The organism is Parabacteroides bouchesdurhonensis, from assembly GCF_900186615.1.
Classification (GTDB): Bacteria; Bacteroidota; Bacteroidia; order Bacteroidales; family Tannerellaceae; genus Parabacteroides; species Parabacteroides bouchesdurhonensis.
In genome coordinates, this window is sequence record NZ_LT896588.1 from 578,707 (window position 1) to 636,377 (window position 57,671).

Annotated in this window: 54 protein-coding genes and 7 tRNA genes (2 of these 61 only partly in view); 32 read left to right on the forward strand and 29 right to left on the reverse strand. The window is 38.8% G+C overall.

Annotated elements, in window-relative coordinates; all coding sequences use genetic code 11:
- The 4 genes from C1721_RS02510 to meaB form a co-directional block, all read left to right on the forward strand.
- On the forward strand, nucleotides 1-1,756 hold the end of the coding sequence (locus C1721_RS02510) for an alpha-2-macroglobulin family protein (protein WP_102406889.1). 3,923 nt of this gene lie to the left of the window's left edge; only the last 1,756 of its 5,679 coding nucleotides appear in the window; the start codon falls outside the window, past its left edge; it ends in the stop codon at nucleotides 1,754-1,756.
- 78 nt (nucleotides 1,757-1,834) lie between these two features.
- Nucleotides 1,835-2,212 carry a DUF1573 domain-containing protein gene (locus tag C1721_RS02515; protein ID WP_102406891.1) on the forward strand — a complete coding sequence of 126 codons (378 nt, stop codon included), beginning with the start codon at nucleotides 1,835-1,837 and terminating at the stop codon, nucleotides 2,210-2,212.
- Nucleotides 2,213-2,236: 24 nt separating this feature from the next.
- Nucleotides 2,237-3,346 carry a DUF1573 domain-containing protein gene (locus tag C1721_RS02520; RefSeq protein WP_102406893.1) on the forward strand — a complete coding sequence of 370 codons (1,110 nt, stop codon included), beginning with the start codon at nucleotides 2,237-2,239 and terminating at the stop codon, nucleotides 3,344-3,346.
- Between the two features lie 118 nt (nucleotides 3,347-3,464).
- Complete coding sequence (gene meaB, locus C1721_RS02525; protein ID WP_102406895.1) at nucleotides 3,465-4,565, forward strand: methylmalonyl Co-A mutase-associated GTPase MeaB; 1,101 nt, start codon at nucleotides 3,465-3,467, stop codon at nucleotides 4,563-4,565.
- 78 nt (nucleotides 4,566-4,643) lie between these two features.
- Here the strand turns inward: meaB and pfkA are convergent, their stop codons facing one another.
- The 4 genes from pfkA to porQ form a co-directional block, all read right to left on the reverse strand.
- On the reverse strand, nucleotides 4,644-5,624 hold the full coding sequence (gene pfkA / locus C1721_RS02530; protein ID WP_102406897.1) for a 6-phosphofructokinase: 981 nt from the start codon (nucleotides 5,622-5,624) through the stop codon (nucleotides 4,644-4,646).
- A 100-nt stretch (nucleotides 5,625-5,724) separates the two neighbouring features.
- Nucleotides 5,725-6,594 carry a 4-hydroxy-3-methylbut-2-enyl diphosphate reductase gene (locus C1721_RS02535; protein ID WP_102406899.1) on the reverse strand — a complete coding sequence of 290 codons (870 nt, stop codon included), beginning with the start codon at nucleotides 6,592-6,594 and terminating at the stop codon, nucleotides 5,725-5,727.
- A 12-nt stretch (nucleotides 6,595-6,606) separates the two neighbouring features.
- On the reverse strand, nucleotides 6,607-7,299 hold the full coding sequence (gene cmk, locus C1721_RS02540) for a (d)CMP kinase (RefSeq protein ID WP_102406901.1): 693 nt from the start codon (nucleotides 7,297-7,299) through the stop codon (nucleotides 6,607-6,609).
- Between the two features lie 119 nt (nucleotides 7,300-7,418).
- Nucleotides 7,419-8,420 carry a type IX secretion system protein PorQ gene (porQ, locus tag C1721_RS02545; protein WP_102406903.1) on the reverse strand — a complete coding sequence of 334 codons (1,002 nt, stop codon included), beginning with the start codon at nucleotides 8,418-8,420 and terminating at the stop codon, nucleotides 7,419-7,421.
- 210 nt (nucleotides 8,421-8,630) lie between these two features.
- Between porQ and C1721_RS02550 the strand changes: the two genes are divergently transcribed.
- From C1721_RS02550 to C1721_RS02585, 8 genes are all read left to right on the forward strand, one after another.
- A complete protein-coding gene (locus C1721_RS02550) occupies nucleotides 8,631-9,323 on the forward strand; it encodes an energy transducer TonB (protein ID WP_102406905.1) in 693 nt (230 codons plus the stop codon).
- An 82-nt stretch (nucleotides 9,324-9,405) separates the two neighbouring features.
- On the forward strand, nucleotides 9,406-10,380 hold the full coding sequence (locus C1721_RS02555) for a polyprenyl synthetase family protein (protein ID WP_102406907.1): 975 nt from the start codon (nucleotides 9,406-9,408) through the stop codon (nucleotides 10,378-10,380).
- 1 nt (nucleotide 10,381) lies between these two features.
- A complete protein-coding gene (locus tag C1721_RS02560) occupies nucleotides 10,382-11,167 on the forward strand; it encodes a TatD family hydrolase (protein ID WP_102406909.1) in 786 nt (261 codons plus the stop codon).
- Nucleotides 11,168-11,316: 149 nt separating this feature from the next.
- A tRNA-Ser gene (locus C1721_RS02565) sits at nucleotides 11,317-11,404 on the forward strand.
- Nucleotides 11,405-11,482: 78 nt separating this feature from the next.
- Entirely contained in the window at nucleotides 11,483-12,229 is a 747-nt protein-coding gene (locus C1721_RS02570; protein ID WP_102406911.1) for a MotA/TolQ/ExbB proton channel family protein, read from the forward strand.
- A 9-nt stretch (nucleotides 12,230-12,238) separates the two neighbouring features.
- Nucleotides 12,239-12,712 carry a hypothetical protein gene (locus C1721_RS02575; RefSeq protein ID WP_102406913.1) on the forward strand — a complete coding sequence of 158 codons (474 nt, stop codon included), beginning with the start codon at nucleotides 12,239-12,241 and terminating at the stop codon, nucleotides 12,710-12,712.
- Between the two features lie 33 nt (nucleotides 12,713-12,745).
- Nucleotides 12,746-13,336, forward strand: coding sequence for an ExbD/TolR family protein (locus tag C1721_RS02580; protein ID WP_102406915.1), 591 nt, complete (start codon nucleotides 12,746-12,748; stop codon nucleotides 13,334-13,336).
- Entirely contained in the window at nucleotides 13,336-13,803 is a 468-nt protein-coding gene (locus C1721_RS02585; RefSeq protein WP_102406917.1) for an ExbD/TolR family protein, read from the forward strand. Before C1721_RS02580 ends, C1721_RS02585 begins: the two co-directional genes overlap by 1 nt.
- A 50-nt stretch (nucleotides 13,804-13,853) precedes the next feature.
- On the opposite strand, the gene C1721_RS02590 is transcribed toward C1721_RS02585, so the two are convergent.
- A complete protein-coding gene (locus C1721_RS02590) occupies nucleotides 13,854-14,399 on the reverse strand; it encodes a GNAT family N-acetyltransferase (RefSeq protein WP_102406919.1) in 546 nt (181 codons plus the stop codon).
- Between the two features lie 144 nt (nucleotides 14,400-14,543).
- Between C1721_RS02590 and C1721_RS02595 the strand changes: the two genes are divergently transcribed.
- The gene (locus C1721_RS02595) at nucleotides 14,544-15,035 is read left to right on the forward strand and encodes an Lrp/AsnC family transcriptional regulator (protein WP_102409201.1); all 492 of its coding nucleotides are present in this window, start codon (nucleotides 14,544-14,546) and stop codon (nucleotides 15,033-15,035) included.
- Nucleotides 15,036-15,349: 314 nt separating this feature from the next.
- Here C1721_RS02595 and asnS read toward each other — a convergent pair whose 3' ends face one another.
- The 3 genes from asnS to purB all read right to left on the reverse strand — a co-directional run bounded on the left by asnS (nucleotide 15,350) and on the right by purB (nucleotide 19,641).
- Nucleotides 15,350-16,756 (reverse strand): asparagine--tRNA ligase, encoded by a 1,407-nt coding sequence (gene asnS, locus C1721_RS02600; RefSeq protein WP_102406921.1) that lies wholly within the window; start codon nucleotides 16,754-16,756, stop codon nucleotides 15,350-15,352.
- A gap of 79 nt (nucleotides 16,757-16,835) precedes the next feature.
- Nucleotides 16,836-18,236, reverse strand: a complete 1,401-nt coding sequence (locus tag C1721_RS02605; protein WP_102406923.1) for a pseudouridine synthase — start codon at nucleotides 18,234-18,236, stop codon at nucleotides 16,836-16,838.
- Between the two features lie 61 nt (nucleotides 18,237-18,297).
- The gene (gene purB / locus C1721_RS02610) at nucleotides 18,298-19,641 is read right to left on the reverse strand and encodes an adenylosuccinate lyase (protein WP_102409202.1); all 1,344 of its coding nucleotides are present in this window, start codon (nucleotides 19,639-19,641) and stop codon (nucleotides 18,298-18,300) included.
- A gap of 166 nt (nucleotides 19,642-19,807) precedes the next feature.
- Between purB and C1721_RS02615 the strand changes: the two genes are divergently transcribed.
- Nucleotides 19,808-19,882 (forward strand) — tRNA-Val (locus C1721_RS02615).
- A gap of 27 nt (nucleotides 19,883-19,909) precedes the next feature.
- Nucleotides 19,910-19,984, forward strand: a tRNA-Val gene (locus C1721_RS02620).
- 63 nt (nucleotides 19,985-20,047) lie between these two features.
- Here the strand turns inward: C1721_RS02620 and C1721_RS02625 are convergent.
- Nucleotides 20,048-20,482: a DoxX family protein gene (locus tag C1721_RS02625; RefSeq protein WP_102406925.1), complete on the reverse strand. Its 435-nt coding sequence runs from the start codon at nucleotides 20,480-20,482 to the stop codon at nucleotides 20,048-20,050.
- Nucleotides 20,483-20,597: 115 nt separating this feature from the next.
- Nucleotides 20,598-20,674 (reverse strand) — tRNA-Arg (locus C1721_RS02630).
- 222 nt (nucleotides 20,675-20,896) lie between these two features.
- Here C1721_RS02630 and asnA point away from each other — a divergent pair.
- Nucleotides 20,897-21,934 carry an aspartate--ammonia ligase gene (asnA, locus tag C1721_RS02635; RefSeq protein WP_102406927.1) on the forward strand — a complete coding sequence of 346 codons (1,038 nt, stop codon included), beginning with the start codon at nucleotides 20,897-20,899 and terminating at the stop codon, nucleotides 21,932-21,934.
- Between the two features lie 103 nt (nucleotides 21,935-22,037).
- Nucleotides 22,038-22,700 (forward strand): uracil-DNA glycosylase, encoded by a 663-nt coding sequence (locus C1721_RS02640; RefSeq protein ID WP_102406929.1) that lies wholly within the window; start codon nucleotides 22,038-22,040, stop codon nucleotides 22,698-22,700.
- 3 nt (nucleotides 22,701-22,703) lie between these two features.
- Here the strand turns inward: C1721_RS02640 and C1721_RS02645 are convergent, their stop codons facing one another.
- Nucleotides 22,704-25,439, reverse strand: coding sequence for a putative LPS assembly protein LptD (locus C1721_RS02645; RefSeq protein WP_102406931.1), 2,736 nt, complete (start codon nucleotides 25,437-25,439; stop codon nucleotides 22,704-22,706).
- 104 nt (nucleotides 25,440-25,543) lie between these two features.
- Entirely contained in the window at nucleotides 25,544-26,086 is a 543-nt protein-coding gene (locus C1721_RS02650) for an HDIG domain-containing metalloprotein (RefSeq protein WP_102409203.1), read from the reverse strand.
- Between the two features lie 170 nt (nucleotides 26,087-26,256).
- On the opposite strand from C1721_RS02650, the gene C1721_RS02655 reads away from it, so the two are divergent.
- The gene (locus tag C1721_RS02655; RefSeq protein WP_234347563.1) at nucleotides 26,257-27,417 is read left to right on the forward strand and encodes an exo-beta-N-acetylmuramidase NamZ family protein; all 1,161 of its coding nucleotides are present in this window, start codon (nucleotides 26,257-26,259) and stop codon (nucleotides 27,415-27,417) included.
- Between the two features lie 65 nt (nucleotides 27,418-27,482).
- Here C1721_RS02655 and C1721_RS02660 read toward each other — a convergent pair whose 3' ends face one another.
- The 3 genes from C1721_RS02660 to C1721_RS02670 all read right to left on the reverse strand — a co-directional run bounded on the left by C1721_RS02660 (nucleotide 27,483) and on the right by C1721_RS02670 (nucleotide 29,815).
- Nucleotides 27,483-27,929, reverse strand: a complete 447-nt coding sequence (locus tag C1721_RS02660) for an META domain-containing protein (RefSeq protein ID WP_102406936.1) — start codon at nucleotides 27,927-27,929, stop codon at nucleotides 27,483-27,485.
- Nucleotides 27,930-27,934: 5 nt separating this feature from the next.
- Nucleotides 27,935-28,360, reverse strand: coding sequence for an META domain-containing protein (locus tag C1721_RS02665; RefSeq protein WP_102406938.1), 426 nt, complete (start codon nucleotides 28,358-28,360; stop codon nucleotides 27,935-27,937).
- 78 nt (nucleotides 28,361-28,438) lie between these two features.
- Nucleotides 28,439-29,815: an MATE family efflux transporter gene (locus tag C1721_RS02670; protein WP_199830392.1), complete on the reverse strand. Its 1,377-nt coding sequence runs from the start codon at nucleotides 29,813-29,815 to the stop codon at nucleotides 28,439-28,441.
- 90 nt (nucleotides 29,816-29,905) lie between these two features.
- Between C1721_RS02670 and C1721_RS02675 the strand changes: the two genes are divergently transcribed.
- Entirely contained in the window at nucleotides 29,906-31,159 is a 1,254-nt protein-coding gene (locus tag C1721_RS02675) for a M23 family metallopeptidase (RefSeq protein ID WP_102406940.1), read from the forward strand.
- Nucleotides 31,156-31,524, forward strand: coding sequence for a YccF domain-containing protein (locus tag C1721_RS02680; protein ID WP_102406942.1), 369 nt, complete (start codon nucleotides 31,156-31,158; stop codon nucleotides 31,522-31,524). The genes C1721_RS02675 and C1721_RS02680 overlap by 4 nt, the downstream gene beginning before the upstream one ends.
- A 3-nt stretch (nucleotides 31,525-31,527) precedes the next feature.
- Here C1721_RS02680 and C1721_RS02685 read toward each other — a convergent pair whose 3' ends face one another.
- The 9 genes from C1721_RS02685 to ribD form a co-directional block, all read right to left on the reverse strand.
- Entirely contained in the window at nucleotides 31,528-32,196 is a 669-nt protein-coding gene (locus C1721_RS02685; RefSeq protein ID WP_102406944.1) for a M15 family metallopeptidase, read from the reverse strand.
- Entirely contained in the window at nucleotides 32,193-33,047 is an 855-nt protein-coding gene (gene murI / locus C1721_RS02690) for a glutamate racemase (RefSeq protein ID WP_420872717.1), read from the reverse strand. Before murI ends, C1721_RS02685 begins: the two co-directional genes overlap by 4 nt.
- Nucleotides 33,048-33,106: 59 nt before the next feature.
- Nucleotides 33,107-33,601 (reverse strand): OmpH/Skp family outer membrane protein, encoded by a 495-nt coding sequence (locus tag C1721_RS02695; RefSeq protein WP_102406946.1) that lies wholly within the window; start codon nucleotides 33,599-33,601, stop codon nucleotides 33,107-33,109.
- Nucleotides 33,602-33,673: 72 nt separating this feature from the next.
- Complete coding sequence (locus C1721_RS02700; protein ID WP_102406948.1) at nucleotides 33,674-34,189, reverse strand: OmpH/Skp family outer membrane protein; 516 nt, start codon at nucleotides 34,187-34,189, stop codon at nucleotides 33,674-33,676.
- 77 nt (nucleotides 34,190-34,266) lie between these two features.
- On the reverse strand, nucleotides 34,267-36,939 hold the full coding sequence (gene bamA, locus C1721_RS02705) for an outer membrane protein assembly factor BamA (protein ID WP_102406950.1): 2,673 nt from the start codon (nucleotides 36,937-36,939) through the stop codon (nucleotides 34,267-34,269).
- A 15-nt stretch (nucleotides 36,940-36,954) separates the two neighbouring features.
- Nucleotides 36,955-37,698, reverse strand: a complete 744-nt coding sequence (locus C1721_RS02710) for an isoprenyl transferase (RefSeq protein ID WP_102406953.1) — start codon at nucleotides 37,696-37,698, stop codon at nucleotides 36,955-36,957.
- 17 nt (nucleotides 37,699-37,715) lie between these two features.
- The gene (gene porG / locus C1721_RS02715) at nucleotides 37,716-38,420 is read right to left on the reverse strand and encodes a type IX secretion system protein PorG (RefSeq protein WP_102406955.1); all 705 of its coding nucleotides are present in this window, start codon (nucleotides 38,418-38,420) and stop codon (nucleotides 37,716-37,718) included.
- Between the two features lie 78 nt (nucleotides 38,421-38,498).
- Nucleotides 38,499-39,863 carry a BamI family beta-barrel-assembly machinery protein gene (locus C1721_RS02720; protein ID WP_234347268.1) on the reverse strand — a complete coding sequence of 455 codons (1,365 nt, stop codon included), beginning with the start codon at nucleotides 39,861-39,863 and terminating at the stop codon, nucleotides 38,499-38,501.
- 113 nt (nucleotides 39,864-39,976) lie between these two features.
- Entirely contained in the window at nucleotides 39,977-41,071 is a 1,095-nt protein-coding gene (gene ribD, locus C1721_RS02725; RefSeq protein WP_102406959.1) for a bifunctional diaminohydroxyphosphoribosylaminopyrimidine deaminase/5-amino-6-(5-phosphoribosylamino)uracil reductase RibD, read from the reverse strand.
- A gap of 52 nt (nucleotides 41,072-41,123) precedes the next feature.
- Here ribD and prmC point away from each other — a divergent pair, with 52 nt between their 5' ends.
- The 12 genes from prmC (at nucleotide 41,124) to C1721_RS02785 (ending at nucleotide 52,306) form a co-directional block, all read left to right on the forward strand.
- Entirely contained in the window at nucleotides 41,124-42,023 is a 900-nt protein-coding gene (gene prmC, locus C1721_RS02730; RefSeq protein ID WP_102406961.1) for a peptide chain release factor N(5)-glutamine methyltransferase, read from the forward strand.
- Nucleotides 42,020-42,511 (forward strand): regulatory protein RecX, encoded by a 492-nt coding sequence (locus C1721_RS02735; protein WP_102406963.1) that lies wholly within the window; start codon nucleotides 42,020-42,022, stop codon nucleotides 42,509-42,511. Before prmC ends, C1721_RS02735 begins: the two co-directional genes overlap by 4 nt.
- Nucleotides 42,492-43,181 carry a ComF family protein gene (locus C1721_RS02740; RefSeq protein ID WP_102409206.1) on the forward strand — a complete coding sequence of 230 codons (690 nt, stop codon included), beginning with the start codon at nucleotides 42,492-42,494 and terminating at the stop codon, nucleotides 43,179-43,181. The genes C1721_RS02735 and C1721_RS02740 overlap by 20 nt, the downstream gene beginning before the upstream one ends.
- A 92-nt stretch (nucleotides 43,182-43,273) precedes the next feature.
- Nucleotides 43,274-43,912, forward strand: a complete 639-nt coding sequence (gene pyrE / locus C1721_RS02745) for an orotate phosphoribosyltransferase (RefSeq protein ID WP_102406965.1) — start codon at nucleotides 43,274-43,276, stop codon at nucleotides 43,910-43,912.
- A gap of 12 nt (nucleotides 43,913-43,924) precedes the next feature.
- Entirely contained in the window at nucleotides 43,925-44,335 is a 411-nt protein-coding gene (locus C1721_RS02750) for an SRPBCC family protein (protein WP_102406967.1), read from the forward strand.
- A 12-nt stretch (nucleotides 44,336-44,347) separates the two neighbouring features.
- Nucleotides 44,348-45,688, forward strand: coding sequence for an argininosuccinate lyase (gene argH / locus C1721_RS02755; RefSeq protein WP_102406969.1), 1,341 nt, complete (start codon nucleotides 44,348-44,350; stop codon nucleotides 45,686-45,688).
- Between the two features lies 1 nt (nucleotide 45,689).
- Nucleotides 45,690-46,154: a (2Fe-2S)-binding protein gene (locus tag C1721_RS02760; RefSeq protein WP_102406971.1), complete on the forward strand. Its 465-nt coding sequence runs from the start codon at nucleotides 45,690-45,692 to the stop codon at nucleotides 46,152-46,154.
- Nucleotides 46,155-46,221: 67 nt separating this feature from the next.
- Nucleotides 46,222-46,294: transfer RNA gene (locus C1721_RS02765), tRNA-Gly, on the forward strand.
- A gap of 21 nt (nucleotides 46,295-46,315) precedes the next feature.
- A tRNA-Leu gene (locus C1721_RS02770) sits at nucleotides 46,316-46,400 on the forward strand.
- 11 nt (nucleotides 46,401-46,411) lie between these two features.
- Nucleotides 46,412-46,484, forward strand: a tRNA-Gly gene (locus C1721_RS02775).
- Between the two features lie 281 nt (nucleotides 46,485-46,765).
- The gene (locus C1721_RS02780; protein WP_102406973.1) at nucleotides 46,766-48,667 is read left to right on the forward strand and encodes a S1C family serine protease; all 1,902 of its coding nucleotides are present in this window, start codon (nucleotides 46,766-46,768) and stop codon (nucleotides 48,665-48,667) included.
- Between the two features lie 129 nt (nucleotides 48,668-48,796).
- A complete protein-coding gene (locus C1721_RS02785) occupies nucleotides 48,797-52,306 on the forward strand; it encodes a leucine-rich repeat domain-containing protein (RefSeq protein ID WP_102406975.1) in 3,510 nt (1,169 codons plus the stop codon).
- 91 nt (nucleotides 52,307-52,397) lie between these two features.
- On the opposite strand, the gene C1721_RS02790 is transcribed toward C1721_RS02785, so the two are convergent.
- The 5 genes from C1721_RS02790 to C1721_RS02810 all read right to left on the reverse strand — a co-directional run.
- The gene (locus C1721_RS02790; RefSeq protein WP_102406977.1) at nucleotides 52,398-53,738 is read right to left on the reverse strand and encodes a Gfo/Idh/MocA family protein; all 1,341 of its coding nucleotides are present in this window, start codon (nucleotides 53,736-53,738) and stop codon (nucleotides 52,398-52,400) included.
- 14 nt (nucleotides 53,739-53,752) lie between these two features.
- Nucleotides 53,753-55,066: an amidohydrolase gene (locus C1721_RS02795; RefSeq protein ID WP_102406979.1), complete on the reverse strand. Its 1,314-nt coding sequence runs from the start codon at nucleotides 55,064-55,066 to the stop codon at nucleotides 53,753-53,755.
- A 178-nt stretch (nucleotides 55,067-55,244) separates the two neighbouring features.
- Nucleotides 55,245-56,453, reverse strand: coding sequence for an Nramp family divalent metal transporter (locus tag C1721_RS02800; protein ID WP_102406981.1), 1,209 nt, complete (start codon nucleotides 56,451-56,453; stop codon nucleotides 55,245-55,247).
- A gap of 7 nt (nucleotides 56,454-56,460) precedes the next feature.
- A complete protein-coding gene (locus C1721_RS02805; RefSeq protein WP_102406983.1) occupies nucleotides 56,461-57,528 on the reverse strand; it encodes a dihydrodipicolinate synthase family protein in 1,068 nt (355 codons plus the stop codon).
- Nucleotides 57,529-57,533: 5 nt separating this feature from the next.
- Nucleotides 57,534-57,671, reverse strand: the end of a protein-coding gene (locus C1721_RS02810) for an NAD-dependent epimerase/dehydratase family protein (protein ID WP_102406985.1). The gene runs 888 nt beyond the window's last position; 138 of the gene's 1,026 nt are visible here — the last part of the coding sequence; its start codon lies off the right edge, out of view; its stop codon occupies nucleotides 57,534-57,536.

Below are 57,671 nucleotides of genomic sequence, written 5' to 3' on the forward strand. Positions count from 1 at the left end.
AGAAAAGCAAATTCATCTATCACCAAACAAAGGAATCCAACCTTTCCGCTATACATTGGAACTTAGTGCCAACCCTGTCTGGTATGCCATTCAAGCATTGCCAACGTTGACAGAACCGGATAATGACAATATTCTGTCTTGGTTTGCCTCTTACTATAGCAACACATTAGCAACTCATATTGTACAAACACATCCACGTATCCAGAAAGTTATCAGTTTATGGACAGCACAGGGAGGTGATGCTTCAACATTATTATCTAATCTGGAAAAGAATCAGGAATTAAAGAATATCCTATTGGAAGAGACTCCCTGGGTACTAGCAGCCGATAATGAGACAGAACAAAAACAACGTCTTTCCGTATTGTTTGACCTCAATCGGGCCGCAGGACAACGTGAGGCGGCTTTACAGCGCATATTACAACAACAAAATCCGGATGGAGGATGGAGCTGGTTTAAAGGATTTCCTGGCAGTCGTAACATTACTCTAACTATACTAAAAGGGATGACACAGCTGGTAGAAATGAATGCAGTCCAATATGGTGAACAGGAAAAAAGAATGCAAATCAAAGCACTCAATTTTCTTGACAAAAGTATCCAAAATGACTACGAGCAATTGAAACGATGGAATAAGAATTGGCAAACCAGCCTACCTTCGGCAGAACAAATAGATTATTTATATATCCGTAGCGCCTATCGGGATATTCCGGAATTAGGAAGCGCCCGGGAAGCTATCCGTTTTTATACGGCACAGGCAGCAACTGGTTGGAGTAAAGAATCATTATATAACAAAGGAGAAGTAGCCCTATTAATGTATCGGAACGGAAAAAAAGATGTAGCAAAAGAAATCCTTTCATGGATACGTAAAACAGCAACTATTTCAAACGAAAAGGGTATGTTTTGGGCAAACAACCGTACTGGCAGTAATTATTTCACGTCCGCAATAGATACCCATTGTTTATTAATGGCGGTATTCCACGAAATCTCACCCAACACAAAAGATGCTGATTTAATGAAGCAATGGTTATTAAACCAGAAGCGAACACAAAATTGGCAATCTGTACCTTCTACGATAAATGCAATATATGCCTTATTACTTACCGGAAGTGATTGGTTGAATGAAAATAATACGTGTACCGTTCAATGGGGTGAAAAAACATTCAGTACCACTGACGGAAATACGGCTATAGGATATATAAAAGAGGTAATTCCTCAAAATGAGATTAGCCCGGCAATGAATACTATTACTGTCCATAAAAAGGGAAATACTCCTGCATGGGGAGCTGTTTATAATCAGTATTTCCAGTCCATAAATAAAGTTGACAAGCAAAAGGGAGTGCTAAACGTAGAAAAAAAGTTATTTATAGAAAGTAATAATGGGAAAGGATTGCAGATAACCCCGGTAAGTAAAGAAACACCACTTCACATAGGTGATAAGGTAACAGTCCGTCTGGTTATCCGCAATGACAGGGATATGGATTATGTTGTTTTAAAAGATTTAAGGGCAGGATGTTTTGAACCGGCAGATCAATTATCCGGGGCAGAATATCGGGATGGAGTATGGTTCTACCGATCACCCAAAGACGTTTCTGAGAATTTCTTTTTCAACCGTTTGCCACAGGGTACTTTTGTATTGGAATATTCTGTTTATGTAGTTCGTGAAGGTCAATATGCCGGAGGCATTAGTAGTATTCAATGCCTTTACGCTCCGGAGTTTGTATCACATACCGAAGGAAATATGATAACAGTCTATAATTAATATTAATGGTTAATGGTTCGCCATTAACCATTAATTCTCTATATTTGTCCCATGAACAACATCTAAATAAAAAGAAAGATGAAACAGATTATTTTTATTTTTATGGCAATCCTGCTGACAACAGGGATAGCTTCTGCACAACAGAAAGCTGTAATTTCAGCAGAAGTTACAACTCATGATTTTGGAGATATTAAAGAAGCAAACGGAAAAGTATCTCATACTTTTCAAATTTCAAATACAGGAGATGCACCTCTCGTTATTACCCGTGTAATTGCTTCCTGCGGATGTACTACACCTGAATGGACAAAAGAACCGATTGCTCCCGGCAAAACCGGTGATGTCAAAGTTACATACGACCCAAACGGACGACCTGGTCCATTTGCAAAAACTATTTCTGTTTACAGTAATGGTAAGACAGGCAGTTATATCTTGACCATACGGGGTAATGTAGAATAATAAAAAAGTAAACCAGAGCAAGAGATGCTGAACGTCAAACAGATTGTTTTCATTTTCATTGGCACTGTGCTTTTCGCAACAGCTGAAGCGCAGAACAATGCAAAAATCAATGCTGACGAGTTAACTTATAACTTTGGAAATATTGCCGAAGCTGATGGGTTAGCCAGTCATGTTTTTACAATAAAGAACACAGGTGAAGGTCCGTTGGTCATTACCCGTGTAACAGCGTCCTGCGGATGTACTCAACCGGAATGGACCAAAGAACCGATTGCGGCAGGAAAATCAGGAGAAGTAAAAGTAACCTATAATCCGAAAGGCAGACCTGGTCCATTTTATAAAACAATCTCAATATTCAGTAATGGAAAAAAGGGCAGTTATACACTTGCTATCAAAGGGAATGTAACTCCTAAGCCGGCTACACCGGTATTCACATTCCCCTACTCAATAGGAGATTTAAAGTTGACTTCCAAAACCATTCTATACAATACCGTACGGCCAGACGAAGTATTAGGTGAGAAAATCAGTATTATAAATGACGGAAAGACCTCTCTTACCGTGCATATAGGAAAAGTTCCGCATTACCTGACGGTGGAAACTCATCCGGCCACTTTACAACCGGGAGAGACTGGAGAAATGACGTTTTTATTAGACGCTCAAGCCGCAAAGAAAAAAGGCCGTTTAACAACAGAAGTACCAGTTGAAGTATCCGCTATCAGTCAAAAAGAGGTATCTGGAAAGATTCAAGTAGCAGCAAATCTAATAGATAATTTCACAAAGCTCTCTCCCTCAGAAAAAGTAATGACACCTACTGCCCAACTATCAGGTACCCTATTGGATTTCGGTAAACTTCCGGAAAAAGGAAGTTTCATTCCGTTAATTAAAGCAAAGGTATCCGGAACGTTTGATATTACCAATACAGGAAAAAGCACGTTGATTATCTATAGTGCATCCTGTGATGATGAACGTTTAGACGTGTCCGGAGGTAAAAAAGAAATAAAACCGGGAGAAACGGCGACTTTTAAAGTATCTCTCCGTCCCAGAGAAATAAAAACGAAACTGGAGACTCTTGTGAATATTGTTTGTAATGACCCCAACGGTCCAGTACGATTAATAAAAATAACAGCACAAAAATAAAATGTACCAATATGCCAATGTGGTGCTACTTTGAATATGCCATTAAAGAATTGAACGATTTAGTATTCTTACCGGCATATTAGTTCACTATAAAATTGGCTCATTAAACATTACTGACATGGAACATCCTGAAAATGACAATACATATAAAGGATTAAAAGTAAATCAAGGAGTAAGCGACGTACCCACGGTTAATCCTTATCTAAAAAAACGCCTGCAACGCAAACAATATACTCCTTCCGAATATGTAGAAAATATCTTAAAAGGGAACATTACAATATTAAGCCAAGCTGTCACATTAGTAGAGAGTGCCAAGCATGAACATCAACAACTGGCACAGGAAATTATAGAAAAGTGTTTGCCTTTTGCAGGAAAATCGGTACGTATCGGTATAACCGGTGTTCCCGGAGCAGGTAAAAGTACGTCCATAGACGTATTTGGAATGCACCTGATAAAAGATGGACATAAGTTGGCTGTATTGGCAATAGATCCCAGCAGTGAACGTTCCAAAGGGAGCATTTTAGGAGATAAAACCAGGATGGAAGCCTTATCCAGAGAACAGAACGCATTCATACGTCCTTCTCCATCGGCTGGTTCGTTAGGTGGTGTTGCCAGAAAAACACGTGAGACAATCGTTCTATGTGAAGCTGCAGGATTTGACACTGTATTTGTAGAAACAGTGGGGGTAGGTCAAAGCGAAACAGCTGTTCATTCGATGGTAGACTTCTTCCTTTTAATTCAATTGGCAGGTACAGGTGATGAACTGCAAGGTATCAAACGAGGTATTATGGAAATGGCTGACGGTATCATTATAAATAAGGCTGACGGAGATAATATTGATAAAGCCAATCTGGCCGCAGCTCAATTCCGTAACGCCCTGCACCTTTTTCCTCCTGCTGAATCGGGTTGGTTTCCCAAAGTTTTAACCTATTCCGGATATTACAATGTAGGCATCAAGGAAATATGGGATATGATAGACGAGTACATAAAGTTTACCAAGAAAAACGGATTTTTCTATTGTAAACGGAATGAACAGGCAAAATACTGGATGTACGAAAGTATTAATGATACGTTAAAAGATAAATTCTATCATAATCCTGCTGTAGAAAGCATGCTTGAGGCTACCGAAAAACAAGTACTTAACAATGAACTGAGTTCATTTGTAGCAGCAAAACGGATGATCGATATGTTTTTAGATGAGTTATCTAAAAATAAATAAACAAGTATTCTCCTAAAAATATCCCCTTGCCTATGTGATATAGACAAGGGGATTATTTTTATATGATCTCTTTATAAATCAAATAGAAGCAACACGCAAAGTATTCAGTAAGTCACGATTAATCGGTTTATCATTCTTAATTGCTTTTGAGAACGGAACATAAACTATTTCATCATTCTGGATACCCATCATTACATTTCGCTGATCATCCAGCAGAGCATCAATAGCAGCAACTCCCATACGAGTAGCTAATATACGATCCTGAGCAGATGGAGAGCCACCTCGTTGTAAGTGTCCTAAAATAGATACACGTACATCAAATTGAGGATACTCTTTTTTCACACGTTCAGCAACTCCCATTGCACCTCCCGTTATCTCACTTTCAGCAACCAGCACGATACTACTGTTTTTAGATTTACGAAAACCAGTCTCTATCATTTCTGCCAGTTGGTCTTTTTCCAAAGAAATTTCCGGTATTATAGCAGCTTCCGCTCCTGAGGCTATAGCACCGTTCAATGCTAGAAAACCCGCATCTCGTCCCATAACCTCAACAAAGAATAAACGATCATGAGATGTAGCTGTATCACGAATTTTATCGACACACTCCATAATAGTATTCAATGCAGTGTCATAGCCAATCGTCACATCTGTACCATACAAATCATTATCAATAGTACCCGGCAACCCGATAATCGGAAAATCAAATTCCTGTGCAAAAATACGTGCACCGGTCAAAGTTCCGTCACCACCTATGGCAATCAAAGCATCAATGCCGTGTTCCTTTAATTTATCATAGGCCTGTTTACGACCTTCTGGTGTTTTAAATTCTTCACTACGGGCTGTTTTTAAAATAGTACCGCCACGCTGAATGATATTACTTACATTGGATGTTTTGAACTCTTCAATTTCATCGGTTATCAAACCTTTATACCCACGATATATACCCTTAACTGCTATTCCGTTATAAATAGCGGAACGTGTCACTGCACGAATGGCAGCGTTCATTCCGGGAGCATCACCACCGGACGTTAAAATGCCAATACACTTAACTGCAGACATAGCGTCTTTTTCTTTTTAATATTTGCGGCAAAAGTAGTAAATAAATGGCAACTTGCTTACTTTTTCCACAAAACTTCATATTTTCTTAATCTTTTTATCATCACTTCGCATTCAGTTCCCTAATACGGTCAGCGACCATTTCCATCAACCATTTCGGGGTTGATGTCGCCCCACATACACCAACGCGCTTAACCCCATCCGGTAAAGGTTCTGTAATTTCCTCTACTTCAGAAATAAAAAGGGAATTGGGATTTGCCTTTCTGCATTCTTCAAACAACATTTTCCCATTGGAACTTTTTTTACCGGCAACAAAGTACACCCAATCATGGCTGGATGCGAACGCTTTTATATTTGGCAAGCGATTAGCAACCTGGCGGCAAATCGTATCAAAATATTTAAAAGTTACTTCCTTTGAAATACGTTTTTGTATTTCAGTTACAACTTTTTCAAAACCATCAAGAGATTTTGTTGTCTGAGAAAAAAGACAAATTCCCCTATTAAAATCCAGTTTATCCAAATCTTCTATTTTCTCTACTACAATAGCAGAACCCTCTGTTTGCCCAACTAATCCATTGACTTCGGCATGCCCTTTCTTGCCATAAATTACTAACTGTATATTTTCAGCACGCGTTTCTATATAGCATTTATGTATTTTTCTCTGTAATTGTAAAACAACAGGGCAAGTCGCATCTATGATAGTAATGTTGTTTCTTTCAGCCATCTGATATGTTGAAGGAGGCTCGCCATGAGCACGGAGTAAGACTTTTTTCCCTTTTAACCGGGAAAACTCCTCATGCTCAATAGTATGTAATCCCAATACCCGAAGGCGTTCCACCTCCAAACTATTGTGTACAATATCGCCCAAGCAATATAAGGCATCCGTACTGTGCAATTCCCGCTCAGCACTCTCAATAGCAGTAACCACACCAAAACAAAATCCTGAACTTCTATCTATTTCGACTTCTAACATTTTGTTGATTGATTAAGAACCAACTATATTATGATATTTTTCCAAAAGCCATGCTTTCTGCTCCGGGATAGTCATATACGAATTATCCAGCACCAAAGCATCCTCCGCCTGACGAAGCGGGCCTTCTTCGCGAGTTGAGTCTATCTCATCACGCTCCTTCACATTCGCTAATACGTCTTCAAAAGTCGATTTGAAATCACCTTTCGCCTTCAATTCATCCAAACGTCGTTGCGCTCGTATCACAGGCGATGCCGTTACAAATATTTTCAATTCAGCATCCGGAAACACAACTGTGCCGATATCACGCCCATCCATCACGACGCCTTTCCCTTCACCCATTTTCTGTTGAAGCGGCACCATCGCGTGCCGAACAAAAGGCACAGCGGCAATTCGGCTCACTTTCCCGGCCACCTCCATATCACGTATTTCCTTTTCTACATTCACCCCGTTCAGGTATGTATCAGGACGTCCAGTTTCCGGATTAAAACGTAAAGAAATATGAATATCGTTCATAGAAGATTCCAACTTTTCTTCATCCAGTTTATCATCCGAAAAAAATCCTTGTTGAATACTATATAACGTAACTGCTCTATACATAGCACCGGTATCTATATATGTATATCCTATCTCTTTTGCCAAGTCTTTCGCCATCGTGCTTTTCCCACACGAAGAAAAACCATCTATCGCTATAACAATCTTTTTCATTACTCGGTTATTATTAATCAGATTACAAATGTACAAAATTCCAGGCAGATAAAGATAAACCGGCTAATGGCTTATCTTTTATATTTTAGTTTGAACAAAACGGAGTAGTAAATTTGTTTTTAGTTCTTAAAGTCCTCCAAAGTCATAGAAAGGCTCAACATTAATGACAATGCAGAAGGGTTATATTTGGCAAGAGAAACACCCACGTCAAACATCTTGATCTTTACTCCGGCACCAGCAGAAAAGCCGGATAAGGCTCCCCCTCCATCCCGTAATTTCATATCCATGCAAGTTTTTGGATTAAACCCAATTCCTAGCCAGAAGTTCTCAGAAGGAATATAATCTACCCCTATCACCAAATGCTTAGCAAAAGCTTGAAAAAAATTATCACCTTTATACTCACTATCCGAATCATCAATATAATCAAACTTCCAACGATTCAAATACATTGCAGTCAAAGACAAACGTATCGGCGCATGTGCCATCTTTTTACTAATACCGGCCTGAATATCCCAGGGCATCTTCTGACGTTTATTATCATACGGCTTTAACTGAGCACCGATGTTTTTTAAAGTAATGCCGACTGAAAAGTCTTTCTCGGAATTATAGTAGCTAAGACCGGCATCTACACACAATCCGATAGAAGTATAATCCGCAATTGAAGAATATAAGAATTTAAGAGAAAGCCCGCCTCTCCACCTTTCATTCAAATCGTGAGAGAAAAAGCCCATTACACTAATATCTTTTGCGGAAAAATCACCTATTATCTGATTTTGGTCTGTAGTTTCTTTCATATTTCCGTTGCTAAAGAAGGAAGCCCCTATTCCCCAAGCACTTCTTTCTTTGAAAGCCTTTGTAAAAAGAGCACTTCCTACATTTATATCAGATATATAATTCATATAATTAAGATTAATCATTCCATCCATTTCAGCACCAAGCAATGCCGGATTATGAAAGATCAATGAAGGATCACGTTCTACCAAAGAAACCGTATTTCCACCTAAAGCATTTGCCCTGGCAGAGTTCGGAATCCGAAGAAAATTAAAGACTTCACTTCCATCTTGTGCCACAGCTGAGCCGGATAAAACAGAAATGAGCAGTACAAACAGTATATTTCTCATAAATTTTTCAACAAAAATCGCTCAAAGATACATTAATTCCGAAAAATGTTTTTACTTTACGTCCGCAAATCCGGATTATACCAAATACCAGACGAGAATATATTTCATATTATCAGAAACGGAAAAAATCTCAAAAAGGTATACAACATATAAAATAATTCGTATTTTTGCACGAGTACTGGAAAACACATATTTATAACAAATAAACATATGGAAATTAAGAAATCACCTAAAGCAGACCTGGAAAAAGGTAAATCAATGAATATCCTTATGGGATTCGTTGTTGGTTTAGCTGTTCTGTTTGTTGGCTTTGAATGGGGAAGCCGAGACGTCCAGGTAGCTCAAGCGAGTGATCAGGTATCTGACATCATCGCAGAAGAGGAAATTGAAATCACGAGGCCGGAGAATACGCCTCCTCCACCTCCTCCACCCCCAGCACCGGTAGTAGCAGATGTTCTGCAAGTTGTTGATGACGATGTTGAGTTGGAACAACAAGATATTTTATCAAGTGAAGACAACCAGATGGATGCGCAACAGCAGACTTATGTTCCGCCAGCAGTAGTTGAAGAAGAAGAAGAATCCGCACAACAAATCTTTACTGTTGTAGAAGAAATGCCTAAATTCCCGGGCGGCGACAGTGAATTACTAAAATATATTGGTAAATCGCTTAAATATCCGGTTATTGCCCAAGAAAATGGTATTCAAGGACGTGTAATTTGTTCTTTCGTTGTAAACCGTGACGGATCTATCGTTGATGCAGAAGTTGTTCGTGGTGTAGACCCATCTTTGGATAAAGAAGCACTTCGTGTGATCAATACCATGCCTAAATGGACTCCTGGAAAACAGAGAGGTAAACCTGTACGTGTTAAATATACAGTGCCTATCACATTCAGATTGAATTAGTATACATTTTTAATAATATAAAAAAAGGCTGCTGTTAATATGCAGCCTTTTTTATTGCCAATTCACTTTTAATAATAGATCCATGTTATCATTCAGTAATATCCTACAAAGAATAGAAACGGAAATATCCCTGTTACAATTCAATTATCCCCCTAAAAGTCTCTATGATCCGATTGAATACATTTTATCACTTGGAGGAAAAAGAATTCGCCCGGCATTGACATTAATGGCTTGTAATATCTATAACAACTCAATAGAAAATGCCATAAAACCGGCATTGGGGCTGGAAGTGTTCCACAACTTCACGCTGCTACACGACGACTTAATGGATGAGGCAGACAAAAGAAGAAACAAACCGACAGTTCATAAAGTATGGAATGCAAACACGGCTATTTTATCCGGCGACGCCATGCTTATTGCAGCCTATCGGTTAATAGGAGAAACCGAATCAACACATTTAAAAGAAATACTGGATCTATTTACCGTAACGGCTCTTGAAATATGCGGAGGACAACAGTATGATATGGAGTTTGAATCTCGTATGGACGTAACAGAAAACGAGTATATTGAAATGATCCGGTTGAAAACGGCCGTATTATTGGCATGTTGCCTCAAGACTGGAGCAATATCAGGAGGCGCCCCGGAAAACGATGCTGAACTTTTATATCAATTTGGTATCCACATCGGTCTGGCTTTCCAACTACAAGACGATTTACTTGATGTATATGGAGACACTGCTACATTTGGTAAAAATATCGGAGGAGATATTTTATGCAATAAAAAGACATTTCTGCTTATTAATGCCCTAAACAATGCCTCCGAAAAACAAAAGGAGACTATGAAAAACTGGTTCGCCAAAACGACATTCGAACCGGAAGAAAAAATTGCAACTTTTACATCTATATATAACGACTTAAATTTAAAAGCTCTTACAGAAGCAAAAGTTCAGTACTATTATAATGAAGCAATGAAATGCCTTGAACAATTGAGCATTTCAACAGATAAATTATGTGTATTGAAAGATGTATGTGATCATTTAATGAATCGGCAATCATAACATGAAATTAATAGATACCCATAATCATTTATATTTAGAGGACTTCGATCCGGAACAAGACTCTTTAATCCAAGCTGCTAAAAATTCAGGCATCGATACATTGCTTCTCCCCAATGTAGATTTAACCACCATAGACCGAATGCTTGAATTATGCGATAAATATCCAGATTTTGCTTTTCCGATGATGGGCCTTCATCCTACAAGTGTAGACAACAATTATACCGATTCTTTAAAAAAGATAGAATCCCATTTGGGAAAACGTCCTTATTGTGCCATCGGAGAAATTGGCATTGATTTATATTGGGATAAAACCTATCTGAAAGAACAGAAAATTGTACTGGAAGAACAATTACAATGGAGCATTGATTTAAATCTCCCCGTGGCTATTCATACACGTGAAGCTTATACGGAAGTTCTGGAATGTATATATAAGATTGGAGCAGACAAATTGAAAGGAGTATTTCATAGTTTTACCGGAACGGAGAAAGAATTGGAAGAAATAAAGAAATTACCGGATTTTAAACTTGGAATAAATGGCGTTATTACATTTAAAAATTCGAAACTGGCAGAAACAATAAAAAAAACGACTATTAATCATATCGTTTTAGAGACAGACGCGCCCTATTTGGCCCCTGTACCTTACAGAGGTAAAAGGAATGAGCCTACCTATATATGGAAAACGGCCGAAAAGGTATCGGAAACATACGGTTTAACGCTGGAAGAAACCGTTTTGGAAACCCGGAAAAACGCCTTAAACATATTTAAAAGCGTTAATAAGTTAATATAGCTATATATTTTCACAGAGAATCAAAATTTATTTCTTTGATATTGCGTAAATGTCAAGCAAAAACTATAGATTTGTGCACTGAAACGTTTGCATATGGGAATTTTTTCGTATTTTGCGCTCGTTTTGAGAGGAGATAGAAGCTCTGTTTTGGAGAGATGCTCGAGTGGTTGAAGAGGCACGCCTGGAAAGCGTGTATACGCCTAAAGTGTATCGCGGGTTCGAATCCCGCTCTCTCCGCAATAAAAAACCATGATTATTAACAGTAAACAATAAAAACAAATAAGAGAATTATTAATCTTAAAAATTAAACACACAATGAAAAAGTTATTTGCAAAAGCATTCTTGGGTTTATGTGCCCTCGGAACTTCTACCGTAGCATTCGCGCAGGAAGCTGCAGATGCAGCTCAACCTGCTATTGAAGGAGGTATGTATCAAGCATTGAAGACAAAATTTATCGAAGGTGGTGCAGACTTCATGAGTTTGGTAGCTATCGCTTTAATTTTTGGTTTGGCTTTCTGCTTAGAAAGAATTATCTATCTTAATCTAGCTGAAACAAACTCTAGCAAATTATTGAAAGGTATTGAAGATGCTTTGGATAAAGGTGACGTTGAAGCTGCTAAAGCTATTGCACGTGACACAAGAGGCCCAATCGCTTCTATTGCATATCAAGGTTTGATGAGAATAGATCAGGGTATAGACGTTGTTGAGAAATCAATCGTTTCTTATGGAGGTGTTCAAGGTGGTCTTTTGGAAAAGAACATGTCTTGGATTACATTGTTTATCGCAATGGCTCCGTCATTAGGATTCTTGGGAACAGTTGTTGGTATGGTTATGGCATTCGATAAAATCGAACAGGTTGGTGATATCAGCCCGACGGTTGTTGCCGGTGGTATGAAAGTTGCCTTGATCACAACTGTAGGTGGTTTGGTTGTAGCTTTGATTCTTCAGGTATTCTATAACTATTTGTTGAGCAAATTGGAAGCAATCCTAAACCAAATGGAAGATGCTTCAATTACTTTACTTGACATGGTTATTAAATACAACCTTAAATTCAAAAAATAATTTAGACTTATGGCTGTTACAAAAATAAGAAAAATATCCAGCTGGACTTTACTGATATGCACTCTTATCAGTATCGTTATTTTGGGTATGTTTTATGCCGGAGGAATCGTAGATCCTTCAGCAGAGATGAAAGAGCCTATTTATACAGGCTTATTGATTGACTGGATTTATGTTATATTTATAATAACTGCTATAAGCACAGTAATTTTTGCTCTGTGGCAATTCATTTCTTTGTTAAAAGCAAGTCCTAAATCAGCAATCGCATCATTAATTGTCCTTGTATTTTTTGCTGCATTGTTCTTCATTACCTATTCAATAGGAGATCCTACCCCTTTGAAAGGTTTGAATGCGGATTCTCAAGATTACAACATTCCTTTTTGGCTGAAAGTTACTGACATGTGGATTTATTCAACCATTACTTTGGTTGTTTTAATCATCCTTTCAGTTGTAGCAGGATCTGTTAAAAGAATTCTAAACAAATAAGTAATAACGAATCGATAAAAACAAAAAAGCTATATGGCAAGAAAAAAGAGAAAAGTTCCTGCAATGAATGCGACTTCTTCAGCCGATATTGCTTTCATGTTGCTTATCTTCTTCCTTATTACTACTTCCATGGATACAGATAAAGGTTTAGCAAGACGTTTGCCACCTCCTGTTCCAAAAGATCAGAAAAGTGAAGATGTTGATATCAAAAAAAGGAATCTGCTTGCAATCTTAATTAATAGCAACAACCAGATTCTTTGCGGTGACCAGTTCATTGATATCAAGCAACTGAAAGATAGGGTTAAAGAATTCATTGACAACCCATACAACGACGAGCATAAACCTGAAAAGATAGAAGTTGACGTTCCATTTTTTGGAAAACAAATGGTAACGAAAAACCATATCATCTCGTTGATGAACGACCGTGGTACGGAATATCAAGCATACATTGACGTTCAAAATGAACTGGCAAAAGCTTACAACGAATTGAGAAATGATGTTTCTCAAAAGAAATTCGGCAAAGCTTTCGCTGATTTGGATGATGATCAACAAAAGGCAGTGCAGATGATTTATCCGCAAAAGATATCTGAAGCAGAACCTAAAAATTATGGAGATAAAAAGTAATGGGAAAGTTTAGTAAAGCAGGCGGTCGTGAAATGCCTGAATTGAATACATCATCATTACCTGACTTAGTATTTGCTTTCTTGTTCTTCATCATGATGGTAACAACCATGCGTGAAGTAACGTTGAAAGTAGTATTTAAGGCTCCTCAAGCAACTGAGCTTCAAAAACTGGAAAAGAAATCGTTGGTGACATTCATCTATGTAGGTCAGCCAACTCCGGACTTGAAAGCGAAGATGGGTTCTGAAACGCGTATTCAGTTAAATGACGCATTTGCTGAAACATCAGAGATTCAGGATTACATTGCACAGGAGAAGTCAAGTATGAAAGAAGAAGATCAGCCGTATATGACAGTATCCATCAAAGCTGATAAAAGCACTAAGATGGGTATCATTACTGACATCAAACAGGCCCTTCGTGAAGCATACGCATTGAAGATTAGCTATTCTGCCGCACAACGCGTAGAATAAGCGCTAATTATAATAAACAAAAAAGCGTGGTCTTAAAGCCACGCTTTTTTTTATTTATCATAGACATATTTGTGAATATTGTTTCTCACTGCCTCAAAACTATTAGTAAGATTGATATTACCGTAGCTCATTAAACGCATCTCAATTGAAGGCTCGCCTGAACGATAAGGAGGCTGAAAATAAACATGATTATCCAATGTAAACCCTAAACGTTCATAGAAGCCAATCCTCCGTTTACTCATTTCCTCAACAGGCAATTCAACTTCCAACACTACCGGTAACTGACAACCATTAAGAAATTGGCTCAGAACCTTTGCTCCTATTCCACCATTCCGGGCACTCTCATCTATTGCAAAGTGTTCAATATACATAAAGTCTGCAAAACTCCAGGCTGTAATAAAACCGACATAGACATCATTTCTAAACACTGCATAAACCTTAAAAGCCGGATTATTTTTAATCAATTCACGTACTAATATAAAAGCCCTTCTTTCGCTTTCAGGGAAAGAATCGTTATACGTTTTTTCCACTTGATTCAAAACGGAATCCGAAGAATCTCCAACGGACTTACAGACTATTATTTGATTTGCATTCATAAAATTATATATTCATATTAATGATAATGACAACTTTCAATATCAAATATTAAATGAATAAATATAGGCTATTTATCATATAATATCTATATTTGTATCAAATTGAAGAAAAAAGCAATTTCTATATACAAATATAATCAATTTATGGCACACCATCAACTGGATGAATTAGACGAAAAAATCCTTAAATTAATCATAGGAAATGCACGCATGCCATTTCTCGAAGTAGCCAGAGAATGCAATGTCTCCGGAGCAGCAATTCATCAACGGATTCAAAAATTAACAAACCTGGGAGTTATAAAAGGCTCTGAATTTATTGTGGATAACACAAAGGTTGGATACGAAACATGTGCGTACATGGGATTATTCCTGAAATCTCCCGGTCAATTCCCTACAGTAACAGAAGCATTGAAAAACATTCCGGAAGTCGTAGAATGCCATTATACAACAGGGCAATACGACTTATTTATAAAAATATATGCCAAGAACAACCAGCATTTACTAAGCATCATTCACAACAAATTACAACCATTGGGTCTGGCCCGTACAGAATCATTGATTTCTTTCAAGGAAGCTTTCAAAAGGCAAATTCCAATTGATTTGGAAGAAGAGGAAGAACAAGGTGTTTCGTTTTAAATAAGCAGCCCTTCAGATTTTAACAGATTTACACATAAACCGTTAAGCGTATTATTCTATAATAATCAACCGTTTAGCACTAAAGCACAATGGTTAAAAAATCGGAAATATGTTAATTTGAGATACGGCTTTCTTCATTCGTTTTTAAAAGAGCTGACTTTTGAAACAAAAAGTCCCGTCTTAACACTTCAAAAGAGCAGACCTTTGAAATGTTAAGACGGGACTTTTAAGTTCAAAAGATAGCTCTTTTTTACGTCTTCGTCCGCATATGATTTCCTAAAGCGCCCGGATTTAACCAGACAGGTTTTAATCTATTAAAACTCAGCGTTATTCGGTGTACGAGGGAATGGTATTACGTCACGTATATTAGCCATACCTGTAACAAATAACAACAAGCGTTCAAATCCCAATCCAAAACCAGAGTGGGGAACTGTACCGAAACGGCGTGTATCCAGATACCACCACATGTCTTTCATCGGAATGCCTAATTCCTCAATACGAGCCATCAGCTTTTCATAATCCGCTTCACGTTCGGAACCACCAATAATCTCTCCAATTTTAGGGAACAGCACATCCATTGCCCGTACAGTCTTTCCGTCTTCATTTTGCTTCATGTAAAAAGCTTTGATTTCCTTCGGATAGTCAGTAAGGATAACCGGACGTTTGAAATGATCTTCAACCAGGAAGCGTTCGTGTTCAGAAGCCAGATCGACACCCCAATATACAGGAAACTCAAACTTATGCCCTTTCGCTACCGCTTCTTCAAGTATCTTGATTCCTTCCGTATAAGACAAACGGACAAATGAGTCTTTCAGTACACCTTCCAGACGGGAAATCAATTCCTTATCGAACATATCGTTTAAGAATTTGATATCTTCCATACAATTATCCAAAGCCCATTGTACACAATATTTAATGAACTCTTCGGCTAATTCCATATTGTCTGCAATATCATTAAAAGCAACCTCCGGCTCAATCATCCAGAATTCAGCCAAATGGCGCGGGGTATTCGAATTTTCTGCCCGGAACGTAGGACCAAACGTATAAATCTGGCCCAAAGCTGTAGCAGCCAATTCACCCTCTAATTGTCCGGAGACAGTCAGGCTTGCCTGCTTGCCAAAAAAATCGTCATCATAAATGATAGAACCGTTTTCATCTTTTTTCAAGTCATACAAATTCTTTGTCGTAACCTGAAACATCTGTCCGGCACCTTCACAATCGGAAGCTGTAATAACCGGAGTATGGAAATAAAAAAAGCCTTTATCATGAAAGAACTTATGGATAGCATAAGCCATATTGTGGCGGATACGGAATACGGCACCAAATGTATTTGTGCGCAGACGCAAATGAGCAATCTCACGTAAGAATTCCATCGAATGCCCCTTTTTCTGCAATGGGTATGTAGCAGGATCAGCCGCTCCGTAAATCTCAATCTCGGTAGCCTGAATTTCTACACTCTGTCCTTTTCCTTGAGATTGCGTCAAAATACCGTTTACATTGATACTGGCTCCCGTAGTAATTGGTTTCAGAAACTCGTCGCCCAACTTATCTACATCCACAACGATCTGAACATTATTGATTGTAGATCCGTCATTCAAGGCAATAAAGTTCACCTGTTTACTACCACGGCGGGTACGCACCCATCCTTTTACGTTCACAGTTGTCCCAAAAGCATCACTTTTCAGTACATCTACAATTTTTGTTCTTTTAATTGTTTCCATCTGTATCGTTTTTTCTAAAAAGAATATTTTTATAAAAAGTTAGCCGGTCACATTGTAAACCGGCTAATTCTGAATTTATTTATTCGAAAGCTCCCATTCGAAGAGCGTTCACTTCTCTTTCATTCAGATAACGCCATTTGCCGCGACTCAAATTTTTCTTCGTCAGACCGGCAAAATAAACACGGTCAAGTTTCGTTACGTGATATCCAAGAGATTCAAAAATACGGCGAACAATACGGTTACGGCCCGAATGAATTTCTATACCAACCTGACTTTTATCGTCCTCGCTGGCATAACTGATTGCATCTGCATGAATTTCACCATCTTCCAGTTCCAATCCATTTGCAATCTTCTCCATATCTTCTATAGTTACGTTTTTATCTAACCATACATGATAGATCTTTTTCTTTTTAAATGACGGATGTGTCAATTTAGAAGCAAGATCACCGTCGTTAGTCAGTAACAAAACTCCTGTCGTATTACGATCTAAACGACCTACCGGATAAATACGTTCTTGACAAGCATTCTTTACCAAGTCCATAACCGTAAGGCGTTCTTGAGGATCATCCGAAGTAGTAACACAGTTTTTAGGTTTATTCAAAACGATATATACCTTACTTTCTATCTGTACAGGACGATCATGGAACATTACTTTATCTTGACGAGTGATTTTTGTTCCCAATTCCGTTACGACTTCATCGTTTACTCTTACTACACCTGCCTGAATAAATTCGTCCGCTTCACGGCGTGAGCAAACACCAGCATTCGATAAGAATTTATTTAAACGAATCGGTTCATTCGGATCAGCCAATACTTCCTTATACTTTAATTGTTTCTGGAAGCTATATTTAGCATTCGGATTATAATTATTACCGCCAGGACGACGATAATTATTATTCGGACGTCTGTTGTTGTTATATCCTCTTCCATAAGAAGGTCTGCCGCCACCACGATTATCATAGTTGTCGTATGAATTTACACGACTATCTCCTACGCGTGGTCTTCTTTTCTTCATTCCGTCACCCATACCTTCACCTGAAGGAGATGCAGAGTATGCACGCATCGGTCTGTCTTCATCATAACCAGATCGAGACGGACGGCTCATCCGTTGATCATTTCCATATGATGGACGGTCATTACCATAAGATGAACGATTGTTCCCATAGGAAGGGCGATTATATCCTCCTTCACGGGAATAATTTCCATCACGATATCCCCCTTCACGATTATCATAAGAACGGGGACGACTTGGACGCTCACCATACGACGAGCGGTTATCTCCGTAAGAAGATCTACTATAACCACCTCTGTCATCCCTAACAGGACGATTATACGATCTTCTTTCATAGTTACCATCAGGTCTGTTATACCCCTGATTGTAAGGTCTTCTTTCACCTTCCTGGTTTGTGTTTTCCCGTCTGATACTTGGTATCACTTTTCTTGGACGTGGCTGAGATTCATCTCTTTCTTCTGTACTCATTGTTGTAAATTAAATAATAATTAACTAATTGGTAGCCTCACGGCCACCAATAACACTTTCACTAAATACCTGTATAATTATGCGGCGTTATCGCCTTTAATTCTTGCTTTATTTTATCATTAACCTGCAACGTATCAATAAATTCGGAAATTGATTGTTTTGTAATAGCTTCGTTTGTACGCGTAAGTGCCTTTAAGGCTTCATAGGGCTTCGGATATCCTTCACGACGCAGAATAGTTTGTATACCTTCTGCAACAACAGCCCAACATTTATCCAAATCTTTAGCCAGAGCATCTTCGTTTAATAACAATTTACCTAAACCTTTTGTTAAGCTTTTACATGCAATTTCTATATGCGCCATAGGCACACCCACATTTCGAAGGACTGTAGAATCCGTCAAATCACGTTGCAGACGAGATACAGGTAGTTTGGTAGCCAAATGTTCCAATATAGCATTCGCCATACCTAAATTACCCTCCGCATTTTCAAAATCAATCGGATTTACCTTATGGGGCATAGCAGACGATCCAACCTCACCGGCCTTAATCTTCTGTTTGAAATATTCCATTGAAATATATTGCCAGAAGTCACGATTTAAATCAATCATAACCGTATTGATACGCTTCATCCCATCAAAAATAGCAGCCAGATTATCATAATTTGAAATCTGAGTCGTCCATTGTTCACGCTGTAAACCTAAAACATCATTTACAAATCTATTTCCGAATGCTCTCCAGTCATATTCCGGATAAGCAACATGATGAGCATTAAAATTACCTGTTGCACCTCCGAATTTCGCAGAAACGGGAATCGCTTTCAGCAATGCTAATTGCTGTTCCAGACGGTAAACAAAAACCATAACCTCTTTACCCAAGCGTGTAGGAGAAGCAGGCTGACCATGCGTTTTGGCCAACATTGGTATGTTAATCCATTCCTTTGCATACTTTTTTAAAGTATCAATTATATCTTGGATTGCCGGATAATAAATATCATTCATTGCCTCCTTTAATGAAAGAGGTACGGATGTATTATTTATATCTTGCGAAGTCAGTCCGAAATGTATAAACTCATGATATTTTTCTGCAAGAAAATTATCTGTTTTTTCTTTAATGAAATATTCTACAGCCTTTACATCGTGGTTCGTAACGCTTTCAATTTCTTTTATTCGAAGCGCATCCTCTTCCGAGAAATCAACATATACCTTCCGTAGTTCAGCTTTAATTTCAGGAGTATTCAGTTCTCCTAATTGAGGAAGAAACTCCGACAAAGCAATAAAATACTCTATCTCTACCCGCACTCTATACTTGATGAGTGCATACTCTGAAAAGTAAGCTGCAAGGTTTTCAGCTTTATTTCTATACCGCCCGTCTACAGGCGAAATCGCAGTCAATGTCGAAAGTATCATATACATTATTAATATAGAGCTGCAAAGGTAATGTATTTATACGTAAAAATGGAGGATTAGGAAGTTTTTTTAATTTTTCCCATCAAAAGTTTGGAGGGAATGAAAAAACCTGTATCTTTGCACCGTCTTAAAGAGATAGGACATAGCACAATAATGTACAGTGAAAGGGCGTTTAGCTCAGCTGGTTCAGAGCATCTGCCTTACAAGCAGAGGGTCGGCGGTTCGAATCCGTCAACGCCCACTCTTTCACAATTCCATAACAAAATTTGGGCGTTTAGCTCAGCTGGTTCAGAGCATCTGCCTTACAAGCAGAGGGTCGGCGGTTCGAATCCGTCAACGCCCACAAAAAAATAGAAGTCCGTTAGTCAAAAGATTAACGGACTTTTTTATTTCTATATTATCTTCTCTATTTCTTTGATATAGACACAGAGATTATCCTGTCTACAGAAAATTTACCCGGCCCGGTTATATACATAAAGATAAACACCATTAAATAAATAAAAGCCAATTCTTTCACAGCAAACGCATCATTTCCATGAATAACAAAAAATGCCATACACATGGTAAATAACATTGGTATCATTGCCAAACGATATAAAGCTCCTAATATAAATCCCATAGAACAAACTAATTCGCCAAAAATGGCAAGACCTAATGAAACATTACTTCCTACCCCCAGAGGGTCAGGGAAAACGGCAGACATTTCTGCATAATTAGTCAATTTCTGAAGACCATGAGTCAATAACAAGCCACCAAAAAGGATACGCAATGCCAATAATAACAAAGAAATCGCTGCACCATCCGGTTTCAACGGAAATAAAAATCTATATATCGCCAACATACTATATTAATTTTATAATAATTACTTACTTATTTATATAACAAGAAGGGTAAATAAAAAGTTTGACAAAGCATAAAAAAAAGTCCAATAAATCAATGATTTAAAGGACTTTCTTTGGTGACTCGGGTGGGACTCAAACCCACGACCTTCAGAACCGGAATCTGACGCTCTATTCAACTAAGCTACCAAGCCAAACACTGTGCAAAAGTAAACATAATCTCTCACTAAAGCAAGCCGTCCAACAAAAGAGTTTATCTTATCCTTTTCACGCCTCCCAATATTCAATTCTGATATTTTGCTCATACTAGAAACAAATATACTTCCATTTTGCAAATAAAAACAAGCCCAATTTGTTATTTTGCCATTAATTATTATCTTTGTCGTTCACAACTTAGAAACAAAATACAACAAGATATGAGCTATTTAATTAAACCAACAGGATACAATGCCTTACTCAATCTGTCTCAAACGGAGATGGGAATAAAAAAAATCAAAGACTTTTTCCAACAAAATCTTTCATCCGAGCTTCGTCTACGCCGCGTAACGGCCCCTTTATTCGTACTAAAAGGAATGGGTATCAACGATGATCTAAACGGGACAGAAAGGGCTGTTACATTTCCGATTAAGGATTTAGACGATTCTAAAGCAGAAATCGTACATTCACTTGCCAAATGGAAAAGACTCACTTTAGCAGATTACCATATTGAAGAAAGCTACGGAATATATACAGATATGAATGCAATCCGTTCCGACGAGGAATTAGGAAACCTTCATTCATTATATGTAGACCAATGGGATTGGGAACGTGTAATGAAAGAAGATGAACGGAATCTCGATTTTCTAAAAGAAATTGTGCGACGCATATACGCAGCAATGGTAAGAACCGAATATCTGGTCTATGAAATGTTTCCACAAATCAGGCCTACACTTCCCCAACATATTCATTTCATACATTCTGAGGATTTATTACAAAAATATCCTACCTTTACAGCAAAAGAACGTGAAGATGCTATTGCGAAAGAATATGGGGCCGTGTTCATCATTGGTATTGGCTGTCCTTTAAGTGATGGAAGGAAACACGACGGACGTGCGCCGGATTACGATGATTGGTCTACTATTGCAGAAAACGGACAAGTTGGACTAAACGGAGATCTTTTGGTTTGGGATGATGTCCTTAACCGTTCCATGGAACTTTCATCCATGGGAATACGTGTAAACAAAGAAGCTTTATTACGTCAGCTGGCAATCTGCAATGCAGAAGAAAGGAAAAGCCTCTATTTCCATAAACGCCTATTAAACGGTGAACTTCCGCAAAGTATAGGTGGAGGCATCGGTCAGAGTCGTTTATGTATGTTCTACCTTCGCAAAGCGCATATTGGAGAAATACAAGCAAGCATTTGGCCTGAAGAGATGCGAAAAGAAGCAAAATCCGCAGGAATGCATCTTATATAAAAGACAGTGAACAATTGACAGTTTAGTTGTTGCTAAGAAGTCAAATCATTAGCTGTCAACTAAACTGTCAATTGCCAATTATAAACTGTCAATTAATAAAGTTATGGATGTAAAAATAGAACAAAGTTGGAAAGAACGCTTAGCTCCGGAATTTGAAAAAAACTATTTCAGAGAACTAACCGATTTCGTAAAATCAGAATACAAACAATCCACAGTCTATCCTCCGGGGCCACACATCTTCAGCGCTTTTGAGCATTGCCCTTTTGATCAAGTCAAAGTTGTTATTTTGGGACAAGATCCTTATCACGAACCCAAACAAGCTCATGGTCTATGTTTCTCCGTACAAGACGGGACACCATTTCCTCCGTCTCTCATCAATATATTCAAAGAAATACATGACGATTTAGGAAAGCCTATACCAACAAGTGGAAATTTATTACGTTGGGCCGACCAGGGTGTATTGTTATTAAACGCAACCTTAACAGTACGTGCGCACCAGGCAGGTTCACACCAAAACAAAGGCTGGGAAACTTTTACCGATGCAGTTATTCACAGTCTGGCTACCGAGCGAAATCATATTGTCTATATTTTATGGGGATCATACGCCCAACGTAAAGGAGCATTTATTGACGCTTCACGTAATCTTATACTTAAATCGGCACATCCATCCCCACTCTCCGCATTCCGTGGATTTTTCGGAAACAAACATTTTAGTAAAGCAAATGATTATCTGATAGCTACCGGACAAGAACCTATCGATTGGTAGGTTTTAATACCATTGTTGCCCGTCACGGTAATTACTTCTCTTATCCAATTTGAGGTCTTTCAGCAAAGAGGAACTTACTGCAACAGAGAAAGAATAAGACTTATAAGGACCTACAGGCATGAAGCTGGCAGTCATCTGCCAGCAGTGCAGGTCTCGTGTTATATTACATGTCATATATGAAATCTTCTTCGCATCAAAGTCATAAGTAGCGTTAAAATTAAAACGCCAATTCTTCGTTGGCTGGACATTTCCGTTAAAACTAAGCGAATGCGTCAGCTTATACTTATATTCCATTGTTCGGGGATTGAACGAATTCATATCATAATTCAAATTCATATTATAATTGAAAGAAAAGCTCCATGGTATTTTAGAAATCAGATAGCCGTCAGAATCATACTCTCCAGATTCTTTCTTCTTTCCAAGCAAACGTCCGCCACCTTTTCCACCTTCCTCTGTAGCTCCGGCATCATCCGGGTTCAAGCCGTCTTCCGGAGTTTCACTATTCGATTCATTTCCCTTATCACCGGAACTACTATCTTTTTTATTTCCGAATAGCTTATTGAATGTATCATTATTGAACGTATAAGAAAAACTCGTTCCGGTAGAACGTAAACGGCCTATACCTTTACCAGCCTGCCAACGCATCACATCTCTTTTGTATGCTCTTCCTGTAGTCTCATCATAACCATAAGTATAGGTATCAAATATCATATTCAGGTTTAACGTATAACTCTTGGAAAATTTCAAACGTAACCCAACATTCAAGTCGCTCCATTTAAAAGAGTCCGCCGCCATATTATAGCTCATACCTAAGGACAACTTATCAATCAGACTAATCTTCCGGAAGCCCGTTGAATCCTTATCTGTACGAATCTTCATTTCCACATTATTATTAATGGAGAAATTGACATTTCCTTGTTTTCCGACAGACGGAACTCCAAACATTTGTCCCGCAAACGGAGAATATGTAACCGTTTGGTTTTGCCCATACTCATCCCTGTAAGTATAGTCTTCATAGAAACCATAGCGGGAAGAGCCAAAATCGGGTGCGAAACTCAAACTAACCGAAGGCTCAAAGCGGTGACGAATCATTTCCACCTTATTTCCCAGAAATGGAAGTGGTTTATAGAAGCCATATAATGTTGTAGATGCAGAAATAGACGCATCGTAATTAAACACGCGATAAAAACCGTATGTCGTATCGCGCGCTATCATCGCTTTACGTTGCAAATCGTATTCCTGTTCTGTTTTGCTGGTATACCAACGTTCCGTATAATTAAAAGAAGGAGATATATTCAAATATTTAAAGATAGAAAAGGTTGCACTCACCGGTATTTGATGTTGCATCGCATTTTTCCAGTCTTTAATAATATTCGATTTGAACAATAAATTTTCTTTCGTATCAATGCTATTACGTAAATAACCGGTATAGCTCATTGATATTTTTTCATACCAACGCTCTTTACCTATTGCCCGTTTCCGTTTGAAAGGATAAATACGGCTCATTGTAACAGAGATATCCGGTAAAGTAACAGAGATAGAGGAGTCTTTAGAACGCTGGTTAATACTCATAGTTCCCGACAGAGTAAACGGATTATTCGGAAAACGCTGCGTAAAGTTCACACTTGATCCTTTCGTATTCTGAGTAGCATCCATATTAAAGAGGCTATTCGTATTATTTCGATCATAACTACTCGTTGAAAAGTTCACACTAGCCGAAAAGTTCTGATACGGATTAGCCTTAGGGTCTTGCGTATGCGTCCATCTTAATTTAAAGTCCTTCGCCAAACTATAGTCGGGAAGTCCTTTATCACCCAAGCGTGTCACCAGGTAAGAAGCTTCAAAGTTTCCGGAGAAACGGTATCTCTTTTTATAAGCGGAACGTGCTGCCAGTCCCCAAGATCCTTTTGTATAGATTTCACCCGTTAAAGCCAAATCCATATAATCACTCAAAGCAAAATAGTACCCTCCGTCACGAAGGAAAAAGCCACGTGCATTTTCATCACCAAAAGTAGGCATGATAATACCGGAAGAATAAGTACTTGAGAACGGGAAGAAGCAAAACGGTAATCCGATCGGATATAACGGAACATCTTCAAAAACCAGATAAACAGGTCCTGTTACAATATTTTTTTTAGGACGGACTTTCGCTTTTGTCATTTGAATATAGAAGTGAGGATGTTCATGTTCATCACAAGTAGTATATTTTCCTCCTACCATATTTAAGATATCATTATCCATCTTTTTGGTACGCCCGGCTGTAACATATCCCTCACCTTGCTGCGTAATCACATCGGTAATATATCCTTTTTTACTATTGAAGTTATAGCGCATCGTCTTAGATTCATACTCTTCACCTCCGTCTTTAAACAAAGGATAACCAAACTCTTGTCCGATAGAATCTAATCCGAATTTAGCGAAAACAAGACTACTGTCCATATTCATCTCTATGTTTTCAGCTTGTAACTCGATTTGCTGATATTGCACATTCCCATCACCAAACAAATAAGCCCAGTTACCTGCAGTCATCACAATAGAATCGGCCGCCGTATATGTAACCGGCGCTTCTAAAGCATCTTTCTTTCGTGCAGTGGAATCAGTTGGAGCAATACTATCCACAGGTGCTACAACAGGCGCTGTACCGGGAATACTGTCAACCGGTTCTATCGCGTTTTGCGCACACAAGAAAGGACCTCCAATCAGTGAAAGTATAAAGATTATTAGTAGTCTGTATTTCATTCAATCATCAATTGACGGTAGAGCCTGGTTGGTTTAACCTACAGATATTCTACTCCTCAGTTACAGGCTGCAAATGTATAATAAATAAATGAGCCCGAATAGCTTTATTCCCCTAAAAAGAGTTTACACCAGGAATCAAAGCGTTCTACCGTTTCCGTACCGTATTTGGAAAGTCCTTGTTTTACCTTATCTACCGACTTCTCTTTATCCAACTTGGTTTTACTATAAAATTTATCGGCAAAACAGATTAGTTGTTCTTCCATAGAAACCGGTCTCATATCACGATGCGGAAGGGGAAGATTACGTTCTTCTATCATTTTTAACGAAAGCCCTGTTCCTGTATGTCTCTCACACACCAATGCATGACGGGGATATCCTTCCACACGCATCAGGTCAGCTCCCAAATATCCATGACAAATATAATCAGCTTCCCCATGGCAATCAATCTCCGGTGCGTTGCATTTAAAGATACCTATATCATGCAACATGGCAGCTTCTTCAATAAATGCCAGATCAAGATTCAGTTCCGGATGTAGGCGTGCTATAGACAATGCTTTATCCGTTACACTGCGACTATGGGTTACCAATATCCGATAGGCATCCGAATCTATTGGGTAATACTTTGAGATTATATCTAAAGGATTCATTTCATACATTTTTTTTGATCGAGGCAAAGATACTAATTCTTGTCCATTCATGTGATTATGCCTGAAACAATACGAGGAAAAACAGAAAAGATTAACTACTTTTGCACAGTATAAAAAAGAGAGAATGATTTATGAAAACAGCTGTTTGTCTTGCCTTTTGGACACTTTGTATGCTTCTAGCGCCTGAAATACAAGCTTCCACATCACAGAATGCCCCCTTAAAATTAGGAGCTGAACGAATGGATGTTATCACCCGCCTGTTGAAAGACAAACGAGTTGGGCTTGTTGTTAATCAGACTTCTATCCTTGAAAAAGAACAGAAACATTTATTAGACGCTCTGTTAGAAAACGGAGTCAATGTAAAAAAGGTATTCGCACCCGAACATGGTTTCAGAGGAACAGCCGATGCTGGTTCTGAAATAAACGATAGTCGGGATATAAAAACAGGTATTCCCATTATCTCCATTTATGGGAAGAATAAAAAACCGACCGCTGAACAACTTGAAGACTTGGATGTTGTGGTATTTGACATTCAGGATGTAGGAGCCCGTTTCTACACGTATATAAGCACAATGCATTATGTAATGGAAGCATGTGTCGAAAATCAAAAAGAATTTATCGTATTAGACCGTCCCAACCCAAACGACTTTATAGACGGGCCGATACGTGAAGAAGGTCTTGAATCTTTCGTTGGTGTAGACCCACTCCCTCTTTTGCATGGTTTAACTGTTGGAGAGTTGGCCTGGATGATTAATGATGAAGGTTGGCTAAAGAGTTCACCGGATACCTGCAATCTAAAAATAGTCAAAATGGAGAATTGGAAGCATGGAGACCCGTATTGGTTGCCGGTAAAACCATCCCCTAATCTACCTAACGACCAAGCGATCCGGCTATATCCTTCGCTATGTTTCTTTGAAGCTACTAATATCAGCGTCGGGCGGGGAACTTACTTTCCATTTCAGGTAATCGGTTATCCGGATAAAAAGTATGGAGATTTTAGTTTTACACCTGTTTCGTTAAAAGGATTTGATACAAATCCAATACAAAAGGACAAAGAATGCTTCGGCATAGATCTTCGCGAATATCCTTACCAAGGAGGACTAACTCTTCGCTTTTTCCTTGATTTTTATAATAAAGCAGGCAACGAACAAGCCTTTTTCTTTGCACGTCCGCACTGGTTCGATCTATTGGCCGGGACAAAGAAACTGCGATACCAAATTGTGCGCGGATTAACGGAGGATGAGATTCGAGAAAGTTGGCAACCTGCATTGGATAAGTACAAGGTTATGCGTAAAAAGTATCTGCTTTATCCGGATTATCCAACTAAATAATCGTATTTGTTCGATAGCGTTAACGAAAAAAGCCTCCGATCCCTGTACAGTCGGAGGCCTTCAAATTATTTCTGTTTCTTAATCACCAAAAACTTGCTGTTATCAGTTCCGTAAAGAGCGATTTCATCAACAGGTTTAGTTTCTCCTACGGCTTCAAAACGAACCACTTTATCCAACGCTGTCAACAGTTCCTTCTCTCCACTCATATCAGGACATCCCATACGAGTAGTTGCCACCTGTGGAAACTTGATAATATTTTTATACATCTCACTGTATTCTATTTGTCCCATAATACGATTACAACCCGCATTTCCGGAAAGACGATTGCCGGCTACATCAAAAATTAATACCTGATGCGTTTCTACCGGATTCAGTACTTTTCCATTCATCTCGACAACACCCCATTCTCCATTCAAATCAGAAAATGAAGCAACAGCCGCTTTCTTCGCTTTACAACCGGCAAACAGTCCAATGCTTACCGCTATCATACATAAATAGAAAAATTGTCTCATACAAATTATTCTTTAGACAATACTAACAATACGTTTCCGTCAGAGTCAACCAGCAACATCTCATTTTCATTCTGCCCGGCTTTTACTCCTTTTACATCACCCATAGCCTTAAATACGGCATCTTCAGTTTCCATATTCGGACAAGCCATCATGGTTGCCGCCGCCGGGCGGATAGTAATCGCCGAAATATCATTCGGATCTAATTCAACAGTCGTATTAAAGATATTGCAACCGCCATTTCCATGTAACTTGTTTTCTGCCATATTAAAATCCATCTGAGGCAAGCCTTCTTCCAAAATCTTTTTGCCCTTCACTTCCACAACTTTCCATTTGCCTTCCAGCTTTTTCGCATCAGTTTTAGCTTCGGAACAAGAAACAACCATCCCAACAAAAGCAGGAATAAACAATAAATAAAAAATAATCTTTTTCATAACTTATATCATTTATAAAATATACCCTTTTAAATAGGACGCAATAAAGAAGCTAAATGTTCCGGGTAGTGAAGCTATTTAGCCAATATTAACATCTTTACGCATCAAATCACGTCGTTTCCATTTCTGCGTATGCCATCTGAATGCCAATACCAAGCCTCGCGAACTTTCATCCATGGCAAAAGCAACCCACATTCCTGCTAATCCCAAACCGAGTACAATTCCAAACATATAGCCGCAAAAAACAGCGAAGAACCACATGCAAACCAACTCTATCAGCACTGGCACTATCACATCTCCCACCGAACGAAGGCTAAAGAGGAACAATAGTACGGTTGCACGTCCTTGTTCCAAAAAAAGATCGACAAGCAGTACACTCATTGCAACGCTAATAATTGTTTCGTTCTCTGTAAACAACCCTAATAACGGACGCCCGAGCAAATAAACACTCAAACTCGCAATAAAGGTAATAAGTAAAGATCGCTTCCATGCATACCAGCTCAATGTATAAGCAGCCTGTTTCTTTCCGGCACCAACCAAATTACCGGTACAGACAGCCGTAGCCTGTGCTATGGAAAGAGAAAACAAATAACCTACAATAACAATATTCATTACATATACGCGGGTTGCCAATATTTCGTTACCCAACATATTAATAAAATAGACGATTGCTACTTGAGAAGCATCGTACGAAATTTGTTCCACAGCTGAGGGAAGTCCTATTTTCAAGACATCCTTTAGCATCTTTACAGGGAATGGTCGAAAATAGGCCAATGGTATACGATGAATCAACCGTTTAAATAAAACTATAAAAAGAAAGACCATCGCAATTCCACGACAAACAGAAGTAGAAATAGCAGCTCCTTCAACACCCAAGGCAGGAAAACCGAAATGACCGAATATAAGCGTATAGTTACCTATAATGTTCAAAATGTTAATAATAAAAGCCACTTGCATGGAATAGTTTGGTTTATTTGCCGCACGCAATACAGTAGATACAGTAAAAGTAATAGCTTGAAAAAAGCCGAATCCTCCTACAATTTTCATATAGACAGAAGCATCAGGCATCAGATCCGGACGGATATCCATCATTACCAACATTCGTTCACCAAAGCAAGTAAGCACAAAGCTGATAACCAGACCTACCGCCGCATTAAACAACAAAGAGGTACCTACCACCTGTATAAAGCTTTTATTATTTTTTGCCCCGAAATAAAGGGCGCACATAACCGCCGTTCCCGTAGTTGTAATATTAAACAACAAAAAGACCATATTAAGCAATTGGTTTACTACTCCAACAGCGGCTACGGAATTATCCGAATGATGGCTAAGCATCAATGTATCAACCACACCTAATGTTAATATAAGCAGGGTTTCCAGAAAAATAGGGCCAGTCAACTTAAACAGTTTTCCTTTCAGTCCATCCGGACGCCGGAATAGTCTGTGTATATCCATAAAAACAATCTTTTTACCGGGACGCAAAGATACAAACAAGTTTTGTCTTTAGATTATTTTCTATAAATTTGCCCATATTAAAATTAATGTATGAAGAAACAAAGTATTGTATACGTTCTAATAACCCTGCTGGCTACATCTATTTCATGTACACATACCAAACAACAAACCGAAGAAGATGTCGACAGTGAATGGATAGATAGCTTACAACATATATATCATTATGGCATCTGTATTGATTCATTGAATGTAAATGAATATCTGATAAAGAGTGGTGATAATCCTTCCTCCATTTTTGCTAGTCTGGGCTTTTCCGCATCACAGACAGACAGTATCAGCCGCGTCTCATCAGATGTATTAGACCCGACAAAACTACGAGCAGGAATGAATTACTGTACATTCACAACCAACGATAGTATTGCCCGAATCAAATATATAGCCTTTGCCAAATCTTTGACTGATTATGCTATTATAGATTTCACCCAAGATACAGTCTGTGCCTATGAGTTTTGTAAACAAATTACCTTGAAGCGTAAATACGCGGAAGGTATTCTTAACACCTCTTTATGGAATGTAATAAAGGCTTCCGGAGCAGATCCGCTTCTCGCATTGGAATTATCGAATGTATATGCATGGCAAATTGATTTCTTCGACATAAAGGATGGAGACTCTTTTAAAGTTTTATACGATGTTGCATACATAGACGACACAACCGCATTAAAAATAGCATCTATAGAAGGAGCTATTTTCACTCACCAGGGAAAAGATTTTTATGCAATACCATTCACCCAGGACAGTATTTCCGAATATTTTGACGAAGAAGGAAACAGTTTAAGAAAGGCCTTTTTAAAAGCTCCATTAGATTTCTTCCGAATAACTTCCCGGTTTACCAATGCCCGTTTCCACCCTATTTTAAAACGCTATCGCGCACATCATGGAGTAGACTATGCAGCTCCCATTGGAACACCGGTTAAAAGTATTGGCGATGGAACAGTCATTGCCAAAGGATATCAAAATGGCGGAGGAAATTATCTGAAAATAAAACACAATTCCGTGTACACAACAACTTACATGCACCTCAGTAAATTTGCACCCGGCATACGGGTTGGCAGCCATGTCCGGCAAGGGCAAGAAGTCGCTTATGTCGGTTCCACCGGATTATCTACCGGTCCTCATTTGGATTTCCGCGTTTACAAAAACGGACAACCTATTAATCCCCTGCAAATGGATGCTCCCCCTTCAGAACCGGTAAAACCGGAATTAAAAGATAGTTTTATGCTCGTCAAACAACGAATATTGGCAGAATTAGATAGCTTTGCCATATCAAAACAAAAAGGCTTATGAAATTCTTAGGAAATCTCATTTGGTTACTTTTCGGAGGTATTGTGACCAGTATTGAATATCTGATCTCCAGTCTGTTGCTAATGGTAACTATCATAGGTATTCCTTTTGGTTTGCAAACACTAAAATTAGCTCTACTCGCTTTATGGCCATTCGGAAGTAAAGTTACCGACAATGGAAACTCCGGAGGTTGCCTCCGCCTTATTATGAATATTATCTGGATATTTCTAGGCGGTATATGGATTTGCCTGACTCATCTTGGATTCGGTCTATTGCTATGCATCACGATTATCGGAATCCCCTTTGGCAGGCAACATTTCAAAATGGCGGCTTTAGCACTGGCTCCTTTCGGTAAAAACATCCAATAACTATTATTCTATAACGGGGTAGCGTTGCCGAGCTTCGGCCCGGGTACAAGCATTAAAATGCCACCATTCGTATGGAATGGTACGAAAACCAGCTTGTTTCATCACCCGCCGCAATAAACGACGGTTATTATATTCATCTCTGGTTATTTTACCTTGTTCCAGCAAAGCTTCTTCATTAGTGGTATGGGCTTCTTCTCCAAAAAAATCAAAAGGACTTCCCATCGGAAGCGGTACACCTGTTTCATCAAGAATAGTTACGTCAACTGCCATACCATAATTATGGAGCCCTCCTCCATTCGCCGGATTACTTACATAATTCGTTTTATCTGTTCCGCGGACCAAGTTCCACATTTTACGTTGAACAGACATAGGCCGAGCGGCATCATACACAACCAACGTCCATTCCGGATATTCTCTTTTCAACAGTTTTTGTGCTTCTACAAGGCATTTTGCAGCTTCAGGACGTAACCACGCATAAGTAAGTCCGTCATAGACAGCTTTACCCATAAAGTTATCCGGTTGAGCATATTGTAGCTGTACCTGAATACTGGAATCTAATGTTTGAACATTGACCAATCCTTTTGACTGCAATACATTATCCCAATCTCCCTGTGGTATCGAATAACCAGAAAACGATTGTATTACAAGTATTATGCAAAAAAGAAGCCTCATCGGTCTATAGAAACTTGTTCAACCTCTATTTCGTCACTCAGGAACAAAAATGCAGCCTCCGAAAATTTTTCAGTTGATTCTGTTGTAAGAAAACGTCTTTTACCTGACTTAGTCAATTTCGCATCCATTTCCGGATGACGCGTCAAATAGTTTTGCAAACTTTCCGCAACGCATTGTCCTTGTGAAAAGAGAGTCACTTCTTTTGGAAGGTTTGCTTTAATCTTATCTTTTAATAACGGATAATGCGTACATCCAAGAACTAATGTATCTATCTTAGGATCGAGAGAAAGAATATGATACAAATGTTTTTTAACAAAATAGTCTGCTCCCGGAGAGTTAAACTCATTGTTTTCTACCAAAGGAACCCACATAGGGCAAGCTTCTCCCGTAACTCTTATATGCGGAAACATTTTCTCTATTTCCATAGAGTAAGAATGAGAAGAGATAGTCCCCGTAGTACCCAAAATACCTACATGTTTGGTTCTGCTAACCGTATCCATTAATTCCACTGTAGGACGTATTACTCCCAATACCCGACGGCCAGCATCCCAGTTCGGCAAATCTCTTTGTTGAATAGTGCGTAAAGCCTTTGCGGAAGCTGTATTACAAGCCAATATAACAAGCTGGCATCCCTCTTCAAAAAGTTTCATTACAGCTTGTTTTGTGAACTGATAAACAACCTCAAAAGAACGCGTTCCATAAGGAGTACGGGCATTATCTCCTAAATAAACATAATCATATTCCGGCATAGTTTTCCGAATCTTGTCAAAGATTGTCAACCCGCCATACCCAGAATCGAAAATACCAATCGGTCCCGGTTGTAATGAATATATTCCGTTCTTTTTCCCCATATATAAACAAAGGATGCCCTTCTGTAGAAAGACATCCTTTTCTATTATTTAGATAATAATTATATACCTAATTTAGCCTTTACAAAAGGAGTTGCATCAATAGCATTAGGACCAGTATAAAGCAATACCTGCGGATCAATAATATAAGTATATCCTTTTTCTTCTCCTACAGCATTGATAGCCTTATGAATCTTTTCCTGAATAGGTTGAATCAATTCTTGTTGTTTCTTCTCCATATCTTGTCTAGCTACCTGCATGAAGTTATCCATACGGCCACGGATATCTTCGATTTCCTGCATTCTTCTTAACTTGATATTCTCTGTCAATGAATCCTGTTGAGCAACGAAATCAGAATACTTTTTATTGAATTCGTCCTGCATTTGCTGTAACTCAAGTTTATATTTTTCATTCAGATCTGCTATTTTCTTTTCCATATCACTGGCATCCGGCAAACCTAAAAAAATCTCTTGTGTATTTACATAAGCAATTTTTACTTCTTGAGCAATAGCGCCCAATGGGAGAATCATTAACAATAAGACAATAAGTTTCTTCATTTTTATTTATAATTACTTTGTTATTAATCCAGCTAATTATTAGCGATACTTAAAGCGCACAAATGTAAGCATTTATTTTGAATATCCTAATTTTATCAGCACTTCATTACTAATATCAATCTTAGGTGAAGCAAAAATAATACCCATAGTCGATGCTCTATCCAATATAAGTTGATACCCTTTATCTTCTGAAATTTCCTTTACAGCATTGTAAATTTCATCCTGAATAGGCTTCATTAAACTTTCACGTTTTTTATACAGTTCGCCTTCTGGACCAAAATATTTACGCTTCAAATCTTGCGCTTCCTGTTCCTTCTTCACAATTTCTTCTTCACGCTTTGTCTTCATCTCCGCCGAAAGAAACACCAAGTCACTTTGATAGCTTTTATACATATTCTGGGCTTCCTGCTGGAGAGCTTCCACTTCATTCTGCCACTTCGTTGAGACCTGGCTAAGCTGTTCATTTGTCATTTCATAAGCCGGAATATTTTTCAATATATATTCCATATCTATTAATGCAAACTTTTGTGCCATTCCTGCAAAAGAGCAAAGGAATATAAAGCAACTTAAAGCAATAATCTTTTTCATACTTCTACATTTTACGTTTCCCTTATGACTGCAAATATAACAGAGGGTTTATTATATAGAGCCTAAATTACATTAATTTAGAATTCTTGACCAATAATAAAGTGGATGTTACTACCGCCACGCTTGCTTGAATAATCCGGAACATCAAAGCCATAAGCCCAGTCAATACCCATCAGACCAATCATCGGCAGGAAGATACGGACACCAACACCGGCTGAACGTTTCAATGCAAAAGGATTGAAATCTCTCAGAGTTCTCCAGGCATTACCGGCTTCAGCAAATACCAGACCGTAAATAGTGGATGAAGGTTCTAATAAGAACGGATAGCGCAATTCCATTGACAAACGGGAATAAGCATAGCCATATGAGTTATAACCGCCGTTACCTGCAATACTACCGTTTTCATAACCTCTCAATCCGATTGTTTCCGTTGCATACGTACTTGAATAACCACTCATACCGTCACCACCCATGTAGAATGTTTCAAACGGGGATCTCTTATTTTTATCATAAGAACCTAAGAACCCATATTCAACACGTGTCATCAAAACCGGAGTACGTTTTACAGTCAACGGAGCTAACGGTGAGAAAATCTTAGCCTTAAATTTCCATTTATGATATTCTATAAAACGGAACTTTGTCGGGTCCTGATCACTCATTGATCCATAATCTTTATTATCAAATAAAGAGAACGGAGGCGTTGCACTTACAGATAATGAGAATTGCGAACCTCTACGTGTATATAACGGATTATCAATAGAGTTACGTTGCAACAACAATTCAAGGTTGATATTATGACAAGTACCTTCGTTTACCAAGAAATAATCCCAATCATGCATTTTATACATCTGATAATTTAAGGTCGCCATAAACTGGAAGAAGTCATCCGGCCAGTTCAAACGTTTACCATAACCGGCAGAAAGGCCAAACATCATAATATACTTTTCAGGATTCAAAGCAGCTTCATAATTATAGTTATTGTAACCACCATAATTTCCATAACCATAGCCACCATATCCATAACCGCCATAACCACCATAAGCATACGGATTGGAATAATAATTATTGTTATAGTAACTACTACTTATATCTGTCTGCTTAGAGAAATATGCACTTACAGATAATGTGTTCGGACGTTTCCCTCCAAACCATGGGTCCATAAATGAAATACTATAAGCCTGATAGTAACGTCCGTTTGTTTGTCCACTCAATGTTAATGTCTGTCCTTCTCCTTGAGGAATAATTCCTTTATAAGTCGAAGGATTAAACAGATTCTTCATAGAAAAATTAGTAAACTTCAAACTCAATTTTCCGATTACGCCAGTCTGTCCCCAACCGGCAGAAAATTCTATCTGGTCATTGGCCTTAGACACCAGGTTATACTGAATATCCACTGTACCATTCTCGGCATCAGGAATAGGTTGAGGCACTAAATTTTCAGGGTCAAAATGCCCCATCTGCGCAATTTCACGCACAGAACGCATCAAATCTTCACGGCTGAACAACATGCCCGGTTTGGTACGGAGTTCACGACGTACAATATCTTCATACAAACGGTCATTACCATTAATTATAATCTTATTAATTGTAGCCTGAGGTCCTTCTATAATACGAATTTCCAAAGAAATAGAATCATTATCAACATCTACTTCCACTGGGTCGGCATTGAAGAACAAATAACCATTATTATAATACAGATTTGATACGGCATCATCATCCGAAGACAAACGTTCTCCTAATTTTTTCTGGTTATATACATCACCCGGCTTCATACCCAGTAAATACTGTAACTGTTCTGTCGGATACTTTGTATTACCCACAAATGATACGTCTCTCAAATAATATTTATCACCTTCGTCTATTTTTAAAAAGACATCAACACGTTTATCATTATAATTAACAACACTATCTTCTACAAGAATAGCATCACGATAACCATGTTCGTTATATTTTTCAATAATATTCTTTTTATCTTTTTCATATTCCTCCGTAGTGAACTTCTTTGTACTGAACATCTCAAGAACACTGGATTTCCAGTCATTTTGAAGATTGAATTTTTCATTCGTCTTCTTCATCGCTTTCTTCAAATCACGGTCGGATAAAGCTTCATTCCCTTCAAAATGAATTTTATGAATCTTTGTCTTCTCATTCTTATCGATGTAAATATCTACAATCACTTCACCTTCATGAGAAACATCATCCTTCTGGGTAATCTCCACGTCCACATTCTTAAAACCTTTACCATCAAAGAATTTCTGGATAAGAATCTTTGCGCGGTCCATTAAGTTCGGAGTAACCTGAAAGCCTTTCTTCAAACCCAGTTTCGCCTCGAGGTCTTGTCTTTCTCCTTTTTTAATGCCATGATAATTAACTTCGGATATACGTGGACGCTGTTTTAATTGTATTTCCAACCAAATCTGGTCGCCTTCAATTTTTGTGGCCAGAATCTTTACGTCAGAAAACAGTCCATGTTTCCAAAATCGTTTTACGGCTGTTGTTATTTCATCTCCGGGAGGAATAGTAACCTCATCGCCTACCGATAATCCGGAGAAACCGATTAACACAAAATCATCATAATTCTTAATACCCGTTACCTTAATATCCGCAATTTTATATTTCTTAGGAGGTGACGAATAAGAAATTACCGGCACTTCGGCCGGTTTTTCAACCTGGGTAGTGTCAGTTTCCTGAGCAAATGCTCCGCATACAATGCTCAGAAAAACAAAAAACAGCACTATTCTTTTGTACATATAACAACTAATTGTTTATAAGATTAATTGCTCACTTGTCTTACCAAACCGGCGTTCACGCTGTTGATAATACAATATAGCTCTATACAACTCTTCTTCTCTAAAATCTGGCCAAAACATATCGGTAAAATATAGTTCTGCATACGACAATTGCCATAGCAGAAAGTTACTAATGCGCTTTTCACCTCCGGTCCGAACCAACAAATCCGGATCAGGAATGCCTTTTGTAGTCAGATGGTCTGAGACAAGAGCCTCAGTTATATCGTTGGGGATTATTTTCTGTTCTGCCACTTCTCCGGCAATTTTTTTAATTGCCTCTATTATTTCCCACCGGGATGAATAGCTAAGAGCTAAAACAACGGTGGTTCCTGTATTAACAGAAGTTTGATCTATACAACCCTGTAATGTTACGCGCGCATCATCCGGCAAACGGGATAAATCACCGATCGCCATCAAACGAACATTGTTCTTCATCAGATCGGGAGTCTCCCGATGAATAGCTGATACCAATAAACTCATCAAGGCTTGCACTTCTTGCTCCGGACGATTCCAATTCTCAGTAGAAAAGGTATACAAAGTAAGATATTTCAAGCCTATAGCAGTTGCCGCTTCTACAACCTTACGAACGGAAACAACACCTTCCTGATGACCGAAACTCCGGTCTTTTTCGCGTGCTTTCGCCCAACGTCCGTTGCCGTCCATAATGATCGCCACATGCTGTGGTAAGCGTTCTCTGTCTATTTCTTCAATCAACGACATCTTTTTTATTCCGTATCTTAATAACCACTTATACTATTTTTATTGTTACATGGCCTGTTGCGTGGTCCAAAGTCCCAGGTAACAGAAAACATCAATAAAGAATACCAATCTTTGTTTTTTAAGAAACTACTCTTTATATTATATGGATTATCCAGTATTGCATTTCCTTCGAAATTGTCGCCAAACAATTTACGAAATGAGAATTCGCAACCTAAATTCACCCTGTTTGCAATTTTATACTTTAAACCAACGCCCAAAGGAACATTCAAACCCGCAAAGGTTTTACCGTTACCGGGGGCAACCGTCAGCCCTAATCCCAATAAGACATAAGGCGAAAAACGTTTGGCATTTGCATACGCAAATTTATCACTGTATGGAAAGAAATTGAATTCCATTTGTCCGCCAAGCTCTATAAAGTTTCTTGTAAAAGAAGCTTGTGCATGATCCGGAAAAACATTGTCCAACCCTTCGGTATTCCCCGAAACACGTCCCCACAGCAAATCGGCTTTCACCGCCCATCTGAAATTAGCATTATAACGAAATACCGCGCCCAATGCGGGATTCAATCCTTTAAAAAACGCGTTCTTATTAGCATCGCCCATGTAATAGGCTCCGCCCGCCATGCCACCAATCTCATATTTATATTCCTGCGCATAAAGTGCAGGAACTTGTCCTATCAGCAGGATTATAAGACATATTCGTTGAAAAAAAGTTGAAGTCATATGCTTTGCTGTTATATACTACACTTCTTTTCTAACGATAAAAGCCTTATAAAATTATACATTTCATAAAGGAACTTTCTAATCCTTAAATCCTAACCGATTAATGCGGCCGCGCCAGATTTCATCCAGTACTTTTGCATTATTACCCGTTTTTCCTCCGAAAACAAACATAAAATTCTCTTTATCTACTATTACGGAAGAAAAACCTCTGGCCTTATAAGTCTCCGGGAAAACCACCATCGTATCAATTACAGACCAGCTTACGCCATTATCTATTGAATTATAAATTGTCTTTGATGCCTGCCCGGATGAATTCACACCTCCTAAGATGAATAATTTATCGTCATAACGAGCTAACATAGCTCCATCGCAAGGTTCTAAAGAATCATCATCTTCATCTGTAAGAATAGCCCAAGAAGTACCGTCCATCGTAGCCCAGACAGAATTACAGAGTTGTCCGCTATTGCTTTTTCCACAAGCAACCGTAAGACGTTCTTTATACATTACATTGTGATTGGCTGAGCCAAAACCGGAAACAGGAAAGTTTGCCGGTACTATATTCCCTTCCGTCCAAGTCAAAGACTCATTCATCGCAGCAAACAGCAATGATCCGTCTTTATCTATGATGGAAGCCAAAACCGGAGGTTGGTTTACTCCGCCAACTTTTATGGCTCCTAATAAATACTTAACAGTCGGAGTATTATTCAATGCCTTCCAATCCTGCCCGTTTACAGATTGATAAACAACACCTTTTGTACCAGGAGCATATAATACACCTTGGCTTTCGGTTATCTGTGAAAGAAGTATTTCATTATCCGGCAATCCGGTTAAAGGTAGTTCTTCCCAATTCTTTGCATCCGAAGCTGCCGAACGGAATAGTTTATATCCATTTTGTGCGGCCGGTTTTACATACATATAATAGTAGTTTGTGTTACCGGAATCGAATGCAACTACTTTTTCTTCGTCAATGCTTAAATCCGTCACATTCTCCGCATATAAAGTCCATACCATCGAATCGGGAACGACTTGATGGATATTTACCTTCGCAATATATTTTTTTGAAAATTGACCGTCGTATGAGTGGGTTATAAAAGTCACAGGTTTCGAAAAATCCAAAGAATCCATACCGTTCCAAACAATAGTATCGCCCGCAGCTTCTTGTACTACCTGAACCTGAGCGACCCCTGAGGCAAAATTAACAGTACAAACCACCTTTTCAATCTCAGTTCCATATGCCATGGAATCTATATTAAATATATACCCCGATAACTGATCTATAGTAAAGCTTACTTTCGATAATTCAGGAACTGAATCACTTTTCATCGTAAATGAAGTGATTTGGCAGTTTTTAGGTATTTCATATTCCGCATCATCCGAACCTAAGCAGGAATTCATCAATAAAACCAAACATCCTGCCAGAAATAGTACTATTTTATTTTTCATCAAAAACATAAGTTTGTTGCATATAAAGGCACAAAAGTAGAAACATTTTTTGCTTTATACCTAATACTCGTCAATATTTATAATATTTTAGTGTCAAGACATTACAACTTTGACTATATTTTATGAATGTACTCCGTAATAAAACATCCCGATGTTTTTGTAAAATCATCCCGATGTTTTTGTAAAATCATCCCGATGATTTGGGAATATGCTACCTTTTGAAGCCAAGTCCTATCCGGGGCTGCCACTCCTTCGTTCAAGCAAAACGGAGCAGTTTCCACACGTATTTTATCCCACAAGTCATGATTAATAAATTGCCTTAAAAGATAAGAGCCGCCTTCCACCATTAATGAATTAATTTTATGTTTACACAGAAAATCCATTATTTGAGGCAAAATATCTTGAGAAAAGTCCATCCGGATATATTCTATATTTTTCCGGTTCTCCATTTCTCTTTCTGTCAAGACATAAGTGAGAACAGAACCATCCAGCAAATGGTAATGAGAAGGAATCAGCAAATTACGATCCAGAACAATCCTCACAGGCGATTTTCCGGCCCAATACCGAACTGTTAAAGACGGATTATCCAACAACGCAGTATTAGTTCCCACCATGATCGCATCCATTTCAGACCGCAATTTATGAACCATCCGCAATGTCTCCTGCGATGACAAAACAACAGGAGGTACAGATGAATCCTTACGAATAATATCCATATATCCATCTGAACTTTGTGCCCATTTTAACAGGATGTAAGGACGCTTCCGTGTCTGCTGCATCATAAACGGAAGGTTTAGCTCATAAGCTTCTTTTTCCAACACACCGGTAACAACTTCCACACCGGCGTCACGCAACATACGTACTCCACGACCTGAAACTTCAGGAAAAGGATCGAGGCAACCAACAACAACACGTGGAATCTGCTTTTTAATGATAAGTTCCGCACACGGAGGAGTTTTACCATAATGGGAACAAGGTTCAAGGCTCACGTACAAAGTAGAATCTTTCAGCATGGATTCATTTTTCACAGAAGCAATCGCATTTACTTCCGCATGAGGTCCTCCGCATTTTCGATGGAATCCCTCACCTATAATCTTACCATTATATACAACAACAGCACCAACCATCGGATTTGGGCTGGTATATCCTAACCCTCCGCGAGCAAGCGCAATGCAACGGGCCATATACTTATCTTCAACCTCTATCATAATCTTTGCATATAAATGGTTTTTGCACTACTTTTGTACAAAAACAGAAAGCATGACTGAAACCATATCTTATATAATCAACTCCCTGAAAGATTATTACCCTCCCAACGAGATCAGAGGCTTTACGCAGCTGATTATGGAACAAATTTGCGGCTTACAGCCTTACCAGCTCTTACTTGGCAAAGGTAATGATTTATCTGACAAAGAAAAAACTGAAATCGCAGAGATCGTAGAGCGATTAAAGAAATCAGAACCGATCCAATACATATTAGGAACTGCAAATTTTTACGGATATGATTTCACTGTTAATCCTTCCGTGCTAATACCACGACCGGAAACGGCAGAGTTAGTCAATAAAATTATAGAAGATTCCAAAAACTCACCTATTTCTCCTCTACGGATATTAGACATCGGGACAGGAAGCGGCTGTATTGCCATCTCATTAGCCAAACATCTAAATAACGCAGAAGTATTTGCAATGGACATTTCGGCGGATGCCCTATCCATCGCCAAGCTAAACGCGGAAAAACTGAATGCCGATATTCAGTTTATTCAAGCCGATATTTTATCTACCACTAAATTCCATTCCTTCCGAGAGAAATTTGAATTTCTTCCGAGAGAAAATAAAATTTCTTCCGAAAGAGAGGTAAATATAATCGTCAGCAACCCTCCATATATAACAGAAAAAGAAAAAACAGATATGGAGGCAAATGTTCTGAACTATGAACCTCATTCGGCACTGTTTGTTCCGGATAATGATCCATTGTTATTTTATCGCACTATCGCCCGGTTTGGCAAACAAAATTTATCACAAAACGGGTATCTTTATTTTGAGATAAACTCTCAATTCGGGACAGAGACAAAAGAAATGCTCAAACAGGAAGGTTACAGGCATATTGAATTAACACAAGATTTTTACAAGAAAGACCGGATAATAAAAGCTCAGATATGAAACAAATAACCGAACCGGAGATGTTACACAAAGCGGCATCCTATTGCTCAACGGCAGAACGTTGTATTCAGGATGTACAAAAAAAAATAGATGCAGCAGGCTTGCCACCAGAAGCAGGAGAACGCATCATTGCCCGTTTGTTGAAAGAAAAATTTATAGATGAAGAACGCTTTGCGAGGAGTTTCGTAAATGACAAACTACGTTTTAATAAATGGGGACGCATAAAAATAGCATACGAATTGCACAAAAAAGGTATCTCTCCTTCCATTCGTTCCGAGGCATTGGCTACTATTGATTCTACCGAATACCGAACCATTATCTTATCATTACTAAAAGACAAAAAGAAAACAGTAAAAGGAAAAGACGAACGCGAACTATTTAACAAACTGCTTCGTTTTGCCGCCGGACGCGGATTTGAAAGCAATGAAACGATTAAATGCCTGCAACAGTTATTTAAGGGGAATGATTATGCTGAAGATTTTGAATGATATACTGAATCTTTTCTTTCCTAACCTTTGCCTGCTATGTAAAACACCGCTTGTTGACGGAGAGAAGCAAATATGTTTGAACTGTTTATCCGATTTGCCCAAAACAGATTATCACAAGCAAGCATTAAATCCGGCAGAACAATTATTCATGGGAAAAGCCAATATTATACATGCCTATTCTTTCTTGCATTACGAAAAAGGAGGTCACGTACAGAAACTGATTCATTCCCTTAAATATCACGACAACAAAGAAATCGGTTATATACTGGGAAGGCAAGCAGCTTTGGAATTACAGAAAGTAAACAGCCCATTATGCCAAACTGATTTCCTCATCCCCGTTCCACTTCATCCAAAAAGACAAAAACAAAGAGGCTATAACCAGGCAGAATGGATCGCTTTAGGGCTAAGTTCCGTATGGCACACACCTGTCAACACAACCACATTGTGTAGAACAAAGAAAACCGACACACAAACACGCAAAAGCGTTTACAACCGGTGGATCAACGTAAAAGATATTTTTCTCGCTCAAAACATAAACGAATTAGAAGATAAGCACATTCTCCTCATAGATGACGTAATAACCACGGGGTCAACAATTAGCGGCTGCATAGATGCCCTATCTTCCGTATCAGGCTTGCAAATAAGCGTATTTTCTTTGTCTATAGCCTAAATATTAATAAAAAATTAACAGTCCATACACAAGGTTATTTCAATGAGTTTAGCTATTTTTGCAAACTGGTATAAACACATTTATTAGGTTGTATGAAAACACTGGAAAGATTAGTAGCAGAGAGATTATTAAAGATTAAGGCTGTTAAATTGCAGCCAGCCAACCCTTTCACATGGGCATCGGGATGGAAATCTCCAATCTACAACGATAACAGAAAAACGCTTTCCTATCCGGGAATCAGAAGTTTCATCAAATTGGAACTGGCCCGCACAATTAGTGAAAAGTACGAAAATGCCGATGCTATTGCCGGTGTTGCAACCGGAGCAATTGCCCAAGGCGCTTTAGTCGCTGATTTATTAGGCCTTCCGTTCGTATATATTCGTTCTACCCCTAAAGATCACGGACTGGAAAACCTGATCGAAGGAGAATTGAAACCGGGATCAAAAGTAGTAATTGTTGAAGACCTTGTTTCAACAGGCGGCAGCAGTTTAAAAGCTGTACAGGCCGTTCGTAATTTCGGTTGCGATGTTGTGGGTATGGTTGCTATTTTCACGTATGGTTTCCCTGTTGCAATAGAGGCTTTTAAAGAGGCTAAAGTTACATTAACCACATTAAGTAACTATGATGCCGTATTAGAAGAAGCTGTACGCACAGATTATATTGACGAATCAGAAATTGCAATTCTTCAGGAATGGCGTAAGGATCCGGGAAAGTGGAATCCTTTAATTTAAAAGAAAAAACTGATGACAGAATTTGTAAGTGAGGTTAAAACAATCCCACACAACGATGACCGTATTTTTACAATGCTGTCTGATCTTTCTAATCTGGAACGGATCAAAGACCGCATTCCTCAAGATAAAATAAAAGATTTTGAATTTGATAGCGATTCATGCAGTTTTGCTGTTGATCCTGTTGGAAAGATAACATTCCAGATCGTGGAACGTGAACCGAATAAGACTATTAAATTCACAACGACAAATTCGCCGGTTCCCTTAAACCTATGGATACAATTAAAACAGGTTGAGGAAAACGACACAAAAATGAAAATGACAATTCGTGCAGAGTTGAATCCATTCATCAAACCGATGGTTTCAAAACCGCTACAGGATGCTTTAGATAAAATATCAACAGTGATAGCTTCCTTACCTTATTAATTTCTTTTTATTATGTCTCAGAAACTTTGGGAAAAGAATATTCAGGTAGATCATGAAGTAGACATTTTTACTGTAGGTAGAGACCGTGAAATGGATCTCTATCTTGCCAAGTATGATGTTTTAGGATCTATGGCACATATTACAATGCTGGAAAGCATCGGCTTACTCACCAAAGAGGAGCTTAACGTATTACTGGCAGAACTCAGAAATATATATACTATTGCTAACAACGGACAGTTTATTATTGAAGAGGGAATAGAAGATGTTCATTCGCAAGTAGAGTTGATGCTCACCCGCCGTTTAGGAGACGTTGGAAAAAAGATACACAGCGGACGTTCACGCAATGATCAGGTATTATTGGATTTAAAGCTTTTCACTCGTGCACAAATACAAGAGCTGGTCACACTCGTATCCGGTCTGTTTGATATTCTGATAGAACAGAGTAACCGATATAAAAATATATTGTTACCCGGATATACTCACTTACAGGTAGCCATGCCCTCTTCTTTCGGTTTATGGTTCGGAGCTTATGCTGAAAGTTTGTCCGACGATTTGCAAATGTTGCAAGCCGCTTATAAAATATGTAACCGTAATCCGCTAGGTTCAGCTGCAGGATATGGCTCATCATTTCCTTTGAATCGCCAGATGACTACAGATTTGTTAGGCTTCGATTCAATGGATTATAATGTTGTATATGCACAAATGGGACGTGGGAAAATGGAACGTACCGTTGCGTTTGCCATGGCTGGAATAGCCGCGACATTATCAAAACTGGCCTATGATGCCTGTATGTTTAATAGCCAAAACTTTGGCTTCATTAAATTGCCGGATCAATTTACCACCGGCTCCAGCATTATGCCTCATAAGAAAAACCCGGACGTCTTTGAACTGACACGTGCAAAATGTAATAAAATACAAGGATTACCTCAGCAGATTACTTTAATCAGCAATAATCTCCCTTCGGGATATTTCCGTGACCTCCAAATTATTAAAGAGGTATTTTTACCTTCATTCGATGAATTGAAAGATTGTCTTCGTATGGTAACCCATATGATGCGCAAAGTAAAAGTAAATGAACATATTCTTGATGACGATAAATATGCTTTATTGTTTAGCGTGGAAGAAGTGAATCGTCTTGTGCTTGCCGGTGTCCCTTTCCGTGATGCTTATAAACAAGTTGGTTTAAACATAGAGGCAGGAAAGTTTGTGCCAAACAAAGAAGTGCACCACACACATGAAGGAAGCATTGGAAATCTATGCAATGACTATATTTCGGCGCTTATGCAGAAAGTTGTTGACGGTTTTTCATTCGAAAGAATGAATGAAGCAGAAAAGAAATTAATTGAAGGATAATATGAAAAAGTATTTAATCTTATTACTTATATTTATAGGATCGGCTTGTTCTAAAATAGAGAATAATACCATTCCATTTTATCCTGTTTATTTGGAACTCGATTTAACATATGAGGATAAAGATTTAAACAATCTGTTTAGTTCTAAAATATATACGAGTAAAAATATCAATTCCGCAGTAGAAAAAGCCGGATTTGGAGGCGTTCTTATTTTTCATGGAGAAGACATAGGCTATGGAGCATATCAAGCTTACGACATAGCTTGTCCCAATGAAGCCAATGCTTCAACAGTTGTACATGTTGACGACACCGGTATTCATGCAATATGTCCCGTATGTGGAAGTAAATATGAATTAACCGGTTCAGGTTTCCCAACGCAAGGAAGTCCAAGTAAGCATAAATTACAATCTTATACAGTTAGAGAAGTACAAGCTAGTACGAGTAAAAAATTAATCGTCACTAATTAATTTTTTCACGCAAACTCTTGCTAAAATAAAACTTTTATCTACCTTTGCACACGCAAACGCAAGCAATGCGGAAGTAGCTCAGTTGGTAGAGCATAACCTTGCCAAGGTTAGGGTCGCGGGTTCGAGTCCCGTCTTCCGCTCATCTCTTAAGAGAAAGGGATGCTCGAATGGTGGAATCGGTAGACACGAAGGACTTAAAATCCTTTGGCCATTGCGGCTGTGCGGGTTCAAGTCCCGCTTCGAGTACAAACTTTCTTGCGGAAGTAGCTCAGTTGGTAGAGCATAACCTTGCCAAGGTTAGGGTCGCGGGTTCGAGTCCCGTCTTCCGCTCAGCTTCCAAAAGGTCCTGTAATTCTTAGGAATTGCGGGGCTTTTTATTTTATATCCTATTTTTATTTCTATTGATCATAAAACTTATATTGAAAACTATATTTACCTCCAAATAAGAGTTATTGAAAAACATTATCTTTATAAAACCAGATATTTTTTAATCTAATTACGATCTATTCTTTCTTAAAAAAGTCCATATTGTACGATAAAGCATTCGTCGTTTTTATTATTTTTGTGATTAGTTAATAGCTTATCAAACCACATACAAGATATATACACAAATGAAACGATTTCTATTTCTACTATTACTTGTTTGTCAATTAGTAAATCTATCAGCTCAAAATACTACTTACTTTTATGGAAGAGATAAAGTGCAATCCAAGAATGAAACAGCAGCACTATATTCTGTCCAGATATTTGACGACTGTACATACGTAACCATTGAACTGGTGCCAACAAAGAACCGGTCTCGCATGACATTTTTCACAAGTCCATATACATATATTCAGGCCGAAAGCGTAAAGCTGCCTTTATTAGGCGCCCTATCCAGTGACGGCACCTCTTATCATTCATGTACGATATATGACAATTGGGGGTGGGAGAATGTAAAAAAAGGGGAAGCATATCATTACACCCTGGTTTTCTCCGGAAGGATTCCTGCCGGCATTACCAGCTTCTCACTGATAGATGATTATTCGGAATATCATGGATATTGTTTTAAAAATTATACAATCAACAATCCCAACGCCAATGCAACAGCTTATGATGAAATATCCGTCAGACAAAATATAGATATGAATAATGATGGTATAGTCGGGATATACGAAGGCATCAATGAACAAGGTTATAAATTAGGGTGCATCAAGCACGACAACACATATTATTTCATCTATCTGGGAAGTAAGACGAACAAGAGTTGGTGGAAAGTCGGGGATGTCAAAGCTATATTACGTCCAAGCGCAACTGCCGGTCTTTTTAAAGCGGATTGGTATATGGAAGACAAAAGCACAAACTCCGATGTTTATGTCATATTTGAAAGAGGCCAGATGAAAACTATTATGCCTAACGAAGAAACAGGATACCTGAAAATGTATCCTTCCTCTTCACCATCCAACGCCAACACACCTTCTCGGGAAGCACAGAAATGGTCCGGTTCCGGCTTCGCCCTGTTCAACGGATATATAACAACGAACTATCACGTTATAGAAGGTGCTAAAAGCATCTACATAAAAGGGATAAAAGGTAATTTTTCCATCCCGTATGAAGCAACGGTTGTAGCTTCCGACAAACATAACGACTTAGCTTTACTAAAGATAAACGACCACCGTTTTACCGGATTCGGGAATATTCCTTACAGAGTGAAAATAGCAACCGCCGATGTAGGTGAAGAGATTTTCGTACTTGGTTATCCACTAACAACTACAATGGGTGACGAAGTAAAACTTACAACCGGTGTTATCAGTTCCAAAACAGGCTTTAAAGGCGACGTTTCCCTGTATCAGATATCCGCACCCATTCAGCCGGGTAACAGCGGCGGACCGTTGTTTGACGGACAAGGAAACTTAATTGGGATTGTTAATGCAAAACATACGCAGGCTGAAAATGTAGGCTATGCTATTAAAACCTCATACCTGCAGAATTTAATAGAAAGCGTTACCTCTTCTTCTATTCTTCCCAATAATAACCAAGTATCGGAAATGGCTTTAACGGGAAAAGTCAAAACAATAAAGAATTTTGTATATATGATAGAGTGCTCCAATCAACCGTCATCTAGCAACAACAGAGCTTCATATAATGCATATAACACCAATAACAACGATATTACGGTTAATAACCCTATATATGCCGCCGTTAGAAACAATGGAGCACTAAAGATAACTCAAGTACAAGTATCAGATAACTACACAAAAATTAAATTTGAGTATACCAACTTATACGCGTCAGACGGTTGGTGTTCTATAGATCCTTCCGCATACATTATAAGTAATGATACCGGTAAGAAATACTCCATGATAAGGGCGGAAGGCATACCTACATCGCCACAGGCTCATTATTTTTCAAGACAATATGAAAAACTATATTTTACACTGATATTTCCGGCATTACCTAAAAACACGGCACAGTTTAGTTTTATTGAAACGGAAGACAGTGAATGGAGATTTTATAATATTAAGTTGCAGTAGTGTAACTTAATCTCTGCATATTCTATAAACCGACAAAAAACGAACCTGCAAGAAACATACGTAAATATATTATCTTGGGAAAGTCCATTTAAATATTTTACTAACTTTGTTGATATTAAACTTATACGTATGAATGACCTGGACATTATTGATGCTATCGACGCCCTTTTATCAATGAATGATGGAGACTCTGATGAGTTCATTTCCGAATATGAACAGAATAAATCGGGGAACGTTACCAGTTTAACCGTATATCTCAGTATAAAAGATAGATTCCCGGCTCTTATTGAATTGGTCCTTAAGCTAAAAAGTTTACGAAGATTAGCATTAAAGACTATCGGCAATGCCGATTTAACCTTATTAGCCCCTCTAAAACAAATCATAGATTTGGATTTATCTGATAATAATTTAGAGGATATTTCTCCTTTAAGTAACCTGACTCAGCTTATATCCCTCAATTTAAGTGTAAACGAGATAACTAACCTGACTCCTTTAAGGCAATTGACAAAATTGCAATGTCTATTGCTGGAAAGTAACCCGTTAAAAAATATACGCAGCCTAAAATATTTAAAACACTTACAATTGCTTGATCTTTCATATAATAATATAAAAGATTTTTCTCCTATAGCTAATTTAACCAACATGAAAGTTCTTTGTCTCAATGCCTGCAAGATCGAGCATCTTTCTATTTTTAATAATCTACAGCGGTTATCGGAGTTAATGCTTAAAGGCAATACTATAACGGACCTACATCCTTTAAAAAAGCTGAAAGGGCTTATACATTTGGATTTAGAAGATAATTCCATAAATGATATTTCAGCTCTTTCCACATTAAGCAATCTGGAGAAATTGGACTTATCCGATAATTTAATTTCGAACATATCTCCATTGGAAAAACTGGAAAAGCTGAAAACACTAAATATATCCAACAACCACTCAATATCTGATATTTCTCCATTAAAAGATTTAAAGAAATTATCAGTACTTCAATTAGGGCAATGCAACATATCGGATATATCAACATTAGGTAAACTACAACAGGTTAAAAGGCTGGATCTCAGTTTTAATAGAATATCAGATATATCAACATTAGGTTTTCTTACTAAAATCACAATTTTACAATTAAGTCACAATTTAGTTTTTGACATTTCACCATTAGGCTCTTTAAAAGCATTAAATTCATTACAAATGGATTACAATCCATTGAGTGATATCCAAACTTTGAGAGGCTTAAAACAATTACGTCATTTGTCCTTAAACTACTGCCAAATATCAGATATTACCCCTTTAGCCAAATTGATCCGTTTAGAAAATTTACAACTAAACGGTAATCTCATATCCAACATATCTCCTTTAGGCAAGTTAAAGAACTTAAGCAATTTACGCCTTGTCCAAAACCAGATAAAGGATATATCACCATTGAAAGACATTAAAGAATTCTATTTTCTAAACCTCAGTAACAATAAAATAAACTCGTTACCGGAATGGTGTAGTACATACCATGTCTTTCTGGATTCAGAATATCCTTCTCTTTACGGAATAGATATTACAGGCAATCCCCTGTCTGATCCTCCTATAGAAGTTGTAAAATTAGGTTCCGAGGCAATAAAGAGATATTTTGAAAAAAAGAAAAAAGAAGAATTTTCGTCCATACATGAAGCAAAGCTTATATTGGTTGGCGACGGAGCTGCAGGAAAGACCTCTTTACAAAAACGTTTAATAGATTCCAACGCTGTCCTTCCCAAAGAGGACAGAAGGACCAGAGGTATCGAAATATGCAATTGGGAGTTCAAAGAGAAATATATTGCCCATATTTGGGACTTTGGGGGACAAGACGTATATTATCCTGTCCATCGCTTCTTCCTGACAGAAAATTCTGTTTTTGTATTACTGGCTTCCACCCGTAACGAACAACATAATTTCGACTACTGGATTCCTACACTCTATCAATTTGGCGGAAGCAGCCCCATAATTATCGGGCAGACATGCCACGAAGGAAACCGCGTATCATGGAACGATTTGGGACTCTATATCAGCGGTCCGCAATTTAATATCATACGAGCGATAGACAAACCATATTTCGAACTGAATTTACCTAACCGGAACAAGGGATTATCTCTTATTAAAAAGGAAATAATTCACCAACTTACCAAACTGCCACATTGTAACAAAGACATACCCAATTCATGGATTGCTACGCGTGACGCCCTTAAAATAGAAGCGACAAAAACGCCTTGTATTTCTTATGATAAGTTTAAAGAGATTTGTGATCAGGTTGCTCCCGATTCATTTATAGCTTCGGCTGATTATAAAGATTGCGCTTCCTTCCTTCACAACATCGGTGTTATTCTTTGGTATTCAAACAACACAACATTAAGAGACTGGATCATTTTACGTCCGGAATGGGGCATGCAAGCCGTATATCGCATTATAGACGATGATCAGATTCAGAACAGAAAAGGACAGATAATAGCCGGCGATTTCAATCGTTTATGGAATGATGGTTCATACGAAAGCAAACATTCTATCCTCAAACAAATGCTGGAAGTATTCAGGGTAGCATTCCCTAAAAAACACAAGGCAGAGGAATATATTATGCCTGCCCGTTTATTATCCATGCCCGATGAGAAGCGATGGAAACAAGGGGCTTATCTAAGATTGGAATATGAATATCCATTTATGCCTCGCGGTATATTAAATCAAGTAAGTGCAGAGTTGAGCCGATATATTGTATTAGATCAAAACGGAGAAGAAGAAGTTTGGAACAATGCCGTCAATTTCGTATCCAGCAGCGCTTACTGCCAGTTGGAAGAAATCTTTTACCAGAAGAAAATTATCCTACAATCCCAAGGAAAAGACGCCAGAGGGTTAGCTATGGTGGTAATGAATGCCTTAAACAATATAACCAGCAGCTATAAAGGCGTTACTCCAAAGATATATGTTCCGTGTACTTGTCAAGAATGCAAGTCGGGAGAACATCAAAGTCGTTTTCTGTATGACGATTTAATCCGCTTATCCCAGAAAAGATCCGATGTATATTGTAATGAATCCGGTGAGAAATTATCTATAGACGATCTGCTTTATAATGCAGGTTTCTTCCGCAAAATAGAACCCGGTCAAAACGAAATATACCCCAGTCTGCAAACAATACGTATTTTTCTTGCCTCTTCTTCCGAACTGGAAGTAGACAGAAAAGAATTTGAATTATTTATCAACCGGGAGAATAAAGAGCTTATTAAAAGCGGTATTTTCATCTCATTGGAAATATGGGAAGACTTTCTGGATGCAATGTCGAAATCCCGATTGCAAGATGAATATAACAAAGCTGTCAGATCATCCGATATATTTGTCAGTTTATTCTTTACCAAAGCCGGTATCTTTACCGAAGAAGAATTTGACACAGCCTATGGACAGTTTATCAGAACAGGCAAACCTTATGTATATACTTACTTTAAAGATGCTCCGATAAGCACCGGAAACATTGATGAAAACATCAACAGCCTGCTTGCATTCAAAAAAAGGCTAAAGCTTCTGGGACACTTCCCAACTTCTTATACCAACATAGAAGATTTAAAACTCAAAATAAAAAAACAGTTGGATAAATTATTACCCAAATTAGTCTTACATAAATTAAATTAAGCCGTGTTCCCATAATATAAACTCCATTATGATGTAAATATATATAGGAACACGGCTATAGCCCAAAGGCTCTTTTTTAAATATCCAATCCTTACAATTTCACCTCCCAGCCCTTTTGATATTCTCTGGTCCAGTACTTATCTGTATCAGGAGTTCCTATGATATGGCCATTCTCACTGTCTATTTCCAAAGAATGTCCAACACGGTGAGAGATATTACCCAGTTGCATTAACAACGTACTTTTATGTCCGGTAAGAATGTCGGCATTCAACTTTTCACCTTTCAAGATTCCATCCAGGAAGTTACGAATATGGAAACCATCCAGTTCTTTTGCCGGATCAATCTGGTTGCGGGCATCAATCTCTACCTGGCTATATACCTGTTTTATTTTCTTATTATCAAGATCGTAAATAATATAACCATTGCTTCCGGTGATTACCAGACTTCCCTTATCGCCATAGAACATAGCGCCAACCGTACTGCCTTCAATCGTCCGTCCGTTACAGCTACGGCCTTCCCATACCATACTTTTATCATTCCCGAATTCAAGATTAATCACTTGCGTATCGGGAGTTTCCCAATCATCTTTATAACGATAACGTCCACCGTAAGAGTTTACCTTTGTAGGATAATCCACACCCATTCCCCAACGGAGAAGGTCAATCATGTGCGTACCGTTATTGGCCGATTCGGACGTACCCCAATGCCAGAACCAATGCCAGTTATAATGTAAGAAATTAGATTTATAGCCAACACGTGGAGCCGGTCCTTGCCATAAATCCCAATCCAGCCATTCAGGAACGGCCGTTACCGGTTCAATACCAATCGAAGGCCTGTTATTCGTGTACCATGCTTTCCCAAAATAAGGATTACCTATTACACCATTCTTTATCTCGTTGATTCCCTCAATCACATTCGGCCACGAACGACGCTGCGTACCCATTGCCACAACACGTTTGTATTTATCCGCAGCCTTCACCAGTATTTCCCCTTCTTCCGGACAATAACTGCAAGGCTTTTCCAGATACACATCTTTACCCGCCTGCATAGCCATCAAAGCTGCATAAGCATGCCAATGATCCGGAGTAGCAATCATTACGGCATCTATATCTTTAGCCTCTATCATCTTACGGATATCTCTTTCAGGTATGGGAGCATCACCTGTTATCTTTTCGATAGACGCGATACTTTTCTCAATAGCCCGTTTATCTACATCACACACATAAGTAACCTCACAGTTATGTTGCTTACAAAAATTATTAGCTAATGCGAAACCACGTGCATTTACACCTGCTGCGCCCACACGAATCCGGTCATTTGCCCCCACAATCCGGTCATAGCTTTTTGCGCTGAATCCGGGTAACACACCTCCAACGGAAACTAAAGCTGTTCCCATCATTGCTTTTTTTAGAAAATTACGTCTTGTCGTCATGATACTATTTTTAATTATTCTGATATAAATGAATTTAATAAGTCCAGATACTCATTTTTAGACAGCACCGGTTTGTAGTCCTTTAATATATCGGACAAATTGCCGGGCTGTTCGGTTAATAAATCAACTAATGTCCGTGCAATAATCTTTGCCGGAATAACTACCGCCGATTCATAGTCGGTTACTTCAAAATTGGCGGCATGCAGAAATCCTTTAGTGCCTCCGGCTGTAGCATGTATAGCAGGCATTAAATGGGAAATATCCCCCATATCGGTTGATGCCTTGAAATGTCCCATCCTTATAATTTGCTTCTCCGTCATAAATTGCCGGGCATTTGCCGCGAAGCAACCATTTATATCCGGATTGCAAACCAAAGGAAGATAACCGGGCAAGGTCTTTATATGCGTAGTTGCGCCCACAGCATCGCCTCCGGCCTTAAACGCTCTGTCGAATTTCCGGGATACATCCTGTATTCCATCTATTGTAGAGGAACGGACATAAGCCTCCAGACGGACATCGGCAGGAACACTGTTCACGCTTTCGCCTCCTTTCGTTATTATAAAATGAACCCTGCTATGCTCTTCATCCTTAAAGGTCTCACGCATGGCATTGATAGCATTGATTCCTGATATGGCGGCATTCAAAGCATTGATTCCTTCATGAGGATATGCCGCGGCGTGAGCCGCCTTTCCAATATATTGAACCTGTTTACTGTTAAATCCGGTGCCGGAGTCGTATATGCCAATAGTCGGACCTGGTAAATCGGATTCCGCATGTACCATCAAGGCGGCATCTATGTCATCAAACTCGCCCAGCCTGACAAGCTCCTGCTTCCCTCCGAAATACTTTATTTTTCCTTCTCTCTTCAACTCTTCACGGTATCCCAGTTCTATATATTCTTCTGCCGATACTGCAAAGAAAGTTACATTACCATTCAGGGCATCGCCTATACCCGATGACTTCATAGCTTTAGCAACAAGCATAAGAATCCCCAGTTGCAAATTATGCCCGCACGTATGGGTAGCTCCCGATACAGGATCGGCCAACGGACTCTCGCGGCAAACGATACCATCCAGTTCCCCTAATACGGCAATATTGCGTACCGGCTCTCCCGTGTTTTTCAACTTCGCTTTTACGCCGGTCAAAGCCAGTTTGTCTTTTACGTCATATCCGCAAGAACGAAGATAACCGGCTATCAAACCGGAAGTCCGCACCTCCCGGAAACCCAGTTCAGGATGATGTCCGATGTCTTTTACCATCTCCAAGACTTCCTTAGAACAGCGGTCTATTTCATCTATTACTGTTTTCTTTATTTCTTCCGTATTCATATTTAATCCGTTTCCCTGCTTCTATTAATTTCATCCTCCCGACATTTTAAGTCCGGAGATACGATATTTTATTCTTTTGACCTGTATTTTCTACTAAATTGTCCTATGATTCAAGTTAATAGCAGCTATATATATCTGCTAAAACATACCAGTCGGACAATTTTACCTTTTAATCCTTCTACACCAAAGAAAGCAATTGCTTGGCAGACAAAAAGATAACCCATATTGTAGCCATATTGAGTATGATGTTTTCAGATAGCGAATTTTTATGCACTCCCATGATCCGTTTATTATTGGAAAGGAAGCATAACACAACTGCCACCAACGGAGCGCCAAGAACGGTCATTGCCTGTGCAAAAATGATAAGCTGTATCGGGTTTGAATCGAAGAATACGGCAACCAGCGTGCTCAATGCCAATACAACGGAAGCAAACACCTTCACCCATTTGTCATTAACAGACTGTCCTAAATGTAACGCATCCGCCAAAAAGATTCCACTCATTACCGCATTTGCCACATAAGAAGAGAACGAGGCAGCAAACAGTCCGATAAGGAACAGCCATTTGGCCAAAGGACCCAACAATGGTTCCAGCTGCAAAGCCATATCTATGGCACTATTTACCTGGATACCTTTGGGAGCTAATACTGCAGCCGAAGTCACAATAATAATCGCACTTAATGTGCCGAGCGTTACAATTCCGACCACGGCATCCCGCAAACCTTTCTTCAAATCCTCAAGATGCCAGTTTTTACCCTGTACCATATAAACCTGTCCCGCCGCTGCTGCTACACTGAACGAGGTGGAAGCTATCGCAATCAGGATACTAACATCGGAAGGCACTGATGGGATAAAGCCTTTCAGTAATTCAACGCCATCTATCCTTGCCCTGAATAAATTGCCGGCAAACGCAACAATCATCAGGATAACGAGGAACACCATTACCTTCTCCAATAAGTTGTAGAAGTTGGAAGATGTCCATATAAATGCTAAGGTTACTATCAGAAACAGAACAGCCCATATAGCAATTCCACCGCCAAACAACGTATCCATAGATAAGCCAATCCCTACGGTATTGCCTGTTTGGAAACCGGCGCAACTAAAGCACACGCTTAAACCCATAAGTATGGAAAGCGTACGGCCATAGTTTTGCTCAACAATAGATAATAGCGATTTAGAAGAGATGCAGCCTACTCTGGCAGCCATCCGGGTAAAGTAGATCATAAAAAAGACCGAAACCACAATTACCCAAAGCGTGGAATATTGCATCGTAGCGCCCGCTTTGCTGCATACCGTAAGAGTGCCCGGTCCTAAGACCATGGCAGCGGTTATGAGTCCGGGCCCCAGAACCTCGAATACTTTCTTTAAGCTAAACTTTCTTATATCCATATCCGTATTACTTCAACCATTCAGACAAATGCCCGCTAACAAAAGCATCGTCGTTCAAATGTGGATATGCTTTATATACTCTGGTTATTTCATCTTCCTGGCCGGGAGACAACACTTCATGAGGGTTCAGGCACCATGTACCTTTAAACAAGCCCTGACGTCTTAACACTTCATGCAAACCCGGAATACATCCGGCAAAATCATTGGCCGTATCAAAGAAGGCTGCATTCGTATCCGTAATCTGCACTCCTCTGGTAAGTAACTCATGAGGAATATCTTTACCGGAATCCAGCAAAGCATGCACTTCATTCAACAATTCAACCGCTTTACGGGTCCAAACACACCAATGCCCTAACAGTCCTCCTTTTATCCGCACCTTCTTTATTCCTTCTTCTGTAGAAATGGCATATTCGGTCAGCAAATCAGGAACGATATTGTCGTCGTTGCCTGTATAAAGAGTTATCTCGTTTTCTTTGCCGGCATCGCATACGGCACGTACAACGTCGAACGTTTTATAACGATTGAACGGAGCCATTTTTATGCCAAGTACATTCGGAATAGCAGCAAACTCTTTCCAAAAGTCGTACGGTAAAGCCATACCGCCAACAGAAGGCTGCAGGTAGAAACCGATTACCGGCATAATGGCAGCTATCTGTCTGCAATGAGAAAGAAGCTCTTCCATACTTTTCTCTTTCAGAGCAGCCAAACTCAGCAGGCAGGCATGGTATCCGGCAGATACGGCATAGCGGGCTTCACGAATTGCCTGCTCGGTGTTTCCGCACACACCTGCAACTTTTAAAATAGTCCGACCTCTTAATGTAGCCCATGAATCGATCTCGGAAGAAACAGCAGATAATACTTGTTCGAACATTCCGTGTTCACGTATTTCAAATTGGGTAGAATGCACTCCTACAGCCAAACCGCCTACTCCCGCATCAATATAGTAGCGGATCAGGGCTTTCTGATGCTGTTCGTCAAATTTACGGTTTTCGTCCAGTGCCAATGGAACGGCCGGTATTACGCATCCTTTCCTAAAGGAGTTTAGTATCTCTTTGTTTATGTCTTGTATCTTCATGGTTCTTAGTATTTTCCGTTATTTACTTCAAAATGTGTAGGTTTATTAAGTTCCCGGCCTCCTTGCATAATCCATTCGGCTTGCATGCGTATGAGTTCTTTTGCCGGCACGGACGGAGTTCCGAAATAGCCGAATGCTTTACT

Excerpts from the sequence above, each read along its gene's own strand:
- C1721_RS02700 (WP_102406948.1), bottom strand. The coding sequence starts at position 34,189 with ATGAAAAAGATTATTGCTTTAAGTTGCTTTATATTCCTTTGCTCTTTT.
- C1721_RS02670 (WP_199830392.1), bottom strand. The coding sequence starts at position 29,815 with ATGGATATACACAGACTATTCCGGCGTCCGGATGGACTGAAAGGAAAA.
- C1721_RS02550 (WP_102406905.1), top strand. The coding sequence starts at position 8,631 with ATGGAAATTAAGAAATCACCTAAAGCAGACCTGGAAAAAGGTAAATCA.
- C1721_RS02790 (WP_102406977.1), bottom strand. The coding sequence starts at position 53,738 with ATGACGACAAGACGTAATTTTCTAAAAAAAGCAATGATGGGAACAGCT.
- C1721_RS02535 (WP_102406899.1), bottom strand. The coding sequence starts at position 6,594 with ATGTTAGAAGTCGAAATAGATAGAAGTTCAGGATTTTGTTTTGGTGTG.
- purB (WP_102409202.1), bottom strand. The coding sequence starts at position 19,641 with ATGATACTTTCGACATTGACTGCGATTTCGCCTGTAGACGGGCGGTAT.
- C1721_RS02660 (WP_102406936.1), bottom strand. The coding sequence starts at position 27,929 with ATGAGACAATTTTTCTATTTATGTATGATAGCGGTAAGCATTGGACTG.
- bamA (WP_102406950.1), bottom strand. The coding sequence starts at position 36,939 with ATGTACAAAAGAATAGTGCTGTTTTTTGTTTTTCTGAGCATTGTATGC.
- C1721_RS02800 (WP_102406981.1), bottom strand. The coding sequence starts at position 56,453 with ATGGATATAAGAAAGTTTAGCTTAAAGAAAGTATTCGAGGTTCTGGGG.
- argH (WP_102406969.1), top strand. The coding sequence starts at position 44,348 with ATGTCTCAGAAACTTTGGGAAAAGAATATTCAGGTAGATCATGAAGTA.
- C1721_RS02750 (WP_102406967.1), top strand. The coding sequence starts at position 43,925 with ATGACAGAATTTGTAAGTGAGGTTAAAACAATCCCACACAACGATGAC.
- C1721_RS02785 (WP_102406975.1), top strand. The coding sequence starts at position 48,797 with ATGAATGACCTGGACATTATTGATGCTATCGACGCCCTTTTATCAATG.
- porQ (WP_102406903.1), bottom strand. The coding sequence starts at position 8,420 with ATGAGAAATATACTGTTTGTACTGCTCATTTCTGTTTTATCCGGCTCA.
- C1721_RS02665 (WP_102406938.1), bottom strand. The coding sequence starts at position 28,360 with ATGAAAAAGATTATTTTTTATTTATTGTTTATTCCTGCTTTTGTTGGG.
- C1721_RS02590 (WP_102406919.1), bottom strand. The coding sequence starts at position 14,399 with ATGAATGCAAATCAAATAATAGTCTGTAAGTCCGTTGGAGATTCTTCG.
- C1721_RS02595 (WP_102409201.1), top strand. The coding sequence starts at position 14,544 with ATGGCACACCATCAACTGGATGAATTAGACGAAAAAATCCTTAAATTA.
- C1721_RS02805 (WP_102406983.1), bottom strand. The coding sequence starts at position 57,528 with ATGAAGATACAAGACATAAACAAAGAGATACTAAACTCCTTTAGGAAA.
- meaB (WP_102406895.1), top strand. The coding sequence starts at position 3,465 with ATGGAACATCCTGAAAATGACAATACATATAAAGGATTAAAAGTAAAT.
- C1721_RS02735 (WP_102406963.1), top strand. The coding sequence starts at position 42,020 with ATGAAACAAATAACCGAACCGGAGATGTTACACAAAGCGGCATCCTAT.
- C1721_RS02710 (WP_102406953.1), bottom strand. The coding sequence starts at position 37,698 with ATGTCGTTGATTGAAGAAATAGACAGAGAACGCTTACCACAGCATGTG.
- C1721_RS02695 (WP_102406946.1), bottom strand. The coding sequence starts at position 33,601 with ATGAAGAAACTTATTGTCTTATTGTTAATGATTCTCCCATTGGGCGCT.
- C1721_RS02580 (WP_102406915.1), top strand. The coding sequence starts at position 12,746 with ATGGCAAGAAAAAAGAGAAAAGTTCCTGCAATGAATGCGACTTCTTCA.
- asnS (WP_102406921.1), bottom strand. The coding sequence starts at position 16,756 with ATGGAAACAATTAAAAGAACAAAAATTGTAGATGTACTGAAAAGTGAT.
- C1721_RS02780 (WP_102406973.1), top strand. The coding sequence starts at position 46,766 with ATGAAACGATTTCTATTTCTACTATTACTTGTTTGTCAATTAGTAAAT.
- ribD (WP_102406959.1), bottom strand. The coding sequence starts at position 41,071 with ATGATAGAGGTTGAAGATAAGTATATGGCCCGTTGCATTGCGCTTGCT.
- murI (WP_420872717.1), bottom strand. The coding sequence starts at position 33,047 with ATGGGGAAAAAGAACGGAATATATTCATTACAACCGGGACCGATTGGT.
- C1721_RS02645 (WP_102406931.1), bottom strand. The coding sequence starts at position 25,439 with ATGAAATACAGACTACTAATAATCTTTATACTTTCACTGATTGGAGGT.
- C1721_RS02555 (WP_102406907.1), top strand. The coding sequence starts at position 9,406 with ATGTTATCATTCAGTAATATCCTACAAAGAATAGAAACGGAAATATCC.
- C1721_RS02795 (WP_102406979.1), bottom strand. The coding sequence starts at position 55,066 with ATGAATACGGAAGAAATAAAGAAAACAGTAATAGATGAAATAGACCGC.
- C1721_RS02680 (WP_102406942.1), top strand. The coding sequence starts at position 31,156 with ATGAAATTCTTAGGAAATCTCATTTGGTTACTTTTCGGAGGTATTGTG.
- C1721_RS02655 (WP_234347563.1), top strand. The coding sequence starts at position 26,257 with ATGCTTCTAGCGCCTGAAATACAAGCTTCCACATCACAGAATGCCCCC.
- C1721_RS02520 (WP_102406893.1), top strand. The coding sequence starts at position 2,237 with ATGCTGAACGTCAAACAGATTGTTTTCATTTTCATTGGCACTGTGCTT.
- asnA (WP_102406927.1), top strand. The coding sequence starts at position 20,897 with ATGAGCTATTTAATTAAACCAACAGGATACAATGCCTTACTCAATCTG.
- porG (WP_102406955.1), bottom strand. The coding sequence starts at position 38,420 with ATGACTTCAACTTTTTTTCAACGAATATGTCTTATAATCCTGCTGATA.
- C1721_RS02585 (WP_102406917.1), top strand. The coding sequence starts at position 13,336 with ATGGGAAAGTTTAGTAAAGCAGGCGGTCGTGAAATGCCTGAATTGAAT.
- pfkA (WP_102406897.1), bottom strand. The coding sequence starts at position 5,624 with ATGTCTGCAGTTAAGTGTATTGGCATTTTAACGTCCGGTGGTGATGCT.
- C1721_RS02575 (WP_102406913.1), top strand. The coding sequence starts at position 12,239 with ATGGCTGTTACAAAAATAAGAAAAATATCCAGCTGGACTTTACTGATA.
- pyrE (WP_102406965.1), top strand. The coding sequence starts at position 43,274 with ATGAAAACACTGGAAAGATTAGTAGCAGAGAGATTATTAAAGATTAAG.
- C1721_RS02685 (WP_102406944.1), bottom strand. The coding sequence starts at position 32,196 with ATGAGGCTTCTTTTTTGCATAATACTTGTAATACAATCGTTTTCTGGT.
- C1721_RS02650 (WP_102409203.1), bottom strand. The coding sequence starts at position 26,086 with ATGAATCCTTTAGATATAATCTCAAAGTATTACCCAATAGATTCGGAT.
- C1721_RS02570 (WP_102406911.1), top strand. The coding sequence starts at position 11,483 with ATGAAAAAGTTATTTGCAAAAGCATTCTTGGGTTTATGTGCCCTCGGA.
- C1721_RS02675 (WP_102406940.1), top strand. The coding sequence starts at position 29,906 with ATGAAGAAACAAAGTATTGTATACGTTCTAATAACCCTGCTGGCTACA.
- C1721_RS02560 (WP_102406909.1), top strand. The coding sequence starts at position 10,382 with ATGAAATTAATAGATACCCATAATCATTTATATTTAGAGGACTTCGAT.
- prmC (WP_102406961.1), top strand. The coding sequence starts at position 41,124 with ATGACTGAAACCATATCTTATATAATCAACTCCCTGAAAGATTATTAC.
- C1721_RS02625 (WP_102406925.1), bottom strand. The coding sequence starts at position 20,482 with ATGTTGGCGATATATAGATTTTTATTTCCGTTGAAACCGGATGGTGCA.
- C1721_RS02605 (WP_102406923.1), bottom strand. The coding sequence starts at position 18,236 with ATGAGTACAGAAGAAAGAGATGAATCTCAGCCACGTCCAAGAAAAGTG.
- C1721_RS02640 (WP_102406929.1), top strand. The coding sequence starts at position 22,038 with ATGGATGTAAAAATAGAACAAAGTTGGAAAGAACGCTTAGCTCCGGAA.
- cmk (WP_102406901.1), bottom strand. The coding sequence starts at position 7,299 with ATGAAAAAGATTGTTATAGCGATAGATGGTTTTTCTTCGTGTGGGAAA.
- C1721_RS02720 (WP_234347268.1), bottom strand. The coding sequence starts at position 39,863 with ATGAAAAATAAAATAGTACTATTTCTGGCAGGATGTTTGGTTTTATTG.
- C1721_RS02760 (WP_102406971.1), top strand. The coding sequence starts at position 45,690 with ATGAAAAAGTATTTAATCTTATTACTTATATTTATAGGATCGGCTTGT.
- C1721_RS02740 (WP_102409206.1), top strand. The coding sequence starts at position 42,492 with ATGCTGAAGATTTTGAATGATATACTGAATCTTTTCTTTCCTAACCTT.
- C1721_RS02515 (WP_102406891.1), top strand. The coding sequence starts at position 1,835 with ATGAAACAGATTATTTTTATTTTTATGGCAATCCTGCTGACAACAGGG.